General features: G+C 59.6%; 41 protein-coding genes, 10 pseudogenes and 1 other annotated feature (2 of these 52 cut by a window edge). Of the genes and pseudogenes, 20 read left to right on the forward strand and 31 right to left on the reverse strand.

The window, feature by feature from the left end; translation table 11 throughout:
* A protein-coding gene (locus tag NLN62_RS23200) for a Zn-dependent hydrolase (protein WP_254110335.1) crosses the window boundary here: on the forward strand, positions 1 to 1,078 show its 3' portion. The gene continues 173 nt to the left of window position 1, outside the view; the window shows 1,078 of its 1,251 coding nt (coding positions 174-1,251); its start codon lies beyond the left edge, outside the window; the stop codon is at positions 1,076 to 1,078.
* 301 nt (positions 1,079 to 1,379) lie between these two features.
* On the opposite strand, the gene NLN62_RS23205 is transcribed toward NLN62_RS23200, so the two are convergent.
* On the reverse strand, positions 1,380 to 6,875 hold the full coding sequence (locus NLN62_RS23205; RefSeq protein ID WP_254110336.1) for an ATP-binding sensor histidine kinase: 5,496 nt from the start codon (positions 6,873 to 6,875) through the stop codon (positions 1,380 to 1,382).
* 155 nt (positions 6,876 to 7,030) lie between these two features.
* Between NLN62_RS23205 and NLN62_RS23210 the strand changes: the two are divergent.
* Positions 7,031 to 7,199 (forward strand): annotated as a pseudogene (locus NLN62_RS23210) (Zn-dependent hydrolase); the annotation flags it as partial.
* Positions 7,200 to 7,214: 15 nt separating this feature from the next.
* On the opposite strand, the pseudogene NLN62_RS23215 reads toward NLN62_RS23210, so the two are convergent.
* From NLN62_RS23215 to NLN62_RS23290, 16 genes and pseudogenes are all read right to left on the reverse strand, one after another.
* Positions 7,215 to 7,765 (reverse strand): annotated as a pseudogene (locus NLN62_RS23215) (methyl-accepting chemotaxis protein); the annotation flags it as partial.
* Positions 7,766 to 7,771: 6 nt separating this feature from the next.
* Positions 7,772 to 8,692 carry an acyltransferase domain-containing protein gene (locus NLN62_RS23220; protein ID WP_254110337.1) on the reverse strand — a complete coding sequence of 307 codons (921 nt, stop codon included), beginning with the start codon at positions 8,690 to 8,692 and terminating at the stop codon, positions 7,772 to 7,774.
* The gene (gene mdcB, locus NLN62_RS23225) at positions 8,693 to 9,541 is read right to left on the reverse strand and encodes a triphosphoribosyl-dephospho-CoA synthase MdcB (RefSeq protein WP_254110338.1); all 849 of its coding nucleotides are present in this window, start codon (positions 9,539 to 9,541) and stop codon (positions 8,693 to 8,695) included.
* Positions 9,538 to 10,185 (reverse strand): malonate decarboxylase holo-[acyl-carrier-protein] synthase, encoded by a 648-nt coding sequence (mdcG, locus tag NLN62_RS23230; protein WP_254110339.1) that lies wholly within the window; start codon positions 10,183 to 10,185, stop codon positions 9,538 to 9,540. Before mdcG ends, mdcB begins: the two co-directional genes overlap by 4 nt.
* Position 10,186: 1 nt before the next feature.
* Positions 10,187 to 10,918: a biotin-independent malonate decarboxylase subunit gamma gene (mdcE, locus tag NLN62_RS23235; RefSeq protein ID WP_254110340.1), complete on the reverse strand. Its 732-nt coding sequence runs from the start codon at positions 10,916 to 10,918 to the stop codon at positions 10,187 to 10,189.
* Positions 10,905 to 11,819 carry a biotin-independent malonate decarboxylase subunit beta gene (locus NLN62_RS23240; protein WP_254110341.1) on the reverse strand — a complete coding sequence of 305 codons (915 nt, stop codon included), beginning with the start codon at positions 11,817 to 11,819 and terminating at the stop codon, positions 10,905 to 10,907. Before NLN62_RS23240 ends, mdcE begins: the two co-directional genes overlap by 14 nt.
* Entirely contained in the window at positions 11,816 to 12,133 is a 318-nt protein-coding gene (mdcC, locus tag NLN62_RS23245; protein WP_254110342.1) for a malonate decarboxylase acyl carrier protein, read from the reverse strand. Before mdcC ends, NLN62_RS23240 begins: the two co-directional genes overlap by 4 nt.
* 10 nt (positions 12,134 to 12,143) lie before the next feature.
* Entirely contained in the window at positions 12,144 to 13,790 is a 1,647-nt protein-coding gene (gene mdcA / locus NLN62_RS23250) for a malonate decarboxylase subunit alpha (protein WP_254110343.1), read from the reverse strand.
* A complete protein-coding gene (locus NLN62_RS23255) occupies positions 13,787 to 13,999 on the reverse strand; it encodes a hypothetical protein (RefSeq protein WP_254110344.1) in 213 nt (70 codons plus the stop codon). The genes mdcA and NLN62_RS23255 overlap by 4 nt, the downstream gene beginning before the upstream one ends.
* A gap of 329 nt (positions 14,000 to 14,328) precedes the next feature.
* A complete protein-coding gene (locus NLN62_RS23260; RefSeq protein WP_254110345.1) occupies positions 14,329 to 15,486 on the reverse strand; it encodes a M20 aminoacylase family protein in 1,158 nt (385 codons plus the stop codon).
* A 37-nt stretch (positions 15,487 to 15,523) separates the two neighbouring features.
* The gene (locus NLN62_RS23265) at positions 15,524 to 16,573 is read right to left on the reverse strand and encodes an amino acid ABC transporter substrate-binding protein (protein ID WP_371933133.1); all 1,050 of its coding nucleotides are present in this window, start codon (positions 16,571 to 16,573) and stop codon (positions 15,524 to 15,526) included.
* A 290-nt stretch (positions 16,574 to 16,863) separates the two neighbouring features.
* The gene (locus NLN62_RS23270) at positions 16,864 to 17,664 is read right to left on the reverse strand and encodes an amino acid ABC transporter ATP-binding protein (RefSeq protein ID WP_254110347.1); all 801 of its coding nucleotides are present in this window, start codon (positions 17,662 to 17,664) and stop codon (positions 16,864 to 16,866) included.
* Positions 17,665 to 17,718: 54 nt separating this feature from the next.
* The gene (locus NLN62_RS23275) at positions 17,719 to 18,858 is read right to left on the reverse strand and encodes an amino acid ABC transporter permease (RefSeq protein ID WP_254110348.1); all 1,140 of its coding nucleotides are present in this window, start codon (positions 18,856 to 18,858) and stop codon (positions 17,719 to 17,721) included.
* A gap of 2 nt (positions 18,859 to 18,860) precedes the next feature.
* Positions 18,861 to 20,060: an amino acid ABC transporter permease gene (locus NLN62_RS23280; protein WP_254110349.1), complete on the reverse strand. Its 1,200-nt coding sequence runs from the start codon at positions 20,058 to 20,060 to the stop codon at positions 18,861 to 18,863.
* 112 nt (positions 20,061 to 20,172) lie between these two features.
* On the reverse strand, positions 20,173 to 21,186 hold the full coding sequence (locus NLN62_RS23285; protein ID WP_371933134.1) for an amino acid ABC transporter substrate-binding protein: 1,014 nt from the start codon (positions 21,184 to 21,186) through the stop codon (positions 20,173 to 20,175).
* A 194-nt stretch (positions 21,187 to 21,380) separates the two neighbouring features.
* On the reverse strand, positions 21,381 to 22,817 hold the full coding sequence (locus NLN62_RS23290; RefSeq protein WP_254110351.1) for a M20 family metallopeptidase: 1,437 nt from the start codon (positions 22,815 to 22,817) through the stop codon (positions 21,381 to 21,383).
* A 337-nt stretch (positions 22,818 to 23,154) separates the two neighbouring features.
* Between NLN62_RS23290 and NLN62_RS23295 the strand changes: the two genes are divergently transcribed.
* Both NLN62_RS23295 and ggt read left to right on the forward strand, forming a co-directional pair.
* On the forward strand, positions 23,155 to 23,655 hold the full coding sequence (locus NLN62_RS23295) for an Lrp/AsnC family transcriptional regulator (protein ID WP_254110352.1): 501 nt from the start codon (positions 23,155 to 23,157) through the stop codon (positions 23,653 to 23,655).
* Positions 23,656 to 24,222: 567 nt separating this feature from the next.
* Entirely contained in the window at positions 24,223 to 25,758 is a 1,536-nt protein-coding gene (gene ggt, locus NLN62_RS23300) for a gamma-glutamyltransferase (RefSeq protein WP_254110353.1), read from the forward strand.
* Positions 25,759 to 25,760: 2 nt separating this feature from the next.
* On the opposite strand, the gene NLN62_RS23305 is transcribed toward ggt, so the two are convergent.
* The gene (locus NLN62_RS23305; RefSeq protein ID WP_254110354.1) at positions 25,761 to 26,048 is read right to left on the reverse strand and encodes a hypothetical protein; all 288 of its coding nucleotides are present in this window, start codon (positions 26,046 to 26,048) and stop codon (positions 25,761 to 25,763) included.
* A gap of 1,048 nt (positions 26,049 to 27,096) precedes the next feature.
* Between NLN62_RS23305 and NLN62_RS23310 the strand changes: the two genes are divergently transcribed.
* The 3 genes and pseudogenes from NLN62_RS23310 to NLN62_RS23320 all read left to right on the forward strand — a co-directional run.
* The gene (locus tag NLN62_RS23310; RefSeq protein WP_254110355.1) at positions 27,097 to 27,846 is read left to right on the forward strand and encodes an SDR family oxidoreductase; all 750 of its coding nucleotides are present in this window, start codon (positions 27,097 to 27,099) and stop codon (positions 27,844 to 27,846) included.
* A 98-nt stretch (positions 27,847 to 27,944) separates the two neighbouring features.
* Complete coding sequence (locus NLN62_RS23315) at positions 27,945 to 28,325, forward strand: DoxX family protein (protein ID WP_254110356.1); 381 nt, start codon at positions 27,945 to 27,947, stop codon at positions 28,323 to 28,325.
* Between the two features lie 389 nt (positions 28,326 to 28,714).
* Positions 28,715 to 28,884 (forward strand): annotated as a pseudogene (locus tag NLN62_RS23320) (IS630 family transposase); the annotation flags it as partial.
* 39 nt (positions 28,885 to 28,923) lie between these two features.
* Here the strand turns inward: NLN62_RS23320 and NLN62_RS23325 are convergent.
* On the reverse strand, positions 28,924 to 29,838 hold the full coding sequence (locus NLN62_RS23325; protein WP_305728043.1) for a YopJ family acetyltransferase: 915 nt from the start codon (positions 29,836 to 29,838) through the stop codon (positions 28,924 to 28,926).
* Positions 29,839 to 30,744: 906 nt separating this feature from the next.
* Between NLN62_RS23325 and NLN62_RS23330 the strand changes: the two genes are divergently transcribed.
* The gene (locus NLN62_RS23330; RefSeq protein ID WP_254110357.1) at positions 30,745 to 31,278 is read left to right on the forward strand and encodes a M20/M25/M40 family metallo-hydrolase; all 534 of its coding nucleotides are present in this window, start codon (positions 30,745 to 30,747) and stop codon (positions 31,276 to 31,278) included.
* 97 nt (positions 31,279 to 31,375) lie between these two features.
* Positions 31,376 to 32,608, forward strand: a pseudogene (locus NLN62_RS23335) (IS3 family transposase).
* Positions 31,660 to 31,776, forward strand: a sequence feature (AL1L pseudoknot). Its footprint overlaps the pseudogene before it by 117 nt.
* 521 nt (positions 32,609 to 33,129) lie before the next feature.
* Here NLN62_RS23335 and NLN62_RS23345 read toward each other — a convergent pair.
* The 6 genes and pseudogenes from NLN62_RS23345 to NLN62_RS23370 form a co-directional block, all read right to left on the reverse strand.
* Positions 33,130 to 35,448 (reverse strand): annotated as a pseudogene (locus NLN62_RS23345) (N,N-dimethylformamidase beta subunit family domain-containing protein).
* Between the two features lie 26 nt (positions 35,449 to 35,474).
* Positions 35,475 to 36,806 (reverse strand): branched-chain amino acid ABC transporter permease, encoded by a 1,332-nt coding sequence (locus tag NLN62_RS23350; RefSeq protein ID WP_254110360.1) that lies wholly within the window; start codon positions 36,804 to 36,806, stop codon positions 35,475 to 35,477.
* Positions 36,807 to 37,124: 318 nt separating this feature from the next.
* Positions 37,125 to 38,006 carry a branched-chain amino acid ABC transporter permease gene (locus NLN62_RS23355; RefSeq protein ID WP_254110361.1) on the reverse strand — a complete coding sequence of 294 codons (882 nt, stop codon included), beginning with the start codon at positions 38,004 to 38,006 and terminating at the stop codon, positions 37,125 to 37,127.
* Between the two features lie 9 nt (positions 38,007 to 38,015).
* On the reverse strand, positions 38,016 to 38,744 hold the full coding sequence (locus tag NLN62_RS23360) for an ABC transporter ATP-binding protein (RefSeq protein ID WP_254110362.1): 729 nt from the start codon (positions 38,742 to 38,744) through the stop codon (positions 38,016 to 38,018).
* Positions 38,741 to 39,487: an ABC transporter ATP-binding protein gene (locus NLN62_RS23365; RefSeq protein WP_254110363.1), complete on the reverse strand. Its 747-nt coding sequence runs from the start codon at positions 39,485 to 39,487 to the stop codon at positions 38,741 to 38,743. Before NLN62_RS23365 ends, NLN62_RS23360 begins: the two co-directional genes overlap by 4 nt.
* A gap of 8 nt (positions 39,488 to 39,495) precedes the next feature.
* Positions 39,496 to 40,791 carry an ABC transporter substrate-binding protein gene (locus NLN62_RS23370; RefSeq protein WP_254110364.1) on the reverse strand — a complete coding sequence of 432 codons (1,296 nt, stop codon included), beginning with the start codon at positions 40,789 to 40,791 and terminating at the stop codon, positions 39,496 to 39,498.
* Positions 40,792 to 41,119: 328 nt separating this feature from the next.
* On the opposite strand from NLN62_RS23370, the pseudogene NLN62_RS53560 reads away from it, so the two are divergent.
* Positions 41,120 to 41,536, forward strand: a pseudogene (locus NLN62_RS53560) (hypothetical protein); the annotation flags it as partial.
* A gap of 168 nt (positions 41,537 to 41,704) precedes the next feature.
* Positions 41,705 to 42,007, forward strand: a complete 303-nt coding sequence (locus NLN62_RS23380; RefSeq protein WP_245288145.1) for a helix-turn-helix transcriptional regulator — start codon at positions 41,705 to 41,707, stop codon at positions 42,005 to 42,007.
* Positions 42,008 to 42,208: 201 nt separating this feature from the next.
* Here NLN62_RS23380 and NLN62_RS23385 read toward each other — a convergent pair whose 3' ends face one another.
* Positions 42,209 to 43,108, reverse strand: coding sequence for a LysR family transcriptional regulator (locus NLN62_RS23385; protein ID WP_156944599.1), 900 nt, complete (start codon positions 43,106 to 43,108; stop codon positions 42,209 to 42,211).
* 114 nt (positions 43,109 to 43,222) lie between these two features.
* On the opposite strand from NLN62_RS23385, the gene acdA reads away from it, so the two are divergent.
* From acdA to NLN62_RS23410, 5 genes and pseudogenes are all read left to right on the forward strand, one after another.
* Positions 43,223 to 44,437, forward strand: coding sequence for a 3-sulfinopropanoyl-CoA desulfinase (gene acdA, locus NLN62_RS23390; RefSeq protein ID WP_254110365.1), 1,215 nt, complete (start codon positions 43,223 to 43,225; stop codon positions 44,435 to 44,437).
* Positions 44,438 to 44,700: 263 nt separating this feature from the next.
* Positions 44,701 to 45,912, forward strand: a complete 1,212-nt coding sequence (locus NLN62_RS23395) for a CaiB/BaiF CoA-transferase family protein (protein WP_254110366.1) — start codon at positions 44,701 to 44,703, stop codon at positions 45,910 to 45,912.
* 457 nt (positions 45,913 to 46,369) lie between these two features.
* Positions 46,370 to 47,704, forward strand: coding sequence for a tetratricopeptide repeat protein (locus NLN62_RS23400; RefSeq protein ID WP_051389979.1), 1,335 nt, complete (start codon positions 46,370 to 46,372; stop codon positions 47,702 to 47,704).
* 223 nt (positions 47,705 to 47,927) lie between these two features.
* Positions 47,928 to 48,716, forward strand: coding sequence for a CoA transferase subunit A (locus NLN62_RS23405; protein WP_256576093.1), 789 nt, complete (start codon positions 47,928 to 47,930; stop codon positions 48,714 to 48,716).
* A pseudogene (locus NLN62_RS23410) lies at positions 48,713 to 49,459 on the forward strand (CoA-transferase). Before NLN62_RS23405 ends, NLN62_RS23410 begins: the two are co-directional and overlap by 4 nt.
* Before the next feature lie 79 nt (positions 49,460 to 49,538).
* Here NLN62_RS23410 and NLN62_RS23415 read toward each other — a convergent pair.
* Positions 49,539 to 51,038: a CoA-acylating methylmalonate-semialdehyde dehydrogenase gene (locus tag NLN62_RS23415; RefSeq protein WP_254110368.1), complete on the reverse strand. Its 1,500-nt coding sequence runs from the start codon at positions 51,036 to 51,038 to the stop codon at positions 49,539 to 49,541.
* Between the two features lie 103 nt (positions 51,039 to 51,141).
* Between NLN62_RS23415 and NLN62_RS23420 the strand changes: the two genes are divergently transcribed.
* On the forward strand, positions 51,142 to 52,029 hold the full coding sequence (locus tag NLN62_RS23420; protein WP_254108908.1) for a LysR family transcriptional regulator: 888 nt from the start codon (positions 51,142 to 51,144) through the stop codon (positions 52,027 to 52,029).
* Positions 52,030 to 52,777: 748 nt separating this feature from the next.
* Here NLN62_RS23420 and NLN62_RS23425 read toward each other — a convergent pair.
* Positions 52,778 to 52,960 (reverse strand): annotated as a pseudogene (locus tag NLN62_RS23425) (IS256 family transposase); the annotation flags it as partial.
* Between the two features lie 772 nt (positions 52,961 to 53,732).
* Between NLN62_RS23425 and NLN62_RS23430 the strand changes: the two are divergent.
* Positions 53,733 to 54,320, forward strand: a complete 588-nt coding sequence (locus NLN62_RS23430; RefSeq protein ID WP_027525876.1) for an N-acetyltransferase — start codon at positions 53,733 to 53,735, stop codon at positions 54,318 to 54,320.
* A 95-nt stretch (positions 54,321 to 54,415) separates the two neighbouring features.
* Positions 54,416 to 54,568 (forward strand): annotated as a pseudogene (locus NLN62_RS53000) (transposase); the annotation flags it as partial.
* Between the two features lie 78 nt (positions 54,569 to 54,646).
* Here the strand turns inward: NLN62_RS53000 and NLN62_RS23440 are convergent.
* Both NLN62_RS23440 and NLN62_RS23445 read right to left on the reverse strand, forming a co-directional pair.
* Positions 54,647 to 55,390 (reverse strand): hypothetical protein, encoded by a 744-nt coding sequence (locus NLN62_RS23440; RefSeq protein ID WP_254110369.1) that lies wholly within the window; start codon positions 55,388 to 55,390, stop codon positions 54,647 to 54,649.
* 2 nt (positions 55,391 to 55,392) lie between these two features.
* Positions 55,393 to 55,977: a hypothetical protein gene (locus tag NLN62_RS23445; RefSeq protein ID WP_254110370.1), complete on the reverse strand. Its 585-nt coding sequence runs from the start codon at positions 55,975 to 55,977 to the stop codon at positions 55,393 to 55,395.
* Positions 55,978 to 56,517: 540 nt separating this feature from the next.
* Here NLN62_RS23445 and NLN62_RS23450 point away from each other — a divergent pair.
* Positions 56,518 to 56,790: pseudogene (locus NLN62_RS23450) on the forward strand (hypothetical protein); the annotation flags it as partial.
* Between the two features lie 11 nt (positions 56,791 to 56,801).
* Here NLN62_RS23450 and NLN62_RS23455 read toward each other — a convergent pair.
* A protein-coding gene (locus NLN62_RS23455) for an IS66 family transposase (protein ID WP_371932934.1) crosses the window boundary here: on the reverse strand, positions 56,802 to 57,671 show its 3' portion. The gene runs 729 nt beyond the window's last position; only the last 870 of its 1,599 coding nucleotides appear in the window; the start codon falls outside the window, past its right edge; the stop codon is at positions 56,802 to 56,804.

Here is a 57,671-nt window from a genome sequence, read left to right on the forward strand (position 1 = left end):
CGTCGCCGTTGACAGGATTGGCAATATCTTCGGTATCTGGGCGCCCAACGGCGCGAAGGGGAAAGAGCCACTTCTCCTCGGGTCGCACATCGACACCGTTATCGATGCCGGCATCTATGACGGATGCTATGGTGTGCTGTCCGGGTTGGAAGTTATCGAAACTTTGAAATCGGAAGGCTTTGTTCCGGCACGGCCGATTGCTGTCGCGGCATTCACCAACGAGGAGGGCGTCCGTTACGCGCCGGATATGATGGGCTCTCTGGTCTATGCCGGTGGCCTCGGAAAGGATGAAGCGCTCGCCACGATCGGAACCGATGGTAGCGTGCTCGGTGACGAGCTCAAGCGTATTGGCTATGCGGGTTCGGAGGAACCGGGCTTCCTGAAGCCGCATGTTTATATCGAGCTCCATATCGAACAAGGTCCGGTTCTTGAGCGCGAAAACACGCCTATTGGCGCAGTCGAGAATCTGCAAGGCATCTCCTGGCAGAAGGTAACAATTGAAGGAGATGCCAACCACGCGGGTACCACGCCGATCTCAATGCGCCGAGACGCCGGCTATGCAGCGGCCCGGGTGATAGCTTTCCTGCGCGATCGCGCAAAGGCGTCTAACACGCCAACTGTTGCCACAGTTGGTTGCATGAGTTTTGAGCCGAACGCGATCAACGTCATTCCATCGCGCGCGACCTTCACCGTCGACCTGCGCGATCCTGACGAGGATCGCCTGAAGGCGGAGGAACTGGCGCTTGCCACTTTCCTCGACGCCATCGCGCAGGAAGAAGATGTGCGGGTTTCGGTCGAACGCCTCGCTCGCTTTGAACCGGTGAAGTTTGACGCCGGAATCGTGAAGTTGATTGAGAAGGCGGCGAAAAATCGCGGGCTCACCTCCAAGCGCATGACCTCGGGGGCCGGTCATGATGCCCAGATGATCGCGAGGATTGCGCCTGCCGCCATGATCTTCGTTCCCAGCATCGCGGGGATTAGCCACAATCCGAAAGAATTCACCAGCGACGTTGACCTTGTCGCGGGCGCTAACATCTTGCTGGATGCTGTTCGTGAAATCGCGTCGAGAACGGACTGAGATAGAGCAATACCTCGCGCGTAATCGCCCGAAAAAAAGGTGTCCAGTGATTGATGCATAGAGCGACAATTGGGCGCTCCCGCTTTCGTCGGATGTAGCGGGTCTGGGTGGAGCTGCGGCGGCCAAGCCGCCGAGATCGGAAGGCAGTCGCGGCGTCGATGTTTTCTGGAAGTTTGTGCCCAGCACGTGAGGCCACGTGGGAGCGTCGAGGAGGCGGCCCGAAGGCCCTGCCGCTTGCGGCCACCTGCAGCTCCGAGACCTCAGCGAATCGCGTTCGGCTCAACTTGAATACTGGCTCCTGTCAAGGAACCCGATCAGCCGATGAGGTCGAATCGATCGCTCCATTTTCGCGTGTTGGTATTGTGAATTGAAAGATGGCGCCGCTCGGCTCGCCTGCAACTGCCCACAAACGACCTCTGTGCGCTTCTATGATGGAGCGACAAATCGACAAGCCCAGGCCGAGACCACTCGATTTAGTTGAGTAGAAGGGCTCAAATACGCGTTCAAGATTCGCCGGATCTAGTCCTGGACCCGAATCCTGCACGGCGACGAGTGCAAAGCCATCGTGCGATGCTGAAGTACTTATGAGCAGTTCTCGCGATCCTTCGGCAATATTGCTCATGGCCTCGATGGCATTCATGATCAAGTTGAGCATCACCTGCTGCAGCTGAACGCGATCTCCCTCGATCGGAAGCGATCCTCCCGCGAATGCTGTTTGGATAGAAACGCGGTTCCTCATCGCTTCGGTACGGGTCAGATGGGCGATTTCACGGACTGCCTCGCTGATGTCGAACCTGTCAGTGCGTGGAACCGATTTTTTGACGAGATTGCGAAGTCCGTCAATAATGCTGACCGCACGGCCGGCATCACCGGCAATTTGCTCAATTGACTGACGAGTGCTTTTTAGATCGGGAGGATCTTTGGCAAGCCAGCGCAGAGCCGCGCTGGCGTTGATGTCCACAGCGGCAATGGGCTGAGTGATCTCGTGTGCGATTGAAGCGGTAAACTGGCCCATAGTGGCGACGCGATTCGCGTGTGCCAACGCCCTCTGCATCTCTCGGAAGGCCTCTTCGGCTCGTTTGCGCTCGGTTAAATCGAGCACGAAAGAAACGCCTTCGTCGCCATCCTGTTCGAACACCGCGCCGCCAACCATCACGGGCGCCCGGCTGCCATCCTTGCGGAAATACTCCTTCTCATACGGCTGCGTGCTTCCGGTCTGCTTGAGCTCTGGTGTCCATTGTTGATCATGGCGGACGAGCCATTCCGGAGGTGTCAGGACCCTCCAGGAAAGCCAGTCAAGATCGGCTCGCTCATATCCCACGATGCGGAGGAAGGCGTCGTTGGCTTCCATAATCCGACCATCCAGCTTCCAAATGAAGATCCCGATAATGTTGGCGTCGACGAGGCGTTGGATCTTGGCTTCACGTTTCGCCAGATCGCGATACAAGCGGGTGTTTTCGAGAGAGATCGCCGCCTGCGAGGCGAGCAGCTTCAACGCTGCGACCCGACCCGGCGCAAAGGCCCGGGTAGCCAGGGTATTCTCCAGGTACAGTACACCTGTGAGCTTGGCCTGATTGAGCAGCGGCAGGCAGAGAACCGAGCGGGCCCGACGCTTCTGGATGTATGGATCCGCGGCAAACGGTGCCTGCGCGGCGGCATCATCAAGAAGCATGCTCGCCCGGGTACGGAGGACATGCTGCAGGATCGCTTCGGGCAGCGCGGTCTTGGTCACGGGCCCATCGAGAAGATCCACAGTCAGCATGCCCCCCTCGGTGGTCGCCTCCGCGGCCATTCGCTGCTGAGCCCCGTGACAAAGAATCAGCAAGCCGCGCTCGGCCCCGGCCTGCTCAATGGCCGTGCGCATCACCGTGTCGACCAGTCTTTCCAGCAGGATCTCGCCCGAGACCGCCTGCGACACTTTTATGACAGTCGCGAGGTCGAGGTGCTCGACCGAGGCAGCGATCGTGTTCGTCGGGCCGGGCGCAGCCCCATCGTCTCTTAAGTGCGGATGAAGCTCGTCGAGTTGCCGCACCTTGCCGCCAGCTCCCCAGAGGAGATAGCCATGGCGGGCATGTCGCAGATAGCCACGCGCGGCGATTTCGAAGCCGCGCGCCGCGTAGAAGCGCGCCGCAAGCTCACTGGCGAGCGCCTCGTTGTGGATGAAGCCGTTCGTCCGGGCGGAGCGGATGGCCTGTTCGTATAAATGCAGCGCATCCAGATCCCGACCTCCCAGGCGGGCGACTTCCGCGCCTACCAGCGCCGCGCGGTTCTCAAAGTTCTCGGGGCAGTTGTCGGCCCATTGCTGTAGCTGGCACTGGTGTTTGAGCAATGCTTCCAGGTGCTGGGGACGATCCGCCGCCGAGGCTGCATCGTAGAGCGCGGCGTGCGTCAGCGCCGTGAAAAAATGGTACTCCACCGACTCGAAGTGGGACGATAGGGTCCAGAGACGTCGTTTTGCTTTGGATGCAGCCTCGATTGCGGACGCGTAATGACCCGCGAAGAAGTGCGCCTGCAGCTTGTAGACCCAATAGAAAGAATCCACGGTCGCGAGGCGCGGATCCGCTTCCAAAGCCCGGGCGAATTGATCCTCTTCGAATCCGGAATCGTCAAAGCAGCCGAATTCGGGCGTCAGCCCCCGTAACGTTCGGATCAGCTGGACCAGTGCGGTGATCCTGCCGACGATTTGGCCGAACCGAGCGCCGCGCGCGAAGTCGAGACCGGCCTCGCCCACAGAGAGCACCTCCTCGAGCGAAACGCCGCCGGCGAGAAGGTGCCTGATCAGGTGGGTGCGGCTGAAGGCGGCGGAGGCAAGTTCACCGATCTGATTAGCCTCATCAAGGGCTCGGCGCACCAGCAGGCGGCCGGTCCGGATAGGCCGCATCCAGGGATATATCATGCTTCCGAAAATAAGGTGGACGCGCAGCTTGAAGCGGGCGAGCCCGCGCTGCTCCATCAGCTTCAGGCCGAGCTCGCCGAAGCGGAATCCCGCCGCATAGTCGGCGAACTGAGGTCCCAGAACAGTGCCGAGCCAGACGTAAGCCATGCAGGATGCATCGCTGTTGCCGTGCTCGAGAGTGAGGTTTACCATGCGGCCGATGACGAGGCAGCGCAGGTTTTGGTCGGCGTACCAGGCCGAACTCACGAGGGCGGAAAGGACCTCAACGGTGTCACATGCGATCGGATTCGTCATCCGAGGCAGGTCGAGCAAAGCCTCGATCTGTCGGTCGCCGATCTGGCGCCAGATCCGCTCCAGCTCATGTTGAACTTCGTTCCATGTCGGATGCGCTGACCAGTTGATGCCGATGCGACGCAGGTAGTCGAGGCCAACCTCGATCGCGCGGTCAATCCGGCCGACGGCCGTGAAAAGCTCCACACGCAGCTGGGTGATGGCGGCGTGATCCGCGAGGCGCTTTGCATGGTTGCATAAGATCGAGAGCCGTTCTTCGGCCGCCGCCAAAGCGCCGGTCAGGAACTCGCACTCGGCGCGCCGAAATTCCAGCGCAAAGGTGAGCGCGTATTGGCTCTCCCAGCAATGATCGTCCAACATCGCCGCACCCGCGACGAGATAGGTGAGTGCCGACGCATGGGCGGCGGACGCCTCGGCGCGCTCGGCCGCGGTGAGGTTGAGCTTAGCGACTTCCTCGCGCTCGCCTTGCGAGGTGAGGAGAGGCGCCGCCCGATTGAACTGGTTTGCGATCTCGAAGACGGCTGCCTCGCGCCCGTCTGACGGCGTATGAGTCAGAAGCTGCCGCCCGATTTGCAGGTGGGCTTTGGGTCGCAGCTCATTGGGAATGAGCGAGTAGGCAGCTTCGTGAACCCGGTCGTGGGCAAATCTATAGGTGCTCTGCAACCGCTCGACGAACCCCTGGCGCACCGCCTCCCACAGATGGGCGTGGACCTGTTCGTCCGATGTTCCTTGGACGAGCGCGAGCATTGTCGTCTCGGCGCTGTTGCCCAAGCACGCCAAACGCTCCAAAGCCTCCCGCGCCTCGCCGGGCAGGCGGCTCAGCTTCCCGACCATGAGGTCCGCGACATTCTCGGTGTAGCCTTTTGCGTGGATGCGATCGATATCCCAGGACCACCGCGCCTGGTCATGCTCGAACCTGAGTTCGCCCTCCTCGGCGAGCGCACTGAGAAACTGAATCACGAAAAACGGGTTCCCCGCGGTCTTGTTGCCAACCAACTGCGCTAACGGGGCCGCGCGCACGGGTTCGCAGCGAAGCCCATCAGCAATCAGCTGGCCTACGTCATCACGGGCGAGAGGGAGGAGGTTGAGCTCCTGGATTAGCGTTCCTGCTTGCCGGATTTTCGCAAGTTTGCGCGTGAGCGCATGAGTGGCATCGACCTCGTTGTCGCGATAGGCGCCGATCAGCATCAGATACTGCAGATCCGACCCGATCAATAGGTCCTCGATGAGATCTAGCGTCGCCGCATCGATCCATTGCAGATCATCGAGAAAGAGCGCCAGCGGGTGCTCTTGCCGGGCGAAGACGCCTATGAAGCGCCGCAGCACCAGCTGAAAACGGCGCTGAGCGTCTTGCGGATCAAGCTGCGGGACTGGCGGCTGGTCGCCGATGATGTGCCTCAGCTCCGGGACGAGGTCGACGATGAGCCGGCCGTTAGGGCCCAGCGCCTCGCAGAGAGCCTCACGCCAACTCGCCAACTCGCCGTCGCTCTTGCTGAGCAGCGACTTTACGAGCCCTTGAAAGGCCTGCGCTGGCGTCGAATAGGGGATGTCGCGCTTCAGCGGGTCGAACTTGCCTCCGGCGAACAGCCCGTGCGGCGGCACGAGGGCCTTGTGTAATTCGTTGACGACGGAGGATTTGCCGATCCCGGAATATCCGGAGATTAGCACCAGTTTCGGCGTACCGGTTTTCACCACACGATCGAACGCGGCGAGCAAGGACGCGACCTCGTGCTCCCGTCCATAAAGCTTCTCGGGAATGGACAGCCGTTGTGGCGTGTCGTTCTCGCCGAGGACAAAGTTCTCGATCCGGCGCTGATCTTCCCACGCAGCCAGACATCGGCGCAGGTCGCTCTCCACGCCAGCGACGCTTTGGTATCTATCCTCAGCCGCCTTGGCGAGCAGTTTCATCGTGATTACCGAGAGCACGGCTGGGAGGTCCGGCACGCGTTCGGTGGGTGGAACCGGCTGCCGTGCCACGTGGCAATGCACCCACTCCAGAGGATCGGCGGCGGTAAATGGCAGGCCACCCGTAAGCATCTGGTAGAAGATGACGCCGAGTGCGTAGAGGTCGCTGCGGGCATCGACCGAGCGGTTCATGCGTCCGGTCTGCTCGGGCGCCATATAGGCGAGCGTGCCAGCGATCACTTCGGGTGGGTCGGGCGCCTGGCGCTCGCGCGGCAGTCGGGAAGCGAGGCCAAAGCCGGTGAACCGCACCTGCCCGTCCGCACAGTTCACGAGGATATTGGCGGGGTTGAGGTCCTTATGGATAAGCTCGTGCTCGTGGACCTTGCCCAGCGCAGTGGCGAGGCTGATCGCGAGGTGCAGGAATTGTCCCACCTCGAAGGGGCCGCGGAGCAGCGCCGCGAGCGGCTTGCCTCCCGGATCCTCGAGCAGCAACATGGTCCGGCCGCGCTCGCGCACGAGCTCCAGAGGCCGCACCGCCCATGCCGCATCTAACTCGTCCTTCAAGTCGTACTCGTGAGCGAGACGATCGAGGATCGCCGGCGCCGGATGCTCGGCGGCCGGCAGCACGGCGAGCATCGCGGCGCAATTGCGATCCGCGCGGCGAACGCCCCGGCACAGGACACGGTCGACGTCCTGCCACAGCACTTCGAGGTGCTTAACGCCATTAGCACCGAACTGAATGGGTGTTTTCAGTGCAGTACTCCGTCGGAAAGTTGGATGTTACCGTCGGGTGTGAACTGCCCAATTCCAAGACCTGGACCAGCTTAGTCCAGATCGAGTATTGAAGAAACTCGTCGTTCAGCGGCAACCTGCATGACGCCCAGATGATCGCAAGGATTGCTCCTGCCACCATGATTTTCGTTGCCAGGGATTAATCACCCAAAAGAAATGACCAACGACCTCGACCGTGTCGCGGGCGCTAACATCCTGCTGGATACTGTTCGTGAAATCGCGTCGAGAACGGACTGAGATAGATCCAATGAGCTAAGCAGCCCTGACCGTGCTCAGGAAACTGCCGACCTCGTCCCTGAGGCGGGCACTATCGCCCGAAAGTGACCGTGCGGCGGACAGGACTTGCGAGGAGGCGGAGCCGGTCTCGTTTGCTCCGCGCTGCACCTCGACGATATTGGACGAGACCTGCTGCGTACCGAGCGCCGCCTGCTGCACATTGCGCGAGATTTCCTGCGTCGCGGCAACTTGCTCCTCGACCGCGGCTGCGATGGTCAAGGATATTTCCGAAAGCCTTTCGATCGTGCCGCTGATCTCCTTGATGGCGTCGAACGATTCCCCGGTCGCCGCCTGTATGCTGTTGATTTGGTGACTAATCTCACCAGTTGCCTTTGCAGTCTGCTCGGCGAGCGCCTTGCCTTCGGAGGCCACGACGGCGAAGCCACGGCCGGCCTCGCCGGCACGGGCAGCTTCGATGGTCGCGTTCAGCGCCAGCAGGTTTGTCTGACCGGCAATCGTGTTGATCAAATCGACGACATCCCCGATGCGGGCGCGGCCTTCGACAGCTCGCCAACCCGATCAATGGTCGTCGGCTATTTGGAGGCAATCCAGTTGCGCAGGCCATCGATCGAGCGAAAAGCCTCGGCTGCGTAGCAGCGGATCGACGGAAGGAAACCTTGCATCATCTCGGCGAGTGCATGGCCTGGACCCAGGTCCAGCACGCGATCGACCCCGAGCTCCGCAAGCGCCTCCAGAGTTGCAGCCCAGTCGATGGGGCGCGCGACCTGGCAGGCGAGCGTCGTCGTTGCATCAGATACAGAGAAGATGCGCGTGCCGTCGCCTCCGGCGAGAAGGATCCGTTGATTTGCGATAGGGGCGGGTCTGCTCGCCGCGAGCGCCTGTTGGAGCGGCGCGCAGGCCTGGTCGAGCCGTGATGTGTGCGAGGCGATCTTGACTGCGAGAAGACCGGTGCGCGCGGCACCTTGCATTGCCGCCTCGCGGCAGAGCTCGATCACATCCTGCTCGGCGCCTCCGACCACGAAGAGGAGATCGGGATTACTGATCGCGATCTCGCAGCGGTGCTTTTCAAGCAGAGGCTGGAGCGCGGCCTGGTCGAGCCCGCGGACATAGCCAAGACGGCCATCCTGTCCTGCCGCACTGTCCATCAGTTGCGCCCGGACATCCGTCAGCCGCAACGCTTCATCGGCGTTCCATATGCCCGCAATGCTCCAGGCCGCCATCTCGCCGACGCTGTAGCCTGTGACGGCGGTCTGCTCGATCAACAGGTCGGCAATGCAGGCGTGGATCGCGAGCGCCGACGTGACAGTCAGGATCTGGCTGACGCGGTTGGCGGACAGAGCCTCGGCGCTGCGTGCTCTGACGATTTCGCGCGGATCCTCGCCGAGACAAGCAGCTGCCGCAGCGAAGACCGGCTCTGCAGCAGCGTGACCCGCGGCCAGATCGAATATCCTGTCCGAGAGGGTACCTTGTCCGCCGCAGAGTAGTGCAAGCATTCAGCGCTCCAGCCGGTCGACGAACAGTGCCATCGCGAGCAGGTCTGCCGAGCCGCCGGGGCTGAGATTGCGCGCGACGAAGGCGCGATGGATCTTCATTGCCTGTTTCCGCCATCCGAAAGATCCGACGCCGCCCGCGGCAAGGAACGCCGTTGCGCTGGCCCGCGCGAAGAGCAATCCCTCCGATCCGCCCCGGTGCAGCAGATTGGTGTCGGCGACATCGGCGATGAGCGCCATGCAGGTCTGAACGCGGACCGCTTCCTCGTCATTCGGAGCTAGCTTCCGGGCGGCACTCAGGGCCGGCAGGGCGATCTCGTAGACCGATGGAAAGCCACGGGCCGCCTCCGCCCTTGCCCCGCCAGCGCCGTAGCGCCGCGCGGCCACTGCGCCATGGCTGCGCAGGGATCTGGGGCCCGACAGGATGTCTTCGCCCCAGCGTTGCGCGACCAGCTCGCCGAGCGGTTTGTGAAAGCCGACAGCGCTGCGATATCCGGCAGCGGCGCAAAGCAGGCCCAGTCCGAAGATCGCGCCGCGATGCGTATTGACGCCGCAGGTCGTAGCCAGCATGGCGCGCTCCGCGGCAACCCCGATCACGCGCAACCGGCTCATGCCACCGCCCTCGGCGCCGGCCGTTGCCAGATCTTCGAAGAATGGCCCCAGCGTATCGGCGCTGCGGCACAATATCTCGGCGTCCATGTCGCTATGTGCGCCGGTGTCGATGTGGCTGACGAGCCCCGGCTTTGGATAGGTCTCAACTTCGCTCTTCAGACAAAGCGCCGCCAGTTGACCGAGCTGCTCCGCATAGAGCTCGCGGACGGGTAGTGATTGCCATTTCAGCGCGACATTCATGGCGCGGCACCTGAAAGGAATGCGGCGCGCGTCGTGCCATGGACCCCGGCCGGGCTTTTCACGAAGACTTCATCGCTATCGGTGCCGGTCAGCTCGCACCATTGCACGCCGCCCGCGCCGCTGACGATCTCGCCGTCCAGCCGCATCGGTGCCTGCTTCGCGATCCGGGCGATTCCGGATAGCAGGGCTTCCGCCTGCTCGGCCGACGACAGCGGCCAGAGCAGATCGAGATCCGAACCATCCGAGAGATAGGCGAGGCCAGTGAGATGCTGCCACGCGAGGCTGCCGAAGGTGCGGGTCTCCGGCAGAAGATCAAGGAGCAGGTCGATCGTATCGCGCCAAGCCGCAGGCGCGGCTGCGGCGGCATCGGCCAACAATGGAGGCGGAGCGGACGCGACGATATCGACGGCGGCGAGCGAGACCGCAATGCGCCGTTTGCCGTGGCTCGGGGGCAGCGGCAGGCCAATCGGAATCATGCCGGCGATACCGGCGCCAGCCGGCCGACGCACAATCAGCGGATGGCCGGCACGCGCCCATCCTTCGATGATCGGCTCGCGGGCCAAGTCAGGATGACGGCCCATCACGGTGGTCCAACCTGCCGCGGAGACCTTCACCATGGTATGGCGTTCGAGACACTCAGCCATGTTACGCTTCCTGAGACGAGGCCGATGCGAGCGCGAGAACCCGATCGGCGATCTCGACGGCTTTCCGCCGTCCGCCACGCTTCGCGCCGAGGCGAGCGCGATCATCCCGCTCGGCCGACCGTTCGAGCACGGCCGCAAGCTGCGGTGCCAAGGGTGCACGGTCGTCCCAGACGATGTGAATGCCGCCGGTTTGCACCATGTTCGCAAGGCCCGGTGCGAACACCGGTGTTGCTTCCGCCTTGGTTTTCAGCACGTCGATTGGAAGCTTGGTCACTCGCGCCATCGACGGCAGGTCCATGACCGCGGGTTGCGCACCGGGAAGCGCCACCAGGGTAGCGGTGGCCAGCGCCGTGGCGATGAACGCACCGGCCGCACTGCCGCCGTAGAGCAGACCGACAGTGCTATGTCCCGCAGCTTGCGCCAGCAGCAGAGTCTTGGCGTGGTGAGACAGGTACTCGCTGAGGCCGAGCAACTCGTCGCGCCTGCTCATGCGCTGGCTGGCGGAATCCACCAGGAACAGGATCGGCGCCCGATCTTTCGATTTGATGATCTCGATCACGCGCCCCGCGAGCACGATCGCTTCGTCCACGCCGAGCGGCTGCCCTTGCGTGATGCCGAGCACGTGAATCGGCCCTCCACCTGGCAGGATCGCCTGTCCTGCGATTATCGCGCCGGTCATTTCGATCTTGCTGCCGTTCGGGAAAAGGCCGGCCAGAATGTCATCGAGCGTCATCGGCATTCTCCCTGTTGTTGGCCGCGCGAAGAAATGCGCCCGTCGGAAGTGAGGGAATCTCGGTCGGCTGGTCGATGCCAAGCGCCTGCCAGATCTCGACGGCGTCCTCGGCCTCGCCAAAACGCTGCAATCGCTGCTCGAGGCGCTTCTGCTCGGCGTCGAGAACGGCCGCGTCGCAGCCACGCTTGCCCTTGAGTGCGTCGATCGCCGCCTGGCGAAACGCCTGCGCCTCGTCGTCGACGAACGTATCGGCGCCGCCGATCAGATAGCGGTGCTTGCCGCCCATCGTGCGCCAGACGAGCGCGCGGTCGCGCGAGTCGAATTCCTCGATGCCCCTGTTGGTCTCGATCACTTCGGGGCCGCTGACGCTGAGCCGACCCTGTTCAGAGATGATCAGGCGCGAGCAGGTGCCGGCGATCAGGCTCCCGCCGCCATAGCATCCGGCGCGGCCGCCGATCAGCCCGACCACGCGGAGCCCGTCGCGCCGCGCCTCGACCACCGCGCGCATGATCTCCGCGATCGCGAGCTCGCCGGCATTGGCCTCCTGGAGCCGCACGCCGCCGGTGTCGAACAGGATCAGCACATCCTGACGCAGCGCGCGCGCCGCGCGCAGCAGGCCAGTGAGCTTGGCGCCGTGCACCTCGCCGAAGGCGCCGCCCATGAAGCGTCCCTCCTGTGCGGCCACGAGCACAGGCGATCCGTCGAGGCGGCCGCGGCCGATGACGATGCCGTCATCGAACTGCTCCGGCAGGTCGAAGATCGCCAGATGCGGGCTCGTCTCGCGCAGCTCGGGCCCGATGAATTCAGAGAAGCTTCCGGCATCGACGAGCGCGTCGATGCGCTGCCGGGCGCTCGCCTCGTACCAGCTCAGCGAAACCGTGTTGGCTGCAACGGCTGTCATCGTTCCGGCTCCTCGATCTTGCGGACGCCTTGCGCGAGGCGGAGCGCGACCGTGTCGGGCCGGGCTCCGCCGTCGTTGATGGAGATGAGTAAGCCACCGGCAGAGCGGCGGGCGACGAAGTCGCGGACCACGGCATCCCACACCGCGCCGAAGCCATGGGCCGCGGTCGCGATGTCGATCGTGCAGACATCCGCCGGGGAGGCCCGTTGCAGCAGGACCTCGAGATTGCCCGAGGCGACGACGCCGACGATCGCCTGCGCGCGGGCGCCGCCCGCGCGCTGCGGTGCGGTTAGTTTGAAGCTGAGCTTTTCCATGCAGGACTCCTCACCAGTTGCGGAAGCGGCTGGGCGGACGGTAAAGGCCGCCGGATGCCAGCATGAGATCCTTGATCGAGCGCGCCGCCAGCAGGCGGCGATCGGCATCGAGCGGATCGATGCCGAGATCTTCGGGTCGCCGGATCACGCCGCGCTGCCTCAGCTGCCCGACCAGCTTGGGATCGCGGGCCCGCCCGATGTCCGTGTATCCGGCAATACCGCGGATTGCCTGCTCGCGCTCGTCCTTGGTCCGGCACATCAGGAGGTTGGCGATGCCTTCCTCGGTGACGATGTGGGTGACGTCGTCGGAGTAGACCATCACCGGAGCCAGATCGAGATCGAGCTCGCACGCCAGATCGAGCGCATCGAGCCGTTCGACGAAGAGCGGGGCGTTGCGCTCGCCAAAGGTCTCGCCGATTTGCACCACCAGCTTGCGGCCGCGGCGAAGCGCGGCGTTTTCGTCGGGCGCAGCCTCGGCGCCGGCCTTGAGCCAGGGTTCGCTTGGGTGGCGGCGGCCGCGTGGATCGGATCCCATGTTGGGCGCGCCGCCAAACCCGGCAATGCGGCTAGTCGTCACCGTCGAGCTGTGGCCTTCGAGATCGATCTGGAGCGTCGATCCGATGAACATGTCGCAGGCATAGAGTCCAGCCGTCTGGCAGAAGGCGCGGTTTGATCGCAGCGACCCGTCGGGCCCTGTGAAGAAGATGTCGGAGCGCGCGGCGACGTAGTCCTCCATGCCGACTTCCGATCCAAAGCAGTGGATCTGGTCAACCCAGCCGGATTCGATCGCCGGAATGAGGGTTGGATGCGGATTGAGCGCGAAGTGGGTGCAGACCTTGCCCTTGAGGCCGAGCTTCTCGCCATAGGTCGGCAGCAGGAGTTCGATCGCGGCGGTGTTGAAGCCGATGCCATGATTGAGCCTGCGCACGCCGTAGGGCGCGTAGATGCCCTTGATGGCGAGCATCGCCGTCAGGATCTGGGTCTCCGTGATAGCGGCAGGGTCGCGGGTGAAGAGTGGCTCGACATAGAAGGGCCTGCCGGCTTCGACCACGAAATGCACGAGATCGCCGGGGATGTCGACGCGCGGCACCTTGTCGACGACTTCGGTGACCTGCGCCACGACGAGGCCGTTCTTGTAGCTCGTCGCCTCGACGACGGTCGGCGTGTCTTCGGTATTCGGCCCCGTATAGAGGTTGCCGTCCTTGTCGGCGCTCACCGCCGCGATGAGTGCGACGTTCGGCGTGAGATCGATGAAATAGCGGGCGAACAGCTCGAGGTATGTGTGCACGGCCCCGAGTTCGATCTTACGGCCGAACAGCATGCGCGCGATGCGCGCCGACTGCGGGCCTGAATAGGAGAAGTCGAGCCGCCGCGCGATGCCCTTCTCGAAGATATCGAGATGTGAGGGCAGGACCACGCCGGACTGGACCATGTGCAGATCATGGACATCCCGGGGGTCGAGGTTCGCGAGCGCTGCGGCGAGGATGTCGGCCTGCTTCTGATTATCGCCCTCCAGGCACACCCGGTCGCCCGACCGGATCACCGCCTTCAGAAATGCGGGGAGGCTGGGGATCGGGACGACCTTCCCCCTGGCGTGCTGATGGCCGGCCGCGAGGCGCTCCCCAAGTGCGGCCTTTTGCATACCCCAATCGCTCATTTCGGGTTCCACGCTCCGCAAATGTTGTCAATTCGGTCGCTTTCGATGCGCAAGTCCGCCATCTGGATCTGACCACAACGAAGGTCTCGCCCCGCGCGATCGGCATCGGTACCGGCAAGGCGGCTAAGACGCCCGGCTTCGTCTCGGCCGGTCGCACCCAGTTCCTTCATGCGCCCGATGAGGCGAGCTGCGTCAATCGCAAGAATCATTGGCATCTATCCTTGGAGGTTGCCCCTAGGCGCCGGGCTCTTCAGCCGCTGTGCCCTATGTTTGATAGCCCGATCTGGTTGTTCGTTATGCCTCGGCTTGCCCCAGTAGAAGGTCAATGCTCTCGGAAAACTTGCCCAAAAAACAGCTTTAGGCGCCGTCTTTGGCTGACGGAACACGGACTGCGGGCTGTCCGACTCGACGACCTGCCCGTGGTCCATGAACACGACGCGGTCGGCAACGGAAGCGAACGTGGTCGGCGCTCCACCAGCGCCACGCGGGCGTTATAAGTGTTCATCAAAGACTGATCGAGGCAGGTTGCAGCTCAGCGTTATGTTGCTGGTAGTCGACGCCGTGTGATTGCGACATGGAGCTTGGTGCCGGTAAGAAGCCCCTCGTCGTTGAAGTCGTAGCTTGGGTTGTGCAAGGGAGCAGAGTTCGTGCCATTGCCTACGAATAGAAAGCAGCCCGGCACGTGCGCCAGAAACCGTGCGAAGTCTTCCGATCCAGTCATAGGTTCACGTGCGGTCGCGACATTCTCTGGCGGAGTGACGGTGTGTGCGGCGGCAAACGCTTCCTCGACGAGGGCAGGGTCGTTCAGGAGCGGCACAAACTCGCGCGTATATGTAACCTCGACGGCAAGATTGTAGGTGCGGGCGGTTCCTTCAGCAATCACACGCATCTGGGTCTCGATCTCCGCGCTGACTTCGGGGCGGAAGCTGCGTGCATCGCCCAGGATTCGTGCCAGTCCTGGTAGCGCGTTCCGGGTACCGTCGGTAATGAGCTCGGTCACCGAGACAACACCGATATCGGTCGGGCTCAGCCGCCGAGACACTATCGACTGAATATTCATGACGGTCGCGCAGGCGGCCACAAGGGTCTCCTTGCCTTGATGAGGACGGGCGGCGTGGCCGCCGATGCCCTTCAGTACAATTTCGAAGTTGTCCTCTGCCGACATAATGGGCCCAACACGGGTTTGCACGTGCCCGACCGCAAGACCTGGCATGTTATGGAGGCCATAAATTTCCTCAAACGGAAACCGTTCCATCAAACCATTGTCGAGCATTGCGAGTGCCCCTCGGCCCCATTCCTCGGCGGGTTGGAAGACAAAACGCACGGTGCCATCGAACCCACCTTCCTCGGACAGAAGCTTGGCGGCCCCAAGAAGCATCGCGGTATGACCATCATGCCCGCACGCATGCATAACACCGGGATTGAGTGATCGATGGCCAATCTCTCCTTGTTCAGAGATGCGTAGTGCGTCCATGTCGGCGCGCAGCGCGATGCAGCGATTGCCCGTTCCGCGCCTCAGCGTGCCAACCACTCCCGTGCCGCCGACCCCCTCAGTAACGTCGTCCAAACCAAATTCGCGGAGTTTTGCTGCCACGAAGGCTGCAGTGCGGCGCTCCTCGAACCCGAATTCTGGATGCCGATGGAGATCGCGTCTCCACTCCGTCATTTCACGGTCCAGGGTCGCAAAGTCGGTCATTGGCGTGTCTCCTTGGAAAGTGCGTGTCTCGCTGCGATCAACGCATCGGTGGGGCGTAGTGCGCGCCGCCATCTTTCACGAGGCGGTTGATGCCGCGGGGAATGCCCAGCGGTACAATATTGCGATCCCAGATCTCGGCGGAGTTGCCGACCGCCTTAACTGCGTTCACAGCCCACTGGGTGTCCAGGCCCAAAGCCGCACCGAGATTGTTCGTCTCGCCCATGAAACGCTGAATTTGGGGATTGGCGCTCTTACGGAACGTTTCTATATTTGATTGGGTAATGCCGAACTCCTCGGCGGTGAGCAGCGCGACATGCGTCCAGCGGACGATGTCGAAAAAGCGTTGGTCACCTTTGCGGACGAAGATTCCGAGAGGCTCTTTCGAGATGATTTCGGGTAGCACGACATAGTTGTCGCCCGCGGGACCCAGCGTCGCCTTGAACGAACCCAGTTGCGCACTGTCATTCGTGTAGGCGTCGCAGCGGTCGCTCATGAGCGCGTCGCGGATCTGTTCTAGCTTCTCAATGACAACAGGTTTTAGTTCAAGCTTATTGGCTCGAAAATAATCGACGAGATTCACCTCGCCGGTCGAGCCGGGCTCGACACAGACGGATGCGCCGTTGAGATCCAGCGCACTTTTTGCACCAAGGCTTTTCTTTACGAGAAAACCTTGACCGTCATAGAAGTAGACGGCAGCGACCTCCAGACCGAGACTGGCCTCACGGGTGAGAGTCCAGGTCGTATATCGCGCGATGAGGTCGACTTCGCCAGATTGCAGTGCGGGGAAGCGCGTAAGACTAGTCAAAGAGGTGAAGCGTGCCTTCGCGGGATCGCCGAAGATTGCGGCTGCGACAGAACGGCAGAGGTCAACATCGATCCCCTGCATGACGCCCTTGCTGTCGGCGAAACTAAATCCGGGCTTGTCCCCCGAGATGCCACAGATCAGATATCCGCGGGCCTTGATGGCACCGAGCGTGTCTACTGTACCGGCTGCTGCGGGTGAGTTCTGTGCCTGAGCTTGAGCGGCCAACGGCGCGATCGCGAACGCTGCTGCGCAGATCGTCGTGCGCAGGGCCCGGCGCAACACGTCGTGGCGTTTCGCGAGCGTCGAACAGTACAAATCCGAATGTCTCATAGTGCAGGCCTCCTTCAAAGGCAGTGTGGTTGCTCGCGTTGATCCTTCTCGGTCTCTTCATCTTAGGACGGGATCTGCGCTGGCTAGGATGCGCTCGATCAGGCGAGTTGCGTCAATCGCAAGAGTCATTGCCATCCATCCATAGAGCCGCCTCCGGGACCAGCCCCTCGGCGAGCCGCGGCCTCCCGTTGTGTCAATCAAATCCGTCGGTTCGGTATTTCCCGAGTTGGCACATCGGAAGATCAGTGCTCTCTAAGAACTTGACCTAAGAATAGCTTGAGCCGATCGGTCTTTGGTTGGCCAAACACCGCCTGCGGACTTCCAGATTCGACGATCTGGCCGTGGTCCATGAACACGACGCGATCGGCTACTTCGCGAGCAAATCCCATCTCATGGGTGACGCAAATCATCGTCATGCCATCCCTGGCGAGCGAAACCATCGTATCGAGCACCTCTTTGACCATCTCCGGATCGAGAGCCGACGTTGGTTCGTCGAACAGCATGATCTTAGGCTTCATGCATAGGGCGCGGGCGATGGCGACGCGCTGTTGCTGTCCGCCCGAAAGTTGTCCCGGGAACTTATTGGCTTGATCGGGAATGCGGACGCGCTCCAGGTAGGCTCTAGCTTGTGCATCGGCGTCTACACGAGCGATGCCGCGCACGAGCATAGGTGCGAGTGTGCAGTTTTCGAGAACTGTCAGGTGCGGGAATAAATTGAAGCTTTGGAATACCATCCCGACTTCCCGTCGAATGGCATCCAGATGAGCGACATCGTTGTCGACCTGTATGCCGTCCACGAAGATCTTACCCTGCTGATGTTCCTCGAGATTGTTGATACAGCGGATAAGCGTGGACTTGCCCGAGCCCGAAGGCCCGCAGATCACGACCCGTTCGCCGGCTGCCACGTCCAGATCGACGTCGCGAAGTACGTGCAAGCTGCCGTACCACTTGTTGACCTTCTGTATCGAAACGGCAGTCGCCTTTGTTGGCGAACTAGTCTCGGCGATCGCTGGCTCGATCACTTTAAGTCCCTTTCGAGTCATCTGGAGTCTCTCGCAGGAGGGGCGGTTCAAGAACTCGCCCGGGGTGATTAACGATTAGCGGTGTCTATGCATATTGAGGCCGATTTCCAGCCATTGGCTGTATCTCGACATTGCGAAGCAGAAGGCGAAGTAGATCAGGCCGGCAAAGATGTAGGTTTCTACTCCGAATCCTTGCCAGACTGGCTCGGCGACGGCGACCTGCGCCGAGTGCAGAAGATCGTATAGACCGATGACCAGGACCAGCGAGGTGTCCTTAAAGAACCCGATGAAGTTGTTTACGAGCGGCGGAATGACGGTCCGCAAGGCCTGCGGAAGCACGATCCGTCTTGAAGTCTGCCAATAGGAAAGCCCCAACACGTACGCAGCCTCGTACTGCCCCTTCGGAAGCGCTTGTAGGCCGCCGCGCACGACTTCCGCGAGATAGGCGGCAAAGAACAGGATGATGGCGATCTGGGCTCGAAGTAGTTTGTCGAGATTGACGCCTTCGGGCATCAACAGCGGAAACATTACGCTCGCCATGAAAAGGAGGGTAATCAGGGGGACGCCGCGAATGACTTCGACATAGGCCACGCAGAGCCATTTGATGAACGGAAGGTCCGAGCGTCGGCCGAGCGCTACGAAGACTGACAACGGAAACGCGATCGCCACCCCGATAGTCGCAATGATAAGAGTGAGTGCCAGGCCGCCCCAGTTCACCTGGGAAACGAATGTGAGCCCGAAAATGCCGCCCCACATGAGAAGTCCAATCAGGAGGAGCGTAAGCACCCACACTGCTGCAAGTTCGATGCGCCAGAACCGCTTCATCGCTGACACGACGAACAATCCAACGAAGAGTGCAATAACGACCGTTGGTCGCCATTGCTGCTCGAACGGATATATGCCGAAAAGGATGAAGCGGTACTTCTCCCCGATGACTGCCCAGCAAGCCCCGCTTCCTAGCGCTCTACAGCTATCCGTGATGGGACCCTGTGGACCGGATGGAACCTGCCAGACGGCATTCACGAAAGCCCATTGGAACAGCGAGAGGCCTACCTTCGCCATGACCGCGAGCAAGATCAATGTCGTGAGCGAGGAAAGCCAGGAGTAGAAGAGATTCTCCCGCGCCCAAGCGAAGAACCCGCCACCGATCAATTCCGGGCGTTCGCGCGCTTCAATGAGGGTCGGATTGACGATGTGTTCAACGAAAGCGGCCATAATCAGCGCTCCACCAGGGCCACGCGGGCGTTGTAGATGTTCATCAGAAGACTGATCGATAGGCTGATCGTCAAATAGACCGCCATGATGATGCCCACGAGCTCGATGGACTGACCCGTTTGATTCATCGAGGTCGTCGCGACGGACACAATGTCCTGGTAACCGATCGCGACGGCGAGGGAGGAGCCTTTGGTGACATTTAGATATTGGCTGGTCAACGGAGGCACGATGACGCGCAACGCCTGCGGAAATACGATCCACGTCAGAATGTTTTTCGGATGGAGCCCCAGGGCGCGCGCGGCTTCGTGCTGCCCACGACCCACCGATTCGAGGCCCGATCGAACGATTTCGGCGATGAAGGCGGCATTGTAGACGACGAGACCTACAAGAAGTGCGAAGAATTCGGGAGATACGGTGACGCCGCCGCGAATGTTGAAACCCTTCGGCTGCGGCATGTCGATGTCTACGGATGCGCCGAGCGCGAATGCCGCGACAAGGGGGATGACGACCAGAAGGAGCGTGGCTACGGGCCAGAGCGACCTTGCGCGGCCGTCCTCCAGTTGCCTGCGCGACGCTCTCTTCGCGTACAGCGTCGTTGCCACTAGGCCAAGCACAAAGGCGAGCAGCGTCCAACTATGCGCGGTTTGCCAATCGAGAATGGGGAAACTCAATCCACGATTCGACAGAAAAACACCGACGACGGGATTTAGAGCTTGCCGCACCGGCGGCAATTTCTGGAGGATAGTGTACCAAAGAAAGAGCTGTAGCAGGAGCGGGACGTCGCGGAATAAATCGACGTAAATGGAAGCAAGCTTGGCGAGCAGCCAATTCTTCGAAGTGCGCGCGATGCCGATGGCGGTGCCGAGAATGGTCCCAAGAATGATAGCCCAGGACGCGACCCACAGCGTATTCAGCGTCCCTACGAGAAGCGCGCGGAAATAGCTGTCTGCCGGCGTGTAAGAGATCAAGTGTTCCGCAATAGGCAGGCCCGCTTCACGAGTAAGGAAGCCGAAGCCCGAGGAGATGTTGCGCGCTGCGAGATTGTGATGGAGGTTGCCTGCGAGCCAGAAGACGCCTCCAAACAAGGCAAGCGCTGCGAGCGCTTGCCAAACAAATCTACGGACAGCGACGTTCGAGGCAAGCGTACCCAACGTTGTTGGCTGCCGATTGTGCGTTTGTATGCCGTCGTCGAGTGCCGACATGTTGCTCCACCGCAAACTTCGATAAGTGGGACAGAATGGTGACGTGTCTCCGCAGGAGAAGGCGAGGGGCCGCCGGAAGGCCGTTTCTCTCGTCTCCGCTGACGCGCCTGTATCAACGCATCGGGGGAGCGTATTGAATGCCACCATCCTTCATGAGGCGGTTCACGCCACGCTGAATGCCCAGACCGGCGATGGTGCGGTCCCACAACTCGGCAGTATTTCCGACTGCCTTGATCACATTGACGGCCCATTGCGCATCCAGGCCAAGGGCGGCGCCCAGATCGCCGGTCTCGCCCATGAAGCGTTGATTTTGCGGATCGCGCGTCTTCCGGAAGGTGTCGATATTGCTTTTGGCGATACCGAGCTCCTCGGCGGTCAGCATGGCGATGTAAGTCCAGCGAACTATGTCGAAGAAGCGCTGGTCGCCTTTGCGCACGAAGATTCCCAGCGGTTCCTTTGAAATGATCTCGGGAAGAAGAATGTATTCGTCGCCGGCCGGTCCCATTGCAAGTTTCAGGGAGCCGAGTTGCGAGGCATCGTTCGTATAGGCGTCACATCGGTTGTTTGCCAACGCATCGCGAACCTGTTCGATCTTTTCGATGACGACAGGCTTCAGTCCGAGATTGTGGGCGCGGAAGAAGTCGACCATGTTGGCTTCGCTTGTCGTGCCCTGCGTCACGCAGACGGTCGCACCGTCGAGCTCCAGCGCGCCTTTTACGCCGAGGCTCTTCTTTGCCATGAACCCCTGGCCGTCATAGAAATAGACCGAGGCAACGTCTAGACCTAGGCTGGCTTCGCGAGTGAGTGTCCACGTGGTGAAGCGAGCCAACATGTCGACTTCGCCTGATTGTAGTGCAGGGAAGCGTGTCAAGCTGGTGAGGGAGGTGAAGCGAATCTTCTCCGGGTCGCCGAAGATCGCGGCCGCGACCGAGCGGCAGATGTCCGCATCCAGTCCTTGCATCACGCCTTTGCTGTCCGGGAAGCTGAAGCCCGGCCGATCGCCTGCCACTCCGCAGATCAGGTATCCGCGTGCCTTGATGGCTCCGAGCGTGTCGACCTTGTCTGAAGGAGGGGTACTCTGACCGCTCTGGGCTTGGGCTCGGGCGCAAAGCGGGGCGATTACCATCGCTGCTGCCAGGGCAACAGCACTAAGCGCGACCGCGAGTTTGGAACGCGGCCTGCCAGCTCGCGCGTGAGCATATCCTAAAGTCACCATGGTCGTCCCTTCCTGTTTTGGATGATGTTTTGCTTTTATTGTCTTGGGCGACGCCTTGCGGCATCACCGTTTGTTCTACGAAGCTTGGCGAGGACCAGCTGGCGTCAGGCACTCGCCGACGCTACGGGGTGCCCGTCTTGCAATCGAGCCTCTCCGAGGTCCCAGAACAGACCGGTCATGATCTGCATTCCTTCTTCCACCACGGTGACGAGCATGTGCTCGTCCGGTGCGTGCTGAGAGCAGGAAGGATAGGAGTGCGGGATCCAGAGGGTCGGCATGCCGATGATCTCGGCAAAGACTTCGTTTGGCAGCGATCCGCCGAAGTTGGGCAGCAAAGATGCTTCACGACCGAGCGTCGTTTCCATCGACGAGAGAGCGAATTGAACCCAACCGTTGTCGAGGTCGGTCCGGGTCGCAAGGTAGAAGTCTTCTTTGATTTCCTCGAATTTCACGTCGGAGAAACCTCGCGCATCCAGATGCGCGCGCAACGCGGGAAGCACTTTCTCCGGATCGACGCCAACGACGTAGCGCAGTTGACATGTTGCTTGAGCGTTCCCCGGCACGGCATTGACGGGGGCATCAGGCCGGCCGCAAAGGAAGGCCAGGACCTCGAAATTGCACCAGCCATAGACCTGTTCCGCGCCCTCCAATCCCGGCTCACCCCAGTTATCGTCGATCTCCGGGTCATCGGGGCCGGTTTCGAGGACGATCTTTTTCAGGGCTGTGCGGACCTCGGGCGGCATGCCGTCCGGAGTCCATTCCGGAATCGCGATGCGGCCGGTCGGATCGGTAATGGTGGCAATCGCATGCGCAAGCCTGATGCCGGGATTCACGAGCAGGCCACCCCAGTTTCCGGAGTGATATGCTCCGTCGCGGATCTCGCAGGCGAGACGAAAGCCAACGCTGCCTCGACCGCCGAGAAACAGGGTCGGCGCGCCTGCGGTCAAGCGGGGGCCATCGGAAGCAATGAGACAGTCCGACCTGAGCAGATCGCGATGGTTTCTTGCGAGTTCGGCCAGCCCGAGCGAGCCGGTCTCTTCGCCCATTTCGATGAGCACTTTGGTGTTGAAGCCCAGTTGGCCGCGTCGTTCCAGCACGATGCGCAAGGCAGCCAGGTTGATTGAGTGCTGTCCCTTGTTGTCCGCCGTGCCCCGGCCGTAGATGCGACCACCGGCTTCGTCCAGTACCCAGGGATCGCGGCCGTCCTTCCAATCGCCAGCCATGCCCCACAGAACGTCGCCGTGGCCGTAGATCAGAATGGTAGGGCGACTCGGATCTTCGATCCGCTCGGAATACATAGCCGGTAGACGTCGCTCGACCGGGTTCTCGATGACCTGGCATGAAAACCCCATCCGCTCTAGAAGCGGACGCATTTCCTTGTTCAAGTAGTGAAGGTTGTCGTCGCGGCTATCCTGGCGCGGGCTTTCGCTGCGGATTGCAATGCGAGGGGCCATCTCGGCCGTGAAGCCGCCGTCCACGACATAGCTTCGCGCGGCGGCGATCGCATCTTCCCTCATGGTCGGGTGTGCAACGTTAGACATCAGAACTCCCACGCCGCCGCTCCCTGTGCCGCGGTTCTTGTGCTTTAAGAATGTGCTTATTCGGATATGATCAGTATTGCGGCGTCGCCGAGTTGTGCGCTCGGATTCAAGCTGCCGAATGCAATCTTCCCTCGTTTTCTCGGCATTGGCCGAACGAATTGTGGTGGTTCACTCGAAACCGCCCGGAGCGCCATTTCGCGGGGAGCGCCGCAAGCTCGGGTCGGGGTCGTCGACGAAAGGAGAGCGGCGAGATGCGGGGATTCTCGTCGAAAAGATATTGCGCGCGGGCTCAAAAAAGCTTTTAGCTTGAGAGGCTTACTGGACGATGGAGGCGTTGATGCCGAAGAAGCTCGGGGTGGACGACCTCGATCAATATGATCTAGCAATCCTCGAAATTCTTCAGCGCGACAACACGACTCCGCAACGCACTGTCGGAGACATGGTCAATCTGTCCGCTGCGGCCGTTCAACGCCGGATCAGCAGGCTTCAGAAGGGCGGTGTCATCGAAAGCAACGTCGCCATCCTCGATCCGGAGACCGTGGGTCTACCGATCACGCTCCTCGTGGAAGTCCACATCGAGAGCGAGCGTCTTGATCTACTCGAGGCTGCCAAGAAGGCGTTCATTGCCACCCCGGAAGTCCAGCAATGCTACTACATTACTGGCGACATGGATTTCGTGTTGGTGATCACCATTGCTTCGATGCGAGATTACGAAGAGCTTACCAAGCGTTTGTTTTTCGAGAATCACAACGTCAAACATTTCAAGACGATGGTGGTCATGGATCGCGTCAAGGCGTCAATGGGCCTAAAGTTGCCCACCGAGAAAACGAACAAATAGGTTGCGCGCTTCGATCAATCGTCTAGCGCCGTCGCGAGGACGCGCGCGACGTGAACGGCTTCCCGGCGGCTCCGTCCCAGATCGTATGGCGACAGCTTGTGCCGTCCGCGAAGACGAGATCTCCTCAGAATCTCCCTGCCGATGCTGGGGAAAAGCGAGACTCACCCATGGCCATCGAGATGTCGATCGTAACCGCTGCGGACGACGGAGTTTGCGCACCCGTCTCCCTTACAGAACGGCATCTCGCAAGGCGGCTTTGTGACTTGCGGCCCCAACCTGCAACATTCTTGCAAAATGGGAGAGCATTTAGACGCGTTTCTCGCCGTCAAACGCAATATTGATAGGGCCTAAGCTCAGTTTTCTACCTGTGTTCGATTCCCTATCTCCCAAACTTGCCGGGGCTCATGCCCCGGCGTTTTTCTTAACCCGCGGCCGCGCGAGATCATTCGAATCGGAGCTGAGATCCGAGGGGGGGTGAGATCGGCCAAATTTCTAACGTACGGTGCCGGTACTGACATGAGAGATTTCCAGTCTCCAGGACGATCCGAAGCATTCGGCGTCAACGGAATGGCCGCGACCCCGCACCCGCTGGCCACGCTGGCCGCAATCGACGTGCTGCGCGAAGGCGGCAACGCCATAGATGCAGCCGTGGCGGCCGGAGCTATGCTTGCTGTCATTGAGCCAACTCAGACCGGCGTGGGTGGGGATTGCTTTGTTCTGCTGAAGCGGGAAGGGCAACCGATCATCGCGCTCAACGGATCCGGAGCGGCGCCGTCGGCCGCGAGTGTCGAACGGCTCGCAGAAGCCGGTGTAACGACGCTCGACCCCGAGAGTGCGCACGCGGTTACTGTTCCAGGTGCCGTGCGAACGTGGGCCCGGTTGGCAGAGGATCACGGAACGCTTGATCTCGCGCGTCTCCTTTCACCTGCCATCGCCGCTGCGGAAAATGGCTATCCTGTCGCTGAGCGGCTGGCGAGGGACTGGGCGGGGCAGATGCCGAAGCTCTCTCGTCTGGCTGCTACGACTGCGGTCTTTCTCCCCCACGGCGAAACGCCGGCCCCCGGCGATTTGCACACGCAGCCTATGCTGGCCCGCACCCTTCGGGATGTCGCCGCAAAGGGGCCCGACGTGTTTTACGAGGGATGGATTGCGGAGAGCATCGTAAAGGTTCTGCGCTCGCTCGGTGGTTTTCATACCGTCGAGGACTTCGCAGCGTTTCGGCCGCGATACGAGAAGCCAATATCAGCGTCCTACCGAGGTTTTGAGTTGTGGGAATGTCCACCAAACGGCTCAGGCGTTGCCGCTTTGGCCATGGCAACTCTGCTCGACCGTTACAATCTCGCCGACTTTGCTCCCATATCGGTGGAGCGCTATCATCTCCTGGCCGAGATCGCACGTATTAGCTATGCGGAGCGCGACGTCTTTGTCGGCGATCCCGATACCGGGCGTGTGCCGGTCGAGCGCATGACCTCGTCAGCCCGTGCCGACATCCTCGCTCGCCGGATATCGTTGAGCGGGCGGCTGGCCGACGTCACGCCAATCGCGATGCCGGAGCACAAAGACACGGTGTTCCTGTCCGTCGTTGATAAAGATCGCACCGCGGTTTCGTTTATCAACTCGATCTTCGATGATTTCGGCAGCGGCATCGTGGCACCCGAATGTGGGGTCCTGCTGCACAACCGCGGCTTCGGCTTTGTGCTCGAGCCCGGCCATCCCAACGTGCTTGCTGGTGGCAAGCGACCAATGCACACCATCCTGCCTGCGATGCTGACGCAGGACGGCGAATGCGTGCTGTCGTTCGGCGTGACAGGGGGGCATTTCCAACCGATTGGACAGGTCCAAATCCTGTCGAATCTACTCGATTACGAAATGTCGGTGCAGCAAGCGATCGATCAACCGCGCATCTTCGCACGCGGCGACGTACTGGACGTCGAAGCGACCGTTCCGACTAAGGTCGTCGAAGGGCTTCGTGCCTTAGGACATCTCCCGACGCGAGCAACAAATCCACTCGGAACTGCCCAGGCGATATGGGTCGACCGTAAACGTGGACTTCTTAGAGGTGGAGCTGATCCCCGTCGGGATGGCATCGCCCTTGGTTATTGAGATCAGATGTCGAACATCTTCTTACACTGCTGATCAAGCAGGATTGGTCGAGCCAACTGAGGCGTGAAGCTGGATAGGTTTTGCAAAAGCGCGCCTGCGAGGCGGCGCGGAGATCGAAGCACGATCGTCATGTCCTGGGTGTTGCTCGCCCTCGCAGGATCGAGCGTTGCGATATCAGCGGCGCTTACCCCAACCCGGAGCGATGCCGCGTTAACTGTCTCTGGTAATGCGAGCCAAAACGCCGAAGCTGCCAATATAGCAAGCATGCTTTTCCCAATCTTGTCGGCCAAGTTCCTCTCCATTCTTTATTTTCTGATCGAGTTATTGGAGTCTCCTATGCGTATCAAAGTCGATATTTTTGTAGGTGTATTCTCATGGATTATAGTGCGCCCTTGACCAGCATTCGGACTGCGCCTCTTGGATACAGCGCTCGGGGCCTCGCAGGGGCGCGCTTCCAGTCCGGATGGGACTGGAACGGCTCGCTGCCCGGTCCGAGGATATCGGTGAACTCGCAGCTGGCTCGGGACCGACAAGGCGAAAATGCTGAAGCAAAAAGAGCTCGCCCCCTAGCCGCCCATTCTCGCGACCAAGACCCCTCCACGGTGAAGGCGTCGGACCATTGGGTCTTTCGTCGGCTCGATCATCTCCAGCGCGAAGTATCTTGAAGGTTGCGCAACAGGGGCCGCCGGCGAGCGCCGATGCGACTCCGGACGCGAGGGCGCTCGCGCATGAGGCCTAAAAAACGCTTCCGGCATTTGCAAAGAGGATATCGACGCGGCCATGCTTTCGCGCGACATGATCGCGGAGCGAAAGCGAGCCAGATTGCGCGAAAGGTGGTATTTTTGAGGGGTGAAAATAGAGCGGACGAGATCGTTTGCGTATCAGGACACATCAGCTTGTTCATGGCTTCCAAGTCATCTGTCGCGAGGTAGGCCACCGTTGCCACGGCTTCTCGGCAAGCGATCGCTGTCGGTGAAGCGCTAACTATTTGATCGTGAGCTACGGACGTAGGACCAATGCTGCCCGGCCACGCAGAATTGCTGCGCGTTCACAAGAGAACATGCCGAATTCTGGCGCCGATCTGCGATTCGGTGTCACACGCTCGGCCTCGATCACTTCGCAACCTTTAGAACGAGCAAAAGCTGCTGCTCGCGCCGGCTCGACCAGATCGGGTTGGTCCACGCCATCCATTTCTGTATGCCGACATAGGAAATTAGGCGATTGCTATTCTGTCTGTCCAAGGCAAAAGGAGCGCCAGAAATGTAGGAAAACAAATCAAGCTCCATAAATGGTGCAGTTCACATCGGGCACGCCAAAGGACGAAATAGGAGACGAAATATGGGAAAACTAGGCGGTAAGGTCGCTGTCATCACCGGCGGCAGCGATGGAATGGGACTGGCGACAGCCAAGCTGTTCGCACGCGAGCGCGCGAAGGTCATCATCACCGGGCGCGATCAGGCGAGGCTCGATGCCGCGGCGCAGGGCATCGGAAACGGCGCCGACGCGATCGGCTGCGATATTTCGAAGATGGCGGACATTGAAGCACTGCGTGCGTTTGTCGAGAGAAAGCACGGCCGTGTCGACATCATCTTCGCGAACGCCGGTGCGGCGCGACCGAACATGTTTGAACATATGTCGGAGGAAGAATTCGATTTCACGATCGCCTGTACCTTCAAGGGAACGTACTTCACGGTCCAGAAGCTCCTGCCGCTCATGACGTCCGGCGGCTCGATCGTCCTCAACACCACGACCCTGAGCACGAAGGGCATGCCCTATGTCAGCGTCTATTCGGCGGGCAAAGCTGCCGTTCGCTCGCTGGCACGCTCGCTCACGGCGGAACTCATCGATAAGGGCATACGAGTGAACGCCATGGCGCCCGGCTACATCGACACTGACCAAGCGCGCAAATCGGGTGTGAGTGAGGAGATGATCCAGCAGACCAAGACCCAAGTGCATGCCCAAATTCCGATGCACCGCAGCGGCACCGTCGATGAGATCGCAAAGGCCGTCCTGTTCCTGGCCTCCGATGACTCATCCTATCTGACAGGCAGCGAACTCTGCGTCGACGGCGGCTGGAACCAAGTCTGATAGTTCCTGCGACCAAGCATGACAAGGTCATCCGCTCTAGGCTGATGACCTTGCGGAATGGATTTGACCATCGCTCATTAGAATAGGCGTGTGATCGTATGTCTGAAGACTCTGTGCTGAAACCCGGGAAAACCAGTCTTTGGGTTCTGCGTGGCCTCATGGCCTTTGTTTTCATTGCTACCGGTGCGATGAAACTGGTGGCAACGCCCATGATGATTGAAGATTTCAACCATCTGGGCCTGGGCCTCTGGTTTATGTATTTCACTGGGGCTTTGGAGGTTATCGGTGGGGTTGGTGTTCTAGTGCCGCGTTTCTCTCCGTGGGCCGCCCTACTGCTGCTGGTGCCGATCGATATCGCAGCCTTCGTCCTGCAGTTGACGGTCTTTGATCACGACTGGATTCATCCAATCGTCTTCGGCCTGATCCTTTTTGGGATCATATATCTACAAAGGAGCGCTCTCCGCTCGAAGGCGAGCTGATCGGAGAGAACGATCCCTGACCGTCGATGACTCGTCCTGTCTAACAGGCACCGAACTCTGCGTTGACGGCGGCTGAAACCAAGTCTGACAGCCGCGTGAAAACACAGAATGTCATTCGCCTGCAATATTGCAGGCGAATGACACTCCTTTGCGCCAACGACCACCTAGTGGCTCTGCACAGTGATTTTGACGGGTTGCGTCCAGGGCAGTCAGATTGGCTCCAGGAGGCTTTTGGAATCAATGAGGGCCTCGATGCTGCGAGCTGTCCTCGGCTGCCTTCTGATGACGCCAGTTCGTTCCAGCATCAGCACCATTTGGTGAACCAAGGGGGCTGACTTGGTGAACCAAGGGGGCTGACGCGAAAATAGTATAGTCCTGCATCTCGCTTTCGGCCCGGGGGTCTCACGGGCAAGGAAGAAGCGCTGCTGGTGACAAACGCCTGCTCGAATCCTCCAAGCCGGCCGCTCCCGTCGGAACTGCTGGCAGGCAAATGGTCAAACTGACCGCGCATGAGATCCTGTCGTGCGAGACGGTGAGCCCCTGCCCAGCCGAGAACGAGTTCTCCAGCGCCGACCTATCGAGAGTAATTCCCCGCGGCCTATGTTGGGCTATCGGGCAGCATCCCGTCCAACGCGGTGCGGATTTTTGTTGCTCTCGACGTCTCTATAGATGCGCTATACCGGTGGGAGTCCCGTCTAACGGCAAAGGCTTCGAGGCGTTCGCTCAATGGCTCCGTTTTTGGGGCTCGCCTGCTAGTGCTCAAGTCTATTTCTTTAATGCGGGGTTGATGAGCTGCGACGTCTTCAATTGCTCCGCTGGAGTGCGAGTGCTTATAAAACAATGCCGGAAGAAACCTCTCCCCGTGGAATAGGTTGATTTGGGCATACTCCAGCATGGCGTCGGGCGAAGGCATGTAGGCGCTGCGGTCGCCACTATTGTCCGCTATCGTTCCATGCCGATAAAGGTTGTCATGCCACTGGTCGAAGGTTTGCGCATGCCTGTATGCGGCTAGCGCAAACTGCATACTAAACATTACGCAGTCTGCAGCAGACTTCTGGGCACCGACATCGATAAAGGCCCACTTCGGCTCCGTTCCAAGCTGTTGTATCGATTGCTGCCGCAGTCCAAAATAGAAAGTTATGAACGTATAAAGGTTGGCTGGCTCCATCACGATGATGGTCGGAGCTGCACCCGCACGCATCCGAACATCGGCGGAAACGTGGTGCATTTCACCGTCCTTCAGTCGCACGACAGCGCGCCAGGCGCAATCTGAGGACTGGTGGACCAGCGCAGCGAGAAACTGGGCGGGCGAATCTATGTGCCTAAGGTTAAGGTCCGAGGAGCGTTGGTTATAGCTGGCCGCCAATTGATGAAAATTGTCAATGTCCAACGACAGGAGTTGGTCGTCAGGCTGTTTGTTGGCAGACAAATAGGAAGCGACCTGCTGACCGTATTCCATCAGTCCAGATGAAAGTTGCGCTTGCCTCGCACGCTGCAGCGTTTGGGAGAGCAATTGGAGCTTCTCGCCAATGCGTGGGGCCTCGTCAGCGCTCGATGTCGTCACGTCGTCGGTGGGGCGAGATGACCCTGGCGACTGGCGTTGAATGGATCGAGACTGGCTTGGCCGTAAGGACCGGACGTGAGCGGCAAATTCGGTCTCCTGAACGTATTGATCGTGCTGAGAGGTGTCATGACTTCCGCTCAGCCGAGAGATGCAGCCGCCCATTTCTATCCTCATCTGACCCGCGAAAAACAAACTATTCCGAGCTGTTTGACGTAGCTCGGATGAATATCCGTTCGAGCTGTTGCATGATGCTCAAGGCAGTATCGCCACCGAGAGATCCAACATTCTCAAACTACGATGGTTAGCTTTCGAGAAGCTGACGGGGGCAGAAAGTAGCGGTTATTGCAGAAGTGACGCTCCCCTCGATTGGAGTTCATGCTTACTGATCGGCAAAGTGCGCCTGCCGATCAGACCCAAATCGGGGCAGACCGAGCACTACGACTGTGGGTACCGGCACAAGGGCACCGCGAGCGTGTTCGTGATCTTGGATGTGAACAGCCTTTGGCACAGGGTGAAGGTCTCGTTCCACTACGGCCCCAAGCGCGCCAGCTGGATCTCATCGTGGAGAATGAGATCTGCGTTTCTGGTCCGCAAATACCCTCGATCAACGCATTGTGGACGGCGACGATCAAGGTGACACGCTCTCATCCTAAGAGTTGCGCCATAGCGGAACGCGCCCCGGACAAAATAGATGTTCACAACCGAGAAAGCCCGCGAACAAAATGGGCCGTACCTACCCAAAACCTATCGCCAAATCAGGCCGAGCTCAAAGTGTCAAAACCTCTGTGACGCGGTACTAGCCGACGCTGAGATCACCTTGGCCTGCAAAATATCGTCAGCAATCAGACCAACCCGTTGGATGGACCGATTGTGGTGACGGTAGGCCAACTACAGGGCGGGAATCGCTTCAATATCCTGCCGGAGACTGCGGAGATCGCGGGTACCATCCGCTCGCTTTTGATAGGAAATCGAAAGATTGCTCAGGAGAGCGTTCGTCTTAAGGCCCAAAGGATTGCCGAGAGCTATGGAGTCACTGCCGAGGTGACCATCGAGAGTAGCTCTGGCTACGAGGTTCTGGTGAGCGATCCTGCCGCAACCAAGGCTGTGATCCCGGCGCTCGAAGCGGCAACAGGTCCCGGCAAGACCAGCGAGATTCGTCCTACCATGGGCTCCGAAGATTTCGGCTCGTTTGGACGGAACATTCCGGTGGTGTTCTGGATATTGAACGCCTCGCCCTTTTCAGATCGTGCTGGAGCTCCCTATCATGCACCGGAGTTCGCCATCGATGAAACCGCCTTGCGGGTTGGCGTGCGCGCACTGGTGGGAAGCGCCATGGCATACATGCTTCGGCCCGCGAGCGCGCCGACGTCGGAACGCCTCCAGAGATAGTGCGGTGGCGAGGACATCCACGTCGTAGGCCTCGATCAAGATCGTAATGAACCGCGCCGGGTTTGCCGGAGGCTCCAACTCCTGAGAGGATGGAGCCATGACGAGCAAGACGACGAACAAGTTTTCACCCGAGGTCCGGGCCCGAGCGGTACGGATGGTTCTGGATCACGCGAACGAGCACCCCTCTCGCTGGGCGGCGGTGACATCGATTGCCGCCAAGATTGGCTGCACGCCGCAGACGCTGCATGACTGGGTCAGGAAGGCCGAGATCGACAGCGGGCAGCGGGCCGGCGCTCCGACCGACATGGCCGAGAAGCTGAAGGCCCTCGAACGGGAGAACCGCGAGCTTCGGCAGGCCAACGAGATCCTGCGCAAGGCAAGCGCGTATTTTGCGATGGCGGAGCTCGACCGCCGGTCCAAGCCATGATCGCCTTCATCGACGATCATCGTGGGGCGCATGGGGTCGAGCCGATCTGCAAGGTCTTGCCGATCGCCCCCTCGACCTACCACGCCCATGTCGCCAAGCGGCGCGATCCGGCCAGGCTGTCGGCCCGCGCCAGGCAGGATGCAGCCCTGAAGATCGAGGTTCGGCGAGTGTTCGATCAGAACTTCTCCGTCTATGGCGTGCGCAAGGTCTGGCGCCAGCTCAAGCGCGAAGGCTTCGATGTTGCCCGTTGCACAGTGTCGCGGCTGATGCGGGACTTGGGCCTGCAAGGGGTCGTCCGCGGCAAGCCCGTCAAAACCACGGCCAGCGACAAGGCCGCGCCATGCCCGCTGGATCACGTCAACCGCCAGTTCAAGGCGCCGAGGCCGAACGTCCTGTGGCTCTCCGACTTCACCTATGTCGCGACCTGGACCGGCTTCGTTTACGTCGCCTTCGTCATCGACGCCTATGCCCGCAGGATCGTGGGCTGGCGGGCTTCGCGTACGGCGCACGCAGGCTTCGTGCTCGATGCGTTGGAGCAGGCCCTGCATGATCGACGGCCGGTCCACCGCGGCGGGCTCGTGCACCACAGCGACAGGGTCCGCCCAATACGTCTCGATCAAATACACCGAGCGCCTGGCCGAAGCCGGCGTGGAGCCTTCGGTCGGCAGTGTCGGAGATTCCTATGACAACGCCCTCGCCGAAACCATCAACGGTCTCTACAAGGCTGAGGTGATCCACCGACGCGGGCCGTGGCGCAGCTTCGAGGCGGCCGAGTTCGCGACCCTGGAATGGGTCGATTGGTTCAACAACCGAAGGCTTCTGGAGCCCATCGGCAACATACCGCCGGCCGAAGCCGAGCAACGCTACTACGCCATGCTGGAACAACCCGCCATGGCGGCGTAACTTAAACCAAATGGCCTCCGGCAAACCCGGGGCGGTTCATAACGATGCGCTGCCCACTATTGGTCGAAATGTCCGAGATCGCATTGATACGTCTGCAACGGCGGGGTGTAACTGGCGGCCTGGAGAGGCGGTTCTGGAGTAAAGGGATAATTAGGAGCGGATACCGCGTTGTCCTGCCGACTGTCAGCTTGTCGAAGATTTTATTGCTCTTGAAGTGAATTCCGGCGCGGGGCGACCGCGCACGAGTCCCTCATAGAACACTGAATCAGTCGCGCCCTCGGTATTGATCAGGAGGACCGATACATCTCAGCCAAGCCCGACCTTCGCACGGTGATAGCTTGGGCGCTGATGTCGGCCAGGGTCTGCCAAACTTCGAAATAACCTCTAAAAGTGAAGGCCGACACCGCGAATAGCTCAATGGTAGCGCTTGAGCTGCTCCAGCTGGACTGCGCTCCGGAGCCAGTCTGAACCTCAGCTTCTCAAATGAGCGATTGAAGGCCGCGCAAGTAGGATATCTGACGCTACCTCCATTGCTTCTCCTCCAGAGTCCACATTGAAGCAGGCAATGGACCATCTTTTGCAAACGCGTCGACGACGTTCGACAACAGCCGCGAGATGTTGTTGTCGAAGTTCGCGTAGGGCAGGGCTTGGCCGAAGGCGATCGACCCGGTTGAGAACACGGCACCTCCGTTTGTCGATGTGAAGAAAACCATGTCGGCGCGGATGCGATAGTCGTAGGTGCCCATGAGCCCCGGGTAGGGATAGAGAACCTCCTCCACGACCGTTTGGTAATTGTCTGTGTGGCCGCCCGAAGACGCCACGATGAGAGAGTGTGGCGGCGTCCCCAAAGAGAGATCGTAGCGATCGATCTCGATGCCGCCGGCCGCACCGTGCGCAAGCCCGAAATCGCCAAGGATTTCGCCTTCAATGCCTTCGAACATCCAATCGACGCGACGATGCCAGCTATCCGGCATCCGTCGAAATGGGCGGCAGGAATCAAAACCTTCCGATATGATACCGACGCCGACAACCTTTTGTGGCGGTCGCCCGAGATCCTTCCAGAGTCCGCTCTTCTGGCCGGAAGTCGCAAGATGATATTCGCCAGGGCGGGCCTGCCATGCCCGCATTCCGGAATTGAGTTTGCGCACTTCCAGGCACCACGGCTCATCCTAGCGGTAAGCGACGTTCCAATAATAGCCGTTGCCGCCCATATAAATCAGCCGTCCGCCCCAGGCGACGAAATCCTCGGTTGCGTCCAGGATCTGTTCGGAGATGTATTCCGGGTGGGTCCCGGTAAGCACGAGGCGATACGGCGTGAGGGCGCCGAGCCCTTCACGATGAACGTCTTCCTCGGTCAGAATGTCGTAGTCGTAACCCTTGTGCTCCAGCCAGGCGATGATCGAAAGATCGGCGGGAAACTGCCACGTGATTCCCATGCCCGCTATTCGCGTTTTCGGGCGCATGTTGAGGATCGGACGACGGTAGGAGCTGTAGCAGACGCCCGCGCCATCATCATGCGAGTCGTAACACGACAGACCGAATTCGCGGGTCTGGTAGAGTTCGATGTCGATCTCTGAAACGATCGGCGATTGTCCGGCCAGCGGCTGCATGATTTGTGCGTCGAAGCTCAAATGTTCGTTGGCGTAGGCAAGGTAGCTGCCCGTCGGAACCAGGAACGCAATCGGAGCTTTCGGCTGCCTTGGCCGCACAAAGAAGACGATGTATTCCTCGCGCAGCCCCTTCCCGTCACCAAGGCGGAGCCGGATCGCGTATGCGCCACTCTTCAAATCCGAAACGACAAACTCCTTTGTCTTTTCCCAATTGCAATCGATCATGGCATCGGCGTGGAACTCGATGCCACCGAACTCGGACGGCGCGAGGCGGAAGCAGTCATTGTGGCCGTTCCAATTGAATCCGGTCTGTCCGCGAACAGGGCGATTGTATCCGCGTGCCGTCAATCCGTGCGGACCGGTGTCAACGACGTCGTCGCCAATGCCCTTGTCGGTGTACCCCTTCGACGTATCCCAGAGCGCGACGACTGCATCGCTCGGATATTCAAGCCTCGTGCGATAGGCGTCGAGCTCGGCCTGCGTCAACACGCGATTGAAGACGGCGGGGCGGTCGATCTTGCCGTTAAAGCACTGGGTGACGAAATGGCCGCGCAATTCGTGAAAGTCCCGGGCGCCCCCGACGATGAAGGGTACGTCCGGCGGATTGTCGGGCCGAAACCGCAGGCTCTCGCGGACGCGAGAGCGAAAATCGAGGCCCGCTACCTTGCCGAGCAGGCTGTTGTATCGATTGGCTGCGCTCTCCTGATGGATCGTTGCCCGTCCGGTTTTCGGATCATATGAGGCTGCAATGAAATACCAGTTGTTCTTGAGCAGCGGGACTTCGGTTACCAGGTAGTCGACCTCCTTCCCGTCGCCGTACCCGAATTCGATGACGCCGTCGCCGTTGATCCAGATACCGTATCCCTTGTTGTTAAAGGCATCCCATCGACCCAGCAGGCAATTGCGCGTCGAATGTCCGGGCTTGTTCGGATACACGAACGCACAGAGCGTGAAAGGGCCGTCCAGCGCGAGCCGGCGCTGCGGATCGTCGACAGTTAAGAAAGAGCCGACCTGAGTGAATTGCTTTCGCACCCTCCAGGTGCCGTTGATCGGCGAGGATACCTCCTCTTCGATATAGCCCGGGCCGGAAGGGTGGGCGTCGCCATGAATCAGCCGAACCAGTTGCGCTTGCGCCGCATTCGTGCCGTCCGCATGAACGAAGAACGAGATGGTGTCTCCCGGTTTTACGGATATCTTGTCTGCGTAACCAAATATTTTCAGTTCAGCCATGGATCGGGATCTCGCCTTCAGTAACTTTAGGATTCCATCAAATCCTGAACGCGACGCAGGAAGAGCGCGTGATACGCTTCGTTGGCGTTCGGATAGGTGCGATCTTCGACAACGCGCGGCGGCGTGCCACGGCGCCCCGAGAGACCGACGATCCGGTAGGCCTTGAAATCCTCCAGCACCATGATCGCGTATTTGTCGACCTGGGTTTGACCGCGGAAATAGATGAGCAGCCGCTCGAGGGCTTCGCTGTGCTGACCAAGCGGACGCGTTCGATGTTCTTCGATCACCGTGTCGGTGACCAGACGCTTCAGGAAATCTCGCTGGGCCTTGTCGAAACGGCGCCGGTAGATTTCGTCCTTGTTATCGGTCTCGGTTGCTTCTTCCGGTAACATCTCTCCACCTTTTTCTGCCCTCGACGAACGGTTTTCGCTTCGTTTCTTGGCGCGCCAGATCCGGAATTGGGTTTTGATTCCGAAAATCCCGCCACGCAGGAACAGGACGACGCCAAGCATGATCGCGCCAATCAGGACGTAGCGCAGCGGACCGATGCCGATCATCACGCGATCGATGAACACCACGATGACTGTGCCCAGCACCGCGCCTTCGGATCGACCAATACCGCCAATGACCAGCATCGAAAGAGAAAGCAGCACGGTGTCGAACGAAAAAAGATTGGGCGATGCGCCGCCAAAATGAATTGCGTAGAAGCCGCCGGTAAAGCCTAGGAAGGTCGAGGAGATCAGAAACACGTTGATGCGGGCGCGATAGAAGTCGATGCCGCAAGCTTCGGCGAACGCCTCCTTCTTCTCGGGCGCCATTTTCAAGAGCCGCCCCAGTCTTTTGCCGTCGACGAAACGGTAGACGAACAACGCGATGATCATCAGGGCGAAGGATGCGTAGTAGAGCGTCATCTGCCGCAGCGGCGCCGATAGCCAATCCGGCACATAGCTCGGCGCGCCGAACAGGCCTCCGGTGGCCGAACCCAATTCACCAGACTGAATCACGTAGACGCGGCACAATTCGACGATGCCGAGGGTCAGCAGCGCATAATAAAGCCCGTCGAGTTTAAGCGCCGGAAGTGCGATAACCACGCCGAACACCAGGCCGATCACGCTGCCGAGCAGCGGCAACGACCACCACGGCAATCCGAGTTGAATGGCGGCATAGGTCGTTGCGTAGGCGGCCGCGCCGACGACGGCGTAACTGGCAAGGGAAAATATGCCCGCTGTGCCGATGATCAGCATCCAGGCGAGGTTGATCGAGCCGTAGATGCACATCAGTGCTGCCGCCGTGAGCACCGTGTTCCATGTATCCTGCGGAAGAATGAAGGGAAGGACCGCAAACAGCGCGAACGCCATCGCCCACCAGATCGGCCGCTTGTCGACGATCGTCTTTTCCCGCCGGCTGGTCTTGCGATTGTATTCACCGCGAATGTCAAGCACGCGCCTGCGCGTCGGCCAATATCGTGTGCGCCACCACAGCCTCGAGCCATGTCCCGGCCATTTGTAGTAGTATCTGAGCCGACCGATCCGATGCAGCTTTGCCTTGAACGAGGTGGTCTCGTCCCACGTCACTTGCGGCGGAAGAAACGCGTTGGTGGGCGCCGAGCGCGCGTCAACCTTGGTCTCGTAGTCGCCGAGCGGGTCGATCCAGATCGGAGTGGTCTCTGACACGTCTTAAGCCTCGCGCGCTCTGTCCAGGATGCCGGCGATGCCGCGCGGGCGCAGGATCAGGATGAGAATGATCAAGAGGAACTGGGTGATGAGAACGTATTGGCCACCGAGCAAAGCGGCGGTGAGAGCTTCGTTGACGCCGAGCAGCAAAGCGCCGGCGACCGCTCCGGGCACGCTTCCTAGCCCGCCGACAAGAGCAATGCTGAGGCCCTTGATCATGGGCGTGATGCCGCTAAAGGGCGAAATCCAGTAGGTTTGCGCAAGCAGCACGGCGGCAAGCCCGGCAAGTCCGCCCGTCATGATCATCACATAGATGCTGGTGCTGCGGACGCCGATTCCCACGATGGACGCCGCGTGCGGGTTCATTATCATGGCGCGGATCTCCAATCCTCGACGGCTGGAGCGCATCCACAGCAGGACCAGTGTCAGAAGAAGCAGCGCCGAGACGACGGTGCCGGCTTTGTCGGACGTGACGACCACGCCGAATATGTTGACTTTCCAGAAGCCGAACAGCTGCGGCAGTGATTTCGCGCGAGGGCCGAATATCCACATCAATAGTTCGTTGCCGGCGAGACTGATCGCAAGCGCCGCGGTGAGGCCGCGAATGGGAAAACTCGGTTTGTCGTGGATCGGAATGAAGGCGCACAGACAAACGACGATGCCGCCCAACGCGCCGGTCAGGATGCCGGCGGCGAAGATTACTGGCGCCGACGACGAAATGTAGAGGCTGGCAAGCCATGCTCCGTAGCCGGAAAGCGCGAAGATGAAGCCATAGGCCATGTTGACAAGCCCAAGACTTGACCAGGTGATGGAAAGTCCGATTGCGAGAGTGCCGTAGATACACGCGAGCGTGATTGCGTTTGTTATGACCAAACCGAAATCCATCGTGAGATCCTATGCGTGGGGTAGCAGGACGGAAGCTTCGCCCTTTAGTTTGCCTGCGTGCATGCCGATGATGCGATCGACCCGTCCTTCCAGCAGGCCGACGTTTTGCTCGGCGATCACCATCGCCGAATCGCCGAGTTCAACCGCCAATAGCGCTTCGATCACCGCCTTGCCGATCTTGGGAGCAAGGCCGAGCGATGGCTCGTCGACGAGGAACAGGCTTGCGTCTGCCATCAACCCGCGTCCGATCGCGACCATTCGCCGTTCGCCGCCCGATAACCGCCCGACCGGCACCTTCATGAGTTTCTGGAGCGGCTGAAAGATCGCGAGCACTTTCTTTTTCCGCTCGGAGCGTTCCGACCACGCGCGGCGCGTAAATGCGCCACTGTCCAGATGTTCCTCAACCGTGAGGCCATGGAAGATCTCGTCGCCCTGCGGAATCAGCGCGAGGCCACGCCTGACCACAAGGTGGGTATAGCGGCCCGGACCCTGACTGCGTGTGCGCCCCACTTGATGTCCTTCAAGGAGGATCGATCCTCGCTGCCAGCCAGTCAGCCCGGCGATGGCTTGAAAAAGCGTCGACTTACCATGTCCGTTCAGGCCGACAATGCCGACGCGTTCGCCGGAGGAAACCTTCAGGTCGAGATCGTGAATGACGCGCACCGGGCCCCAGCCCGCCGACAGACCATTGACGTCGAGGACTATTCGGCGCGGCACAGCATGCTCCGGCTTGTTCATGCGTCGATCTCCTCGGCGCTGCGCTCGAAATACGCCGCGCGCACCTTGGGGTCGGCAAGAACATCGGTCAGTGTTCCCTGCGAGACGATCTCTCCCGCATCCATCACGATGATGCGGTCGGCGATCGTTTCAAGCAGCTCCATTCGATGTTCGACAACCAGGATCGCGATGTTCAGCTCCTTGGCAAGGACCCGCAAAACCTCATCCAGTTCGTCGATTTCGGAATTGATCAGGCCGGCCGCCGGCTCGTCCATCAGCAGCAGTTTCGGACGCCTCATCAAGAGACAGGACAACAGCAGCTTTCGACGATCCAGCGTATCGAGCTGCTCGGCGATCATGGAGCCGGCGACATGAAATTCCGCCAGATTGGCTCCCCATTCGGCCTGATCCGGCACGAGGAAGGGGTGATAGGCTTGCCGTCCCGCCTTGAATACCTGCGCGACCGTCAGCGCTTCGGGGACGACTGGTGTCTGATAGCTTCGCCCGATGCCGAGCCGCGCCCGCTGATGTAACGCAAGTTTCGTGATGTCCTTGCCGTTGAAGAAAACCTGACCTGACTTGGGCGCCAGGCGGCCGGACAGCACCTCGAACAGACTGGTCTTGCCGGCGCCGTTCGGCCCTATGATCCCGAGCACCTCGCCACGCTGAACCGATAGCGAGATGCCCAGCAAGATCTGTCTGCCCCCCAGGTCGAGGTCGATTTCCCGGCAGGCAAAGAGAGCATCGTCAGGCTCCTGCAGCATCGCAGTCCTCACCACCAGGGCGCGGGGCGCAGCTTCGATTCGGCAAGCTCGTTCGGGTAGATGATCTTGTGCTCCTGGTCCTGCACCTGGAAGTAGAGCTGCGCTATGCCGTCCTCCAGCTTGGTTGCGGTAACCGGATGACCATCGTCCGGGAAGTGAGAGCATTCCTGGAACGGGTTGTTCATGTTCATCATGCCGCACACGCCGCGATAAGGATGGGTGCGGATCCAGTCGGCCACCTCCTTGAATTTGTTCGGATCGCCGACGGCTTCCCAGGCAAGCTTAAAATAGTAGGTGCTGTCGTAGCTGATGCCGGTGTAGGCTACGCCCATGATGCCGGGAAATTTCTTCTTGTACTTGTTGCGGAACTCCATTCCTTGCTTGTCGGCATAGACGCCTTGCACCGTACTCCAGACGAAACCTTCGCATGCAGGTCCGCCAAGCTCGAGGAATTCCGGCTGCGAGGGACCGTACTGAAGGTACACCAGCGCACCTTTGAGGGGATTGGCTTGGAATTGTTTGACGAATGCCGCGTACTCGACGGCGACCCAGTGATCGATCATCACGGCACCGGCACCGATCCTCTTGATCTCTTCGATGACCGGTCCCCAATCCTGCACCGGATACTGAATGTTGGTGATGCCCGCGAGCTTGAATTCGCTCTTCGGCAATGCCTCCTGCAGGCACTTCGAGATCGTCTGGTTGTATGCGATCTGCTCTTGCACAATGTGGACGCCGTTATTCAGTGGTTTCCAGCCGCCTGAATCCTTCATCGTCTTCAGGAAGATCGGGAACGTCCAGCCATAGTGCGCTTCAGACGGATCCGACTGGAACACGTGGCTGTATTTTTCTGGGTTCTTCGCCACAAGCTCCGTCAGGTTGCGTTGCGTCGTGCCCCACAGAATCGGCGCCTTGTAGGCGACCGACGCTTCCATGGCCGGCACGGCAGTCAGCGTGAACGCGCACGATATGGCGTGTACCTTGGCATCGATCAGCCGGTTGATCGCGACCTGCCCGCTTTCGGGTGAGAGTGGATCGATGTCGACCACCACCGCCTTGATCATGCGACCGTGCACGCCGCCCGCAGCGTTGATTTCCTCGATCGCGAGATTAGTACCGTTGAGATAGTCGAGGTGATCGGCGACCCCGGCCTTCGACGTCTGTGCTGTCGGAACACCGAGCAGGATCGGATCGGACGTCGCCGCCTTGGTCGGCGTTGAGACGTAGGGAGCAGCGACGACGGAAGCCGCAACGCCGCTCGGAATTGCCTGAAGTACCCTTCTGCGAGTCAGATCGCTACTCATCGAAAGTCTCCTGTCGGTGAGGTCCGGCGCAACATGCCGCCTGTGCATGTTCGCTGGATCGGAAGACTAGAGACGGTCTGACCCCGCTGTCTTTTTCGGGGATGCACAGTTGTGTTTCCCAAAGCGTACTTTCTTATTGGTAGCGGATCAGTTCGACCTCGCTGCGATGCAGCATTTCATGGCCCCTTGGCATATTTCGTGCCTTCGCTAAGCTGACCAGTAGTGGACGGTCCTAAGGAAACTCAGGGTGGTCTAGATGGGGCAAATCCAAACGTTCTCGACAGCCGGTTTGACTGCTCCAAAGACCTTGGAGTCGTGGCGGCAGGCGATGGCCGAGGTCTACTTTCGGCTCGACATCAAGCGTTCCAGCGACGCGCCCTTGAACGGCAGTCTGGTCAATTGGCAGTTTGAATCGTTGGGGATTTCGAACTTTCGTGCCGATGCGCAGCGGGTGATCCGGCGCAAGCACGCCGCCAAGATCGACCGGTCCGAGGATTTCGCATTTCTGTTTCCGGTTCGCCAGCAGATGCAATTCGAACAGCGGGGCCGGACGGGCCTTGTCGGACCCGGCGACGTATTTCTGGTCAACTCGGCCGACGACTACGTTATCGACGTTCCCGACGGGTCCGAGAACATCACTGTCAAGATTCAACGCGATGCCTTGAAATATCGCGTCAAGAATATCGATGCGCGGTGCGCGCGTCTGAACATCGCCAATCCGCATCTGGTCCCAATCGTCAGCCAGCTCGGATTTCAGCTCCTGAAGGTCCAGAACTGCGAGGATACGGTTCGGCTGCAGGATGCGGTCATCGAAATGATCTGCCTTATGCTCGAATTGGGCGATGAGCGCGGCAATCTCGACCTGGTTCGGCAACCACTGGCGAGCGTGCTTTTCGATCGCATTCGCGGCTTCATGAAGCGCCATATTCACGATCCGGATCTGTCAGCCGACCTGGTGGCCAAGACTCACAAGATCTCGCTGCGATACCTGCAGAAGATATTCCAACTCAATGATACGACATTCCGGCGGGAGCTTATGGAAATGCGGCTACTGGAGGCGCACCGGCTGCTGGTGGTTGGCAACCGGGATGGCGTCGGCCGGGTCAATATCGGCCAGGTCGCCTTCATGTGTGGCTTCAGCAATCAGGCGCATTTTTCGACCCGCTATCGCGAGCGGTTCGGAAGCACGCCAAGCGGGTGCATCCCTCCCAAGTAGCGCCGGGGACGAAGCTCTGCCGAAAACGTTGGATGATCCGATGACGCAGCAACGACTTGCTGACCTCGGTGCCGACGCCCCCGCTCCAAACGATAAGGGACCAGCAGCCTTCAGAGACCTGGTTAGGCGGGAGATTGACCGTTGGACTCCCATCATCAAGGGAGCGGGTGTTCAAGTCGAATAACCACTACGCCGCTCTGGCTATCGCTTACGTTTGCGGGGCGTGGAGCGGGGCGCCGTTATGAATGACTTGAATGCGTCAGCGACTGCACGAACGGTAGGAGCATCAATCGTCCCACGGCGAGCCAGAATCCCGATTCGTCTATGAACGGGCGGATCGAAAGAAATCGACTTGAGGGCGTTGAGGTCAGGAGAAAACAAGCCGACGGGAATAATGGTCACGCCGAGCTTGAGCTTCACAATGCTGATCATTGTCTCGATGGAGTCGAACTCCATAAAATCGTTCACCAGAATTCGACGTGCGCGCAACGTCGAATCGATTACCCGTCCAACTCCCATGGCAGGATTGAAGCGAACGAACGGATATGTTCGCAGCAGTTCCCCGATCGAGCCGCGGGCCAAATCCTTGTGAATGACAACCTTAAGTTCTTCTTCCGATATCTGCTCAAAGGCGATTGATGGATCCAGACGTTCTAGCTCCGTAACGATCGCAACATCCAAGCGCTTTTCCTCAACCTTAAAGGCAAGTTCGGGAGACAGACCGCTTTGAATTTGAATTCTCAAGCTCGCGTGCTCGTTCCGCAATTTTGATAGCGTTTGAGGAAGAAGGTGCGTCGCAACGGAGGGAATAACGCCAAGCCGCAACGAACCCGTAAGGCCCGTCGAAGGAGTCGATGCAAGTAGCCGAAGAGCATCGTAGCGTTCGATAATCTGTCTAGCTTCGTCGACAAGGCGCCAGCCGTTGCTATTGAGAACCGGCGGTCTGATGGTCCGATCGAAAAGCTTGGCTCTCATGTCGACTTCCAAGGCTTTCATCTGCATGCTGACCGCCGACTGGGTCATATAGAGCCGCTGGGCTGCCGCGTTAAAGCTGCCGCCGTCTGCAATGGCCACGAGTGTGCGAAGCTGTCTGATGCTCATGACGGGCCAACTTAACATATTTTGAAGTCCGGCTCGCAAAATATTCGTTTGCCTTTCGATAGTTCGCGGAGTGAAAACGGCTGACCGTCCCGCACCCGAAGAGGATTCACCCCTATGGATATGAAGCTCTCGCCTGAGCAACAGAAGCTGAAAGCCGCTGCGCGCGAGCTTGCAGAGTCCAAATTCGCCGAAAAGGCTGCGGAGGTAGACCGAACGGAGGCCTATCCCTACGACAACGTGAAGGCGCTGACCGAAGCTGGGTTCATGGGGTACACGGTGCCTAAGGAGTATGGCGGTCGCGGCGGTAGCTTCTTTGAGGCCGCCCTCATCATCGAGGAAATGGCCCGCGTCTGCGGTGCTACCGGGCGTATTACGGTCGAAGCCAACATGGGCGCGATCTCGGCCGTTATGCAGTACGGTACCGAAAAGCAGAAGCGGATGGCGGCGGAGTTGGTGCTCGCCGGCGACAAGCCCGCGATCTGCATTACCGAACCGAATGCCGGTTCGGCCGCTACCGAGATGACAACGCGTGCAGACAAGCGTGGCGGCACCTATGTCATCAATGGCAAGAAGCACTGGATTACTGGCGGTGGTGTGTCCAAGCTGCACTTGATCTTTGCCCGTATTTTCGACGAACGGGGAGCGGAGCAGGGGATCGGAGGGTTCTTGGCCGTCGCTGGGACCCCGGGTTTGAAGGTCGGCAAGCGCGAGCCGGCGATGGGCCTTCGCGGAATTCCGGAAACAGAGATCATTTTCGAAGATCTGGAGGTCAAGGACGATATGCTCGTCCTGCCGCCGCGGGGGCTTCGTCGTGGCTTCGCTGATCTCATTGACGCCTATAACAGCCAGCGCGTTGGCGCAGGCACCGTGGCGCTCGGCATCGCGCAAGGCGCATTCGAAAAGTCTCTTGCTTTCGTGAAGGAGCGTGAGCAGTTCGGTCGTCCGATAGCGGAATTTCAAGGATTGCAATGGATGGTGGCCGACATGGCCGTAGCCGTGAATGCAGCGCGCCTGTCGTTGCATCAAGCCGCTTTGAGTGCGAATCCATTTCCGGACCCTCTCTTGGCCGCCCAAGCGAAGATCATCGCTTCCGAGACCGCCAACAACGTCACCAACCAGGCATTGCAGCTCTTCGGCGCTCGGGGATACTCGCGCAATTATCCCATGGAACGCGCGGTGAGAGATGCTCGCATGTTCACCATAGCCGGCGGGACCGCTCAAGTGCTCAGAACTTTGGTGGCCTCGCGCGTGCTTGGCATGAAGATGCCGCAGACACGTGACGGTTATGCCCACGTCGAGCGAAGCCAAGGCCGCGATGCTGCTGAATAGGATGCCCGTCAGCGGGCTGGGCGCCGGCCGATCGACCATCTCGCCGGATGAGGCTTACGAGCCTCGTCCGCCTAGGATGAGGGCTCATGACGGTGCGCGCCGCTCGTTCGAAAGCGGAGATACGTTTTTCGGCCGTCCTCCCGGTCGGATCAGGGGCTCGCAGGCCCCGCTACTCGAGCCCGGCGTGTGCAAATGTACATGCCGGGCTCTTTTTCCAAAGCGTCGTGTAATCGACGTACTATTGTAAGTGGGGCACTTCCATCATGACGACTTCCTTCGCAAAGCCGCTCGCCGGGACGCGTGTGATTGAGCTAGGAGAGCTCATAGCTGGACCTTTCGTGGGTACGTTGCTTGCTGACAACGGAGCAGAAGTAATCAAGATCGAGCGGCCAGGACGAGGCGACGTACTTCGGCAGTTTGGCCCCATGGTCAATGGAATCAGCGCATTTTGGCAGGTAAACAGCCGGAGCAAGAAGTCCGTCGTGCTGGACATCACCCGCGACGGTGGCCTTGCTATCTTGCGGGATCTCCTGAAGACCGGCGACGTGCTCATCGATAGCCTGCGGCCAGGCGTACTAGATAAAATGGGACTCAACGACGAAGCGCTTCAGTCGTTGAATCCGAGATTGATCGTCGTGCATGTCTCTGCGTTCGGCCGAGTTGGGCCAAATTCGAAGCGGGGCGGGTACGATCCGGTCGCGCAGGGGTTTTGCGGGCTAAGCAACTTGACAGGTGAGCGCGATGGACCGCCCATGAGGGCAGGTGGTGCCGTACCGGTCTGCGACTTCATGACGGGAGTACTTGGCGCGTTCGGCGCGGTGTTGGCGCTCTATCAACGAAATGGCGGAATGAAGCCGATGTCGCCGGTCGATGTCGCGCTCTATGACGTCGCGTTCCGAATGATTGCGCCACTCATTTCCTACTATGAGGCTACTGGAGAGGCTTGGCAGCGAGACGGCAATCACAGTCTTGGAGGGGCACCAACGGGGCATTTCAGGACTGCGGACGACAAATGGATATGTCTTTCCGTTCAGAATGACGAACAATTCGCGCGCTGCGCAGCATTGGTCGGCAGTCCTGACTGGGCTTCCGACGCTAGATTCGCTACCCTCTCGCAACGCACCGCTCATCGCGACGAGATTGAGACCCAGGTCGGGACCTGGATCGGGGAAAGAGATCGGACGACCGTTATCGCAGCTTTCGAATCGAAATCGCTTGGCGTCGGGCCGATCCAATCTATTGAGGATATGGCCAGCAACGAACATCTGAGCGCCAGAGATTTGAACGCTGTCGACGACCCGATCTTGGGCTCAGTAAGAATGCCACGAACTCTCCCAATCAATGTGAACGCTGGGAAGCAGTCCCCCGCTCCGGCGCTGGGTGAACACACTCGCCAAGTCTTGTCTGAGGTTCTTGGATATTCGAGCGAGGCGATCGCACAAATGATTGGCCATGGCCACGCTGCCTCCGTGTAGGCTTCCGGTTGGACTACACCGAATGAGCTCTCAGGCTGCTCGTTTCAATGGCGAATGCTGTCGGACGAGAGAGCAGCGATGCCGCCGAGCGGCCTTACCTCTGCACGGTGGCCGGCCGCGACCTTGACTTCACTATTTTTGAACTGTCGCGTGAATTTATCTCGTTTGCTTAAGTTGCCAAATGGCGCGAAATAGGGGCGCTCCAAGCGCAACCGAGTGGGCGTCGCAAATGCAATCCCAAGAATAGGCAGCGAAGTGCAGATTTGCGCGCTACGTGCGGGCGATTGTGCACACAAGCAATAGCTTCGTAGGGCCGTCTCCGGGCTAATTCGGAAGCGCGCAACCGCTTGATTGTTTGAGAATCTCTTCCTCTTCGCGCCTGTCGCGCCCGAGACGGGAAGGGCCTCGAACGTTGGCCGCGACTATCTTCAACAGAAACGACTGAGTTAGAGGTCCTATGTTCGACGATCGAGGTTTGGAACTTAGCAGCCAGAACGAGGCCGCCGTGACTTCCTACAATCGGGCGGTCAAGAGCTTTCTCGAGTACCGGACAACAGCAATGCCCCTGACAAAGGAAGCGTTGGATGCCGATCCGCAGTTCTGCCTGGCGCATTGCTTGCGTGGCTATTTCTTCATGGTCTTCGGCACGTTCTTGGTCATGGACAAGGCGCGTGCTGCTTTCAAGGATGCTCAATCGACCCTAGGCAATGCAAACAGCCGCGAGCGACGCCATGTCGAAGCGTTGGGCCTCTGGATTGCTGGCGACCTTATGGCCGCAAATACCTGCTGGGAGCAAATTCTTTTCGAGCACCCCCACGACCTTCTCGCCTTGCGGCTTCATCACTTCAACTGCTTCTGGATGGGACAAACCCGCGCACTGCGCGCGGTTCCCGCATCCGTGCTGGCGAGTTGGAGCAAAGACATGCCCGGCTACGGTAACGTTCTGGGCATGCTTGCGTTTGGCTTTGAGGAGAACGGTGAATACGCGAACGCCGAACGTTGTGGACGCGAGGCCGTCGAGATCTGCCCAGACGACTTATGGGCATTGCATGCCGTCGCGCACGTGCTGGAGATGCAAAGTCGTCATGGCGAGGGGCTGAAATGGCTCAATCATCCTCTCGACCAGTGGAACGATAGAAATCCGTTTCGGCGTCACCTGTGGTGGCACAAGGCGTTGTTCAATATCGACGCGGGACGCCTCGATGGCGCGCTGCAGCTCTATGATGAGGCCATCAAAGGCGACAAATCCGACTTCTATCTCGATATTCAGAACGCCGCGTCTCTTCTAGCTCGGCTCGAATTCTGTGGTGTCGATGTCGGGAACCGCTGGGGGGCTCTCGCCGATCACGCCGAGACGCACATCGATGATCACGCGCTAATCTTTACCGATGTTCATTGTGTGATGTCTTTGGCGCATGAGCGTCGCTTCGAGCTGGCCCACGAGGTAATCGAGTCGATGAAGAAATATGCCGGCGACGAGGCTCGCTACGCAAGCGGCGTTATCCGTAAGCTCGGCGTTCCGCTCTGCGAGAGTATCATTGCATTCGAGCAAGGTCGATATGACGATGTCGTGGACAGAATTCTGCCGCTGCGTCACGTCACCGGCCCGATCGGTGCAAGTCACGCCCAGCGCGACATCTTCGATCAATATCTTCTTGAGGCGGCTCTTCGCGCGAACAAGCTTCCACTCGCCCAGAGCCTACTTCAGGAGCGGAGCCTTTTGAAGCCAGGCAGCCACGAGAGCGAATACAAGCTGGCCAGACTGCAAGGGTCGATGGCGTCGCGCGCGTAGAAGCTCGAGCTATTTCGAAAGTCTGCGCAGATCATTGCGGGTACTCGCCGCTTAACGCAGTGATCAGCGCCGGCTCGCTCGGCGCTGGTTGCAATCTGTGCGCTGCATTGGGGTGACCTTGGGTGACCCCGGCCGACGATTGGTCGCTCGCCGACGACGTCCCGTACGAACGTTCCTTACTGTGAAGCAAGCGGAGGCATCTTTGGCGAGCTCTCTTGGTGCAATGGCGAAGTGCATCGAGCGCGGAATGACCATCGCGCTGCCAGTAGACTACGCGGGCGTATCGATGGCCATGACGCGCGAAATGATCCGGCGTGGCGCGAATGACCTTCATCTTGTCTGTGTGCCGACTGGAGGCCTGCAGGTTGATCAACTCATCGGAGCCGACCTAGTCGGGACGGTCGAAACGAGCGCGGTCTCGTTGGGGGAGGCGGGCGGCGCGCCTCGATTCAATGCCACCGTAAAGGACGGCTCGATTTGCTTAAAGGACGCGACCTGTCCTGCGATTCATGCCGGCTTGATGGCTGCACAGAAAGGCATTCCATTTCTGCCGATGCGAGGGTTGATCGGAACGGACCTACTTCGGCACCGGGAAGACTGGCACGTCCTCGACAATCCGCTTGCTGATACCGCCGATCCGATCGTCCTGATCCCAGCCATCAAGCCAGACGTAGCTATCTTTCACGCTCCGATGGCTGACCGTTTCGGGAACGTCTGGATCGGTCGTCGTCGCGAGCTCGCGGCCATGGCCTATGCGTCAACTATTACATTAGTCACAGTTGAGCGCATCGTGGAGGAGAATCTACTGGCGGATGAGCTGACGGCGGCAGGCGTGTTGCCAGCCCTCTACATTGGGGCTGTCGGACAAGCTCCACGGGGCGCTTGGCCATACGGCTTATGGGGCGAATATCCCCCGGACGTGGCCAAGCTCAATCGCTATGCGCAGGTAGCGCGGACAGCCGAGGGATTTCCCAGATACATGGCCGAGGTCGGCGCGGAGGCAGTATCGTGACTGCCATCCTTTCCCGCGAGATCTTGATCTACGCCATCGCGCAGCTATTGGACGGCGTCAAGCATGTAGCTGTAGGCGCCTCGTCGCCGATCCCTGCCGCTGGAGCCATGCTCCTGCGCGCAATGAAGGCTGCCAAGGGAGAGCCCGTCCCCCGCATTTCGGTACTCGGATCTGTTGAACACAACTTCTTCACCAACGGCTCGGCCGAGCTGTTCGATTGCGCGGCGCAGGGACGCATTGATGCGTTTTTCCTTGGCGGTGGCTAAATCGATGGGCTCGGTAACGTCAATCTCGTGGGCGCGGGCGGCTATCCGCAGTCGGACGTGCGCTGGCCCGGATCTTTCGGGTCGGCATATCTGTATTCTGTCGTTCCTCGGGTCATACTCTTCCGCGAGGAACATTCACCACGCGTTCTCGTCGACAAAGTTGATTTTGTGAGCGCGTCCGGCGTGAGCGAAAGGGGGGTCTTTAGAAGTGGGGGGCCGATCGCACTGCTAACGGGCAAGGGCCTCTTTCGATTCGACAAGTCGCATCCAGGATTCATTCTCGACAGCATTCACCCCGGATACGATCTCGATGAAATCAAGGCTTCGACCGGCTTCAGATTCCAGCATGCTGATCAACCTGGTCGAACGGCATCGCCCGACGCATCAACATTAGGCTTGCTGCGCGGTAAAGTACTCGACGAGCTTGCCGAGACATGTGGCGAGTTTGCCGCGAAGATACGCACTGAGCTTCCCTGAGGTTTGTGTAGAGAGTATCCCTCACCACTCGGCCGAAAGGCGAAGGCGAAGACCGATGCGACCTTCGCCTGCCGTTAGATCAACTCATCGTCGGCATAACGAACTCTGCACCTGATCGAATGCCAGTCGGCCACAGCGTGGTGATGGTCTTGAGCTTGGTATAGAAGCGTACCCCCTCGGGGCCGTGCATGTGATGATCGCCGAAGAGAGATGCCTTCCAGCCACCGAAGGAGTGAAATGCCATCGGCACTGGGATTGGTACGTTGATGCCGACCATTCCCACCTGAATTTGATGTGCGAATTCGCGAGCCGCGTCACCGTCTCGCGTGAAGATGGCGGTGCCGTTGCCGAACTCGTGCTCGCTGATCATCTCGGCTGCTTCGTCATATGACTTGGCACGCGCGATGGCGAGCACAGGTCCAAAGATCTCCTCTTTGTAAATCTTCATATCGGTCGAGACGTTATCGAAGAGCGATCCCCCGATAAAGTATCCCTTTTCATACCCCTGACGCCGGAAATCCCGGCCGTCGACGACAAGCTTTGCACCTTCGTCGACGCCTGCATCAATGTATCCGCGCACCTTGTCGAGGTGCTGCTTGGTCACCAGAGGTCCCATCTCGGCTTCAGGATCCGTCCCCGGACCGATATTCAGGGCGCGGACCTTTGGCGCGAGCTTTTCGATCAATCTGTCGGCCGTGGTGTCGCCGATCGGCACCGCCACCGAGATTGCCATGCAGCGTTCGCCGGCGGAGCCATAGGCCGCACCCATCAGGGCGTCGACGGCCTGATCCATGTCGGCATCTGGCATGACGATCATGTGGTTCTTCGCCCCACCCAGCGCCTGGCATCGCTTTCCGTGCTGGGTCGCCGTCTCGTAGATGTAGCGCGCGATCGGGGTCGAGCCGACGAAGCTGACCGCAACGATATCGGGATCGGACAAGATGGCGTCCACGGCTTCCTTGTCACCTTGGACGACGTTGAAGACGCCGTCGGGAAGTCCAGCCTCCTTCAGCCATTGCGCGAGGACTAGGGACGCGGAAGGATCGCGCTCGGAGGGTTTGAGGATGAAGGTGTTGCCGCAGGCGAGGGCGACCGGGAACATCCACATCGGAACCATGGCCGGGAAATTGAACGGCGTGATCCCGGCGACCACACCGAGTGGCTGACGGAGCGAGTGGCTGTCAACGCGCGTTCCGACGTTCTCTGTGACCTCGCCCTTGAGAAGCTGCGGTGCACCGGTTGCGAACTCCACCACCTCCATGCCGCGCTGGATCTCGCCCTTGGCGTCTGAAAGGACTTTGCCGTGCTCCGCGGTAATGATCTGCGCAAGCTCGTCGATGCGGTCCTCTAGAATCCGAAGGAAGCGGTTGAGGATGCGAGCGCGTCGTAGAGGAGGTGTATTCGCCCAAGCCGGGAATGCCTTCCGAGCAGCGATCACCGCGGATCGAACATCTTGTGCTGATGCTAGTCCCAGAATTCCCGATTGTTCGCCGGTGGCCGGATTGTAAACGGCCGTGGTGCGGGGGCCCTGGCTTGGCACCAACTCACCATTGATAAAATTCGCAATGGTCGCCTGCATGGTCTTATTTCTCCAAACGAAGCTTGATCGTGCGGGTATGGAGCGCATAAAATCGCACTTCAACAGCCGAATTCGCGGCTCCGTTGTGCGGAAGTTGTAGTCGATGGATTGGGAACGAGTTCGGATATTTCTGGAAGTCGCAAGAGCGGGACAGATCCTGAAAGCGTCGAAAAGCCTACGGCTTAATCATGCGACCGTTGCGCGACAGCTTACGGCGCTCGAGCGAAGCCTGAACGCCAGGCTGATCGAACGACACACAACCGGCTGCACTCTGACCGCGGCAGGGGAAGCGCTGGTCGCTGCCGCCGAGCGCGCCGAGAGCGAGTTCCTCAGAGTTGGCTCCAGCATTGGAGGAGCCACGGAGGCGATCACTGGCACTGTGCGCGTCGGGGCCCCCGACGGCTTGGGCAACTACTTTCTCGCTGACCGTCTCGGAGCGCTCGCCGCGAGCCATTCAAAACTGGTGGTCCAGCTCGTTCCGTTGCCGCGGACATTTTCGCTGTCCCGGCGCGAGGCGGACATCGCGATTACGTTGGATCGCCCCAAGCAGGGGCGACTTATCCTGTCGAAGCTGACGGACTACACGCTGAGCGTCTACGCCGCAGAGAGCTACCTCGAACGCGAGGGACCCATCGCCAGCCAGGCCGAATTGGCCGGCCGCTTGTTCGTAACGCATGTCGAGGATTTTGCTTACAGTCGCGCTCTGGACTACGCCTCCGTTCTCGGTCGGCTGATGTCACGTCGATACGAATGCGGAAGCGTGGTCGCACAAATGGAGGCCGTCCGGGCTGGGCACGGCGTTGGCATTCTTCACGACTATGCGGCGCAGCGATATCCCGAGTTGAGACGCTTGCTGCCAGAGGTTCGTTTCGTTCGAAACTATTGGATAACGTCTCATCCCGACACGCACGAGACGCGGCGCATCCAGGAGGTACACAGGTTTATCTCCGGATCCGTAAAGGAAGCCAGATCGGCATTTGTCTCCACCTGACGGGCGCGATCACCGGACATCGCAGATACAGATCAATCCAACCTGCGTTAGCACTACTTTGGGTGCGCCGGGAGACCGGCAAGGAGTAGATGGTGAAAGTCCATTGCGATGAAGTTGTAGCGAACCACATCGGCCCCGAGCCGTGCGCAGGCCTCCGCGAGGGTGTCGGCGAAGCGTCGGTAGACTACACGATCCGTGCCTGGATCATGCGAAAATACAGGCGGCTGAGTGGCCACAAAGTGCGGGCAAGCATGCTTATGCAAAGAATTGCAAAGCAGAACCCGTCTTTGTTCGCACACTGGCGCTTTGGAGGTATCGGCGCGTTTGTCTGATGGGAGCGGTGTGAGTCGAGAGGCTCACGCACCGTTCTGCGAGAGGCCGAAGGTGCAATTCCTTCGGCCTACTCTCCACGCTCTCGACCTGTGGGCCAAGCGCTGGCGACAGCGCGAGGCCTCCGGCGACATGATCATCGTGCGCCACGCGGACGATGTAGTGGCCGGCTTTGAGCGCGAGGATGACGCACGTCGTTTCCTCGATGCGATGCGCGCGAGACTGGAGGAGTTCGAGCTAACGCTCCATACGGCCAAGACCCGCCTGATTGAGTTGGGTCGCCATGCGGCGGCTCAACGTAAGCAGCGCGGACTCGGGACCGGCTGGGTCATATCCACCTGTCAACACGACAACGAAGTTGCCAATTGCGGATTTCCTCTCGGATCGCCTTGGTCGCCGCATTGCTTACCGCGGGACAGTGGCGGACGACGCGCCGGTGGCCGTCCTCAGTCTTGAAATCGGCATGCTTGCCGAGAAAGTCTGCGACCCCGGCCTCGACCGCCTGCGCCAACAGGGCACGCGCCCCGTTGCGCAAGATTTCGGTGAGCTGGTCGTCGACGTTTCCTGGCTGAACCAGCTGGATGATGTTATCTTTGGACACGGCATATCGCTCCTTCGGTGGAGAAGTTGGAGGCGTCAAGCACCCCCATGATGTGCCGCCTTCCCGATTCCCACCGTCACCAACTTTCGGCGATAGCTCTTATGCCGCCCCTGGAGGCTCCGCCATGGCCAGCACGACGTCGATAAAGGATCAGAATTGCTAATTCTTGATCAAGCGCCACTTATGCCGAAAATGTCTGTGCTCGAACATTCAAAGGATAGGCTCACCGAGGCCCGCAGTTGGCATGCGTTTTGAACGAGAGACCCCATCTAGAACAGCGCACGGGAGTCCAGATGTTATCACATCAGGCGATTGCCGATCTACGGCCTCAACGTGCGAGGCTTGCTAACTGCCCGGCGACAAAATCGGGAACACGATTCAGGCGCAGCTGTCCTACCGAGCGTAGACCCGCGATTTCCTCTCATCGCAAACTAGAAAAAGTCCTTGTGTCGCTCGCTACGAGCGGCGGTTGCAGGCTGCCGACGCTCGACGCGGACAAGCCAGCCTGCCTTAGGAAGGGTGTGATGACGCTCCTAGACCCAGGAAGCACCTAATGCTCGGCAAGAAGATGCAGAAGGTTAACCCGCTGACGAGCTTGGTCCCCAAGGATCGTTAACGCGACCGTCTGAGAAAAAAGAAGAGCTTGAAACAGAAACTAGATGCAGTCGACGAAACCTCCATTGGTGCGCTCTTCTGCGCACGTTCAAAGGGACTCGTCGTCCGTTCTAGCTTTGCAACTCTGACGCCCAGATTGAGACTTGGAACAGACATCATGACAGCGGAGACGGACATCAAATCTGCGCACGCAAAAATGCAGGCGACCACCGTCTGGACGCTGGTGCTCGGCTTTGCCGCAGATCCGTTGGCTCGATGGAGCTGGCCTGCTCCAGACCAATATCTTACGAGCATGCCTCAGTTCGTCGAGGCCTGCGGCGGACGAGCATTCGAACATGGCACGGCATACGTGACGGGAGGGGGGCACGCCGCGGCGCTCTGGCTGCCGCCCGGCGTGCAGCAAAATGAGGTGGCACTCGACGCAATTATGGCTCACTCCCTACGTCCGGAGATCAGCGAAGATATGGCGCAGCTTCGGCTTGGAATGACCGAACATCATCCACCCGAGCCACATTGGTATCTGCCTCTCATTGCTACCGATCCGAACTGGGTCGGACAGGGGCTTGGCACATTGCTGATGAAACACGCTCTCAGGCGATGTGATTCGGAGGGCACTGCCGCCTATCTCGAAAGCTCAAACCCGGAAAATATTCCCTTTTACCAGCGCCACGGCTTCAAGGTCATTGGTGAGATACAGCATGGTAATTCGCCGCGGCTAACGCCAATGTTGCGAACAGCCCATTGAGTGGAATCCGGCGAAGAGAAGTTTCGCATGCTCCAGTCCACTTTATGTCGGAGTGGCCTTTTTACTGGCCGCCGAGATCCGCATGCTGCGCAACATCATGCTTTGTCGATCGGCGATCCCAGGCCCACGTCGAACATTCGGTGGCGACGCTGGTGGGGCAACGGATATTCGCCATCGCTCTCGGCTACGAGGACCTCAACGACCATGAGACGCTGCGCCACGATCCATTGATGGAGAAAACTCAGGAGCCCGCCGACCACGTTGAGGCAACGCCGCGTGTCAGATAGAGAACCTCCCCTTCAGGCTCCACAGTTGGTCGCAACCCATTAAACAGCAGGTAGCTCGACCGCACCATCACGCCTTGTGAGACTGATCCCCGCAACGGCTAGCGCACGCGTAAACTCCTCGTGAGGATAGTAATAATGTTGGAATTGCTCAAAACTATCGAGGCGCTTCACCAGAGCATTTGCACTGATCTTTTCGTTGCCGAATTCACCGTGCATATTGTCGATTATAGTTTGGCGTACTTTGGGCTCTACATTCCGCAATGCGTTAACCAAATATCCTCCCGGCCCTGTTCTTACTTCTGTGGACGTATAAGCGCCTGCGACTCTTACCGCCTCGATATGAGACGCCATCGAAACACGACAGGTGGGGAATACCCAGACGTTTAGATCCGATAAGGCCAGGAGGTAAAGTGCAGCGAAGAATGAGAAACATTCCTCTATGTCTAAGAGTTGCTCGGGACGATTATCTGTCTCAGGCGTTGTTATTTTATTCCAAGTGGGCATGCCGATAATCAACGGCCTCACGGGGGCATACGTCGTGCAAAGATACCTTGCGTGGTGCACGGTCGCCAACACGTCAAACGCAACGTCTTTGTTTAGACCGAGCATTGCTCCTACTGAAAGATTTAGACCAGCTCTGGCTGCTCGATCCTGACTCTGCAGCCTGAATAAGAAACCATTACCATTCTTCACAATACGGAAATCATCGTCGATTCCGTACGCTTTTGGCCCGCGCGAAATATTTTGATTATACACAGCCTCATCGTATGTCTCTTGCCACATTATCATTCCGTCAGCGCCGCAAGCAGCCAGCGTCTGATCAGGCCGCAGGCAGCCAGCGTCTGATATTGCGTTTCCGTAAGTGCCATTGTGCAAAACAACAGCTGACGAGCACTAGTTGGAGGGACAAGCGATCTCAGCCTCCGCAGGAGAACTGGAAGAGCATCACGGACAAATCGAATGTCGTCGCCACCAACTAGTTCGATATCCTCTATGCCCTTCTCAAGCAAATATCGAGCTTGAATATCAACGATTTCCTCATCAATAGTTAGACGGCCCATTTGCGTATTGTCGGCGCGCCAGCCGCAAAAATCGCAGTTGGATGCACATCGATTGGTGACCTCCACGGGAGACAGTGTGGTAACAGAGCGACCATACTTCCGCGTCCTGATACTGGCAGAACAGTCAAGAACCACCGCCTTAATCTTCTCAAAATCGGGCGTGTTGATCGCACCAATGAACTCACTAAGCTCCGTAGGTAACAAAGGACGATGTTGCGCTTGGTCTAATATGTAAGCGGCCTCCTTGAGGGTTATTCCGACAGCTGCACTGGACGTCGTGCGCAATTCATCAACTGGTACTTGGTACATCTCGTCATCTTATTCTTCGGTGTTGTTATCCTTCGGTGTTGCCCTTTATTTTTATGGTATTTGACTTGAGCCCCCACAGTCTCCTGCCAAAAGTGATAGGCCCCCTCCTTGGGAGCGGCGGAGACCGAAAGCGGAAGGCCGGCAAAACATGTTTGTGCGAGCGCGTTTGACGAGCTCGCTGCACGCGGTGAAACCTTGCTTGAAGAACGAGGGCTGGTCTTCGACGTGCTGCAACACTCGGTGATGGTAGTAGCGATGGTGATGAGGCGGGTTGTCACGGCGAAGGTCCAGCGGGCAGAGCAGCGCAGATTGCTCTCTTGACTCGATTCTCCTGATTTTCTGCTTGGGATGCGATTGATTGGATAGCGGTACGACGACTCCACCTGGTTTAGGGGGACGGGATGAGCGAGACTCGCGCTTGGATTAGACAACGCGAGGGACACTCATTCCATGCATCAAGACAGACATCAAGACAGGCATGATGCCGACTCCTATCAGCGGATCGAAGTGATCACGGGGGAGAGGTGACGGCGCAGTTGGAGCGATGCGGAGAAGGCGCGGATCGTGGTCGAGCGCGCCGATCCGGAGACGAGCATTTCCGAGGTCGCGCGGTGCAACGGGGTCAACTGTCAATCGGCGTTCAAATTTGGCTCTGACTCACTTTTGATGCAGTTTGAGAGATGTCTGGCGCTTTGGTTGGGGGAGAATCAGCGTAAGCGCGCATTTTACTGCACAGGCTGCGCGCGCGGGTGGCCGCGGCGTGGTGTGACGCCGGGCCCCAGCGGGATCATCGGAACGGCTTGGTTGACCTGAGCGTTCGAACGTCAGCCGCTGTTCTCAGCTGGCAGGTGTGTTTGACCGGTGCAGTTGAACGGCAACAGATCTTCGATGTCGGCGTCGGGCGCACGCTGAGGCAGTTCAGTGAGCGCGTGACGTAACCATGCATAGGGATCGACGTCGCATGCCCGGCATGTCAGCACCAAACTGTAGATCACGGCGCTTGCCTTGGCGCCGGCAACGGTATCGCTGAACAGCCAACTTTTTCTTCCGGTGCAAAACGGCCTGATGTCGCGCTCCAGAACATTGTTGTCGATTGGCGCAAGACCGTCACTGGTGTAGCGGGTCAGATAGTCCCATTGGTTGCGCGCATAGGCGATCGCCTTGCCGGTCAAGCTTTCGGGCAGGACCTTCGGCGCCTGGTCGTCGAGCCACGTCTTGAAGGCGGCCAATACCGGCAGGCTATGCTGCTGGCGCAGCCGCACGGTGTATGCGGCGCGCGTTTCGCCGTCGGGCGGCGTCTGGCGCGCCACTCTCTCGACCTCATACAACGCCTCGAAGAACTTGAGCGCCTGCAATGGTGAACCGCCGGGCGTCTTCCTGGCCTTGAGCGCGTCGGTAAATTTCCTGCGGGCATGCGCCATACAGCCGAGATGGGTCGCGCCTGTCAGCGTGCGCCAGGCGTCATAGCCATCGCTCATCAACAAGCCGCGATAGCCGGCCAGGAACGCCTGCGGATACTCCTGACCGCGACCGGGCTGGTAATCGAACAGCACGACCGGCTGCGCGCAGTCCTGGCCGCTGCGGTAGGCCCACATGAAGGATTTGGCCTGCGCGTCCCGGCCCTCCTCTTTCAGAACCTGCACCCAGGTTTCGTCACCGTGGACCAGGGGCTGCGCCCTGAGCTTTTGCTGTAG

The organism is Bradyrhizobium sp. CCGUVB23 (assembly GCF_024199885.1).
Classification (GTDB): Bacteria; Pseudomonadota; Alphaproteobacteria; order Rhizobiales; family Xanthobacteraceae; genus Bradyrhizobium.

Bases quoted from the DNA above. Each gene is read 5' to 3' on its own strand.
- NLN62_RS23220 (WP_254110337.1), bottom strand. From the start codon at position 8,692: ATGCTTGCACTACTCTGCGGCGGACAAGGTACCCTCTCGGACAGGATA.
- mdcB (WP_254110338.1), bottom strand. From the start codon at position 9,541: ATGAATGTCGCGCTGAAATGGCAATCACTACCCGTCCGCGAGCTCTAT.
- mdcG (WP_254110339.1), bottom strand. From the start codon at position 10,185: ATGGCTGAGTGTCTCGAACGCCATACCATGGTGAAGGTCTCCGCGGCA.
- mdcE (WP_254110340.1), bottom strand. From the start codon at position 10,918: ATGACGCTCGATGACATTCTGGCCGGCCTTTTCCCGAACGGCAGCAAG.
- NLN62_RS23240 (WP_254110341.1), bottom strand. From the start codon at position 11,819: ATGACAGCCGTTGCAGCCAACACGGTTTCGCTGAGCTGGTACGAGGCG.
- mdcC (WP_254110342.1), bottom strand. From the start codon at position 12,133: ATGGAAAAGCTCAGCTTCAAACTAACCGCACCGCAGCGCGCGGGCGGC.
- mdcA (WP_254110343.1), bottom strand. From the start codon at position 13,790: ATGAGCGATTGGGGTATGCAAAAGGCCGCACTTGGGGAGCGCCTCGCG.
- NLN62_RS23255 (WP_254110344.1), bottom strand. From the start codon at position 13,999: ATGATTCTTGCGATTGACGCAGCTCGCCTCATCGGGCGCATGAAGGAA.
- NLN62_RS23260 (WP_254110345.1), bottom strand. From the start codon at position 15,486: ATGACCGACTTTGCGACCCTGGACCGTGAAATGACGGAGTGGAGACGC.
- NLN62_RS23270 (WP_254110347.1), bottom strand. From the start codon at position 17,664: ATGACTCGAAAGGGACTTAAAGTGATCGAGCCAGCGATCGCCGAGACT.
- NLN62_RS23275 (WP_254110348.1), bottom strand. From the start codon at position 18,858: ATGGCCGCTTTCGTTGAACACATCGTCAATCCGACCCTCATTGAAGCG.
- NLN62_RS23280 (WP_254110349.1), bottom strand. From the start codon at position 20,060: ATGTCGGCACTCGACGACGGCATACAAACGCACAATCGGCAGCCAACA.
- NLN62_RS23285 (WP_371933134.1), bottom strand. From the start codon at position 21,186: ATGGTAATCGCCCCGCTTTGCGCCCGAGCCCAAGCCCAGAGCGGTCAG.
- NLN62_RS23290 (WP_254110351.1), bottom strand. From the start codon at position 22,817: ATGTCTAACGTTGCACACCCGACCATGAGGGAAGATGCGATCGCCGCC.
- NLN62_RS23295 (WP_254110352.1), top strand. From the start codon at position 23,155: ATGCCGAAGAAGCTCGGGGTGGACGACCTCGATCAATATGATCTAGCA.
- ggt (WP_254110353.1), top strand. From the start codon at position 24,223: ATGGCCGCGACCCCGCACCCGCTGGCCACGCTGGCCGCAATCGACGTG.
- NLN62_RS23310 (WP_254110355.1), top strand. From the start codon at position 27,097: ATGGGAAAACTAGGCGGTAAGGTCGCTGTCATCACCGGCGGCAGCGAT.
- NLN62_RS23315 (WP_254110356.1), top strand. From the start codon at position 27,945: ATGTCTGAAGACTCTGTGCTGAAACCCGGGAAAACCAGTCTTTGGGTT.
- NLN62_RS23350 (WP_254110360.1), bottom strand. From the start codon at position 36,806: ATGGCGTTCGCGCTGTTTGCGGTCCTTCCCTTCATTCTTCCGCAGGAT.
- NLN62_RS23355 (WP_254110361.1), bottom strand. From the start codon at position 38,006: ATGGATTTCGGTTTGGTCATAACAAACGCAATCACGCTCGCGTGTATC.
- NLN62_RS23360 (WP_254110362.1), bottom strand. From the start codon at position 38,744: ATGAACAAGCCGGAGCATGCTGTGCCGCGCCGAATAGTCCTCGACGTC.
- NLN62_RS23365 (WP_254110363.1), bottom strand. From the start codon at position 39,487: ATGCTGCAGGAGCCTGACGATGCTCTCTTTGCCTGCCGGGAAATCGAC.
- NLN62_RS23370 (WP_254110364.1), bottom strand. From the start codon at position 40,791: ATGAGTAGCGATCTGACTCGCAGAAGGGTACTTCAGGCAATTCCGAGC.
- NLN62_RS23380 (WP_245288145.1), top strand. From the start codon at position 41,705: ATGAAGCGCCATATTCACGATCCGGATCTGTCAGCCGACCTGGTGGCC.
- NLN62_RS23385 (WP_156944599.1), bottom strand. From the start codon at position 43,108: ATGAGCATCAGACAGCTTCGCACACTCGTGGCCATTGCAGACGGCGGC.
- acdA (WP_254110365.1), top strand. From the start codon at position 43,223: ATGGATATGAAGCTCTCGCCTGAGCAACAGAAGCTGAAAGCCGCTGCG.
- NLN62_RS23395 (WP_254110366.1), top strand. From the start codon at position 44,701: ATGACGACTTCCTTCGCAAAGCCGCTCGCCGGGACGCGTGTGATTGAG.
- NLN62_RS23400 (WP_051389979.1), top strand. From the start codon at position 46,370: ATGTTCGACGATCGAGGTTTGGAACTTAGCAGCCAGAACGAGGCCGCC.
- NLN62_RS23405 (WP_256576093.1), top strand. From the start codon at position 47,928: ATGGCGAAGTGCATCGAGCGCGGAATGACCATCGCGCTGCCAGTAGAC.
- NLN62_RS23415 (WP_254110368.1), bottom strand. From the start codon at position 51,038: ATGCAGGCGACCATTGCGAATTTTATCAATGGTGAGTTGGTGCCAAGC.
- NLN62_RS23420 (WP_254108908.1), top strand. From the start codon at position 51,142: ATGGATTGGGAACGAGTTCGGATATTTCTGGAAGTCGCAAGAGCGGGA.
- NLN62_RS23430 (WP_027525876.1), top strand. From the start codon at position 53,733: ATGACAGCGGAGACGGACATCAAATCTGCGCACGCAAAAATGCAGGCG.
- NLN62_RS23440 (WP_254110369.1), bottom strand. From the start codon at position 55,390: ATGTGGCAAGAGACATACGATGAGGCTGTGTATAATCAAAATATTTCG.
- NLN62_RS23445 (WP_254110370.1), bottom strand. From the start codon at position 55,977: ATGTACCAAGTACCAGTTGATGAATTGCGCACGACGTCCAGTGCAGCT.